The following is a 57,671-nucleotide window of genomic DNA, read 5'->3' on the forward strand; positions in this document are numbered from 1 at the left end:
GTTTCGCCCTTGAATAAATGAGTTGAAAAATCTAAGGTGGGCTGTGAATTAAACTTGAGAAAAAGAGCATGTATTTAAGAAAGTCACTCTATGCTGCTGTACTGTTTGGATTATCAGTTCCTGTTTTTGCTCAGGGGATTGTATTAAATAATGAAGAATTACGCGCAGATTTAAATTGGTTAAATCAGCAAGGCGTTATTCAAATTAGCACCTCAACATGGCCGATGAGTGGTGATGAAATACAGCGCGCTTTATCTGCTGCAAAAGCGACGACATCTGTACAGCAAAAAGTATTACAAAACATTCAAAATAAATTGACTGCTGAAAATACACTATTAAAAGCCGAATTATTTGCTGAGTCAGATAAAAATAATTTACCGCAAAATTTTGGTGATCATCAAAAAGCGCAGTATCAAGGTGCACTTGAACTGAACGTTGGTGGTGAAAATTGGGATGGTCGTTTACGTGTAAATGCTGAAGATAAACAACAAATTAATAATGATCAAGATGTAAATGTAGAAGGCACATACATTGCCGGGAAGCTTTGGAACCAATGGTTAATTGCAGGTCAGATTCCGACTTATTGGGGGCCTGGTCATGACGGTAGTTTAATCCGTGGTGATGCGAGTCGCCCTGTGTATGGTTTTACTGCACAGCGTGCAGAACAGAATGCTTTTGAAACACCGTGGTTATCTTGGATCGGCCCTTGGCAGTATCAAGCTTTTGCTGGTCGATTAGATGACTATGCTGCGGTTCCAGATACGAATTTAATTGGTTTTAGACTTACAGCACAACCATTACCATATCTTGAGTTAGGGGCTTCACGTACTTTCCAAATTGATGGGGAAGGGCAACCAGGAAGTGCTAAGGCGTATTGGAATGCATTCATTGGCAAAGATAATGAATGTACAGATACGGGTTGCGCGGGTGAAGGAAATCCCTCAAATCAATTGGCTGGTTTTGATGCGCGTTTGAATTTACAACCATTATTGCAAGTTCCAGCCAGTCTGTATGGCCAATATATTGGTGAAGATGAAGCAGGTGGTTTGCCTGCAAAAAGCATGTATCTTGCTGGGGTTGATTATTCTTCAAGTGTGAAAAATATGCCTTATCAACTCTATACTGAATGGGTCGATACTCGAACCAATGGTGATGCTAAAGGCATTTCTTATAACCACCACATATATACAGATGGCTACTATCAACATGGCTATCCACTAGGTCATGCCTTAGGTGGTGATGCTCAAATGGTTTCAGTGGGTGGAAATATACGTATTGATCAACTAAACCGTCTAAATGGTCGTGTACTGTTTGCAAAAGTTTCTGAAACAGAGCGTGCTGCTTTGAACAACGCAGCATTTCCTGAAAAAGATGAATTGAAAGCTCTAGACTTAACTTGGACACATTATTTACGTCCAGATATGCCTTTAAAAATTAACGGTTGGGTAAGTGACTCAGATTTAAATGGTAATGATGGTGGAGTGTCAATTGGAATTGAACTACCATTAGATAACCGTTTATTTCATTACTAACTGATGTTACGCGCGTAAAAGTAATTACGCATTTTTAAAATGATTTTTTTAAGTCTATTCGACGGAGTCTTGCATCTAGGGTTTGAATAAAGGGATTAGCCTTCGGCTGGAGGTACTTTTGTTTCGGCAAAAGTACCCAAAACCATTGTCATCCGCAAAACTCGTTTACTAGCGTCAAATTACTCAAAGTATCGCAAAAACTTTTTTGATTAGAAGTAGTCCTGCCTCGAACAGTTGCGGATGACGTTACTGCGTATCGTTCTTTTATTTGAAGAAAATTGCGCTTCTGATGTTACTGCGTAACATCAGTTACTAATTTATATTCATTTTTAAAATGATGTATTCATTGAAAAGTCCGCTTATAGTGGACTTTTGGATATTGGTAGTTGCCAATTTTCAGACAAAAAAATACGCAATGATTGGGGTATTCATTGCGTATAACAACGAATCTGTTTCCACAGGTTCGGTAAAGGAGAAATGTTATGAATTTAGGTATTCCTAAAACATAAATAGATAATAGAGTGAACGGTCAGTCATTTCATTGGTGTTCACGTTAAGTGATGTTACCTAACGTTAAAACTAAGGAGATTTTGTGAATACTTTCACAAAAAGTGCCTATAAAAAAGCCTTTCACATTGGAAAGGCTTAATTTTATGGAATTTTTTAAATTTAGAAGTGGAATACACCCAGTCCAGATTTAATCTCATCCAACGTTTGTTGGGTAATATCACGGCATTTATCGGTACCGGTTTTTAAAATATCCATGATGTAGTCAGGATCTTTTTGCAATTCTAAACGGCGTTCACGGATTGGACCGATCAGCTCTTTTAGCACACCTTCAAGACGCTTTTTCACAGTACCATCGCCTAGACCACCACGACGATAGTGTTCTTTTAATTCCGCAACAGCTTCTTTATCAGGATCGAATGCATCGAGGTAAGTAAATACAACGTTACCTTCCACTTGACCCGGATCTTCAATACGTAAATGATTTGGATCGGTGTACATTGCATTTACAGCTTTCTTGATATCTTTATCAGTCGCGTCAAGCACAATAGTATTGCCCAAAGATTTAGACATTTTTGCTTTACCATCAAAACCTGGCAAGCGGCCGACATTAGAGAGTAAAGCTTTACATTCAGGAAGTACGTCACGACCAATTTGACGATTTAAACGACGAACAATTTCATTGGTTTGTTCAATCATTGGAATTTGGTCTTCGCCGACAGGAACGACAGATGCTTTAAACGCTGTAATATCGGCAGCTTGAGCCACTGGGTAGCATAAGAAACCTGCAGGAATGTCACGCTCAAATCCACGCATTTGAATCTCAGATTTGATGGTTGGATTACGCTCTAAGCGAGAAACCGTCACAAAGTTCAAATATAACATGGTCAATTCATTCAATGCTGGTAAGCATGATTGAACGCAAATCGTGGTTTTGGTTGGGTCAATTCCTACAGCAAGATAATCGGTTGCGACTTCAATAATATTACGACGAACTTTTTCGAAGTTATCGGCATTATCAGTTAAGGCTTGGGCATCAGCTAAAAGAAGATGTTGATGATGCGAATCTTGTAAACCTACACGTGAACGTAAAGAACCTACAAAATGACCTAAATGTAATTGTCCAGTCGGACGGTCGCCAGTCAAAATCACTGGACGATTATCTTGAGTACTCATTATCTGTTCCAAAGTGGTAGTCAAAGCTACGGCTGATTTTCAAAGAATGTCACCATTGTACGGCATTCTATTTTTGATTGTTACTGACACAGCACAATTGACTGAAAAATGGGTGAATATTTTGTTAATTATTAAAAAACTAAATACAATTTTAGCGTTAAATAGAATTAGAATATTAAAAAATGCCTAAAGGATAAAAATAATGGCGAGTAGCTTATTAATCTTACTTGATGATATTGCAACTGTGTTGGATGACGTTGCTGTGATGAGTAAGATGGCAGCCAAAAAAACAGCGGGTGTCCTTGGAGATGATTTAGCACTGAATGCACAACAAGTCAGTGGTGTCCGTTCCGATCGTGAACTTCCAGTTGTTTGGTCGGTGGCCAAAGGTTCTTTTGTTAATAAATTAATTTTGGTTCCGGCTGCTTTATTGATCAGTGTGGTTGCACCTTGGCTGATTACACCGCTTTTGATGATCGGTGGTTTGTTTTTATGTTATGAAGGCGTGGAAAAAGTCCTGCATAGTTTGCATCATAAAAAAGCCAAAACAGAAGAAGTTGCTCGCGATGAGATGGCGCAAATTGAAACGGATTTGGTGACTTTTGAGAAAGAAAAAGTCAAAGGTGCAATCCGCACAGATTTTATTTTATCTGCTGAAATTGTCGTAATTTCATTGGGTACGGTGGCAACCGCGGCATTTGGGACCAAGGTCATGGTGCTTTCGGTGATTGCAATTATAATGACCGTTGGTGTTTATGGTTTTGTCGCGATGATTGTCAAAATTGATGACTTAGGACTTTATCTCACGCAACAAGCATCACAATTTAAAAAGACCGTTGGACAAGGTTTGTTAGCATTTGCACCTAAGTTGATGAAGACATTAACCATTGTAGGTACGATTGCCATGTTTTTAGTGGGTGGTGGCATCATTACCCATGGTGTGCCTCTGCTACACCATTTTATTGAAGGCTCTGTGGATTATGCAGAACATATTCCTACAGTTGGCAGTATTGTGGGTGCATTAACACCGACTTTAATCAATTTAGTGACAGGTTTTATTGCAGGTTTAATCGTGCTGTGCGTCGTGTCTTTAGTTCAAAAAGTATGGCCAAAGTCGCAAAAGGATTAATCTGTAAACGCACGGATATCAACTATTTTATATAAGGAAGATCACTATGCGCTGGAAAGGTCGAAGAGTTAGTTCAAACGTAGAAGACCGTCGCGGTGGTGGCGGTGCAAAAGCGGGTGGTATCAGTATTCTAGGTTTGGTTGTAGCATTTGTTGCGTGGAAGTTTTTTGGTGTCGATCCGCAGCAAGCTTATCAGGCGACTAAACAAGTGACTTCACAGGGTCAAACGGCTGAAGTCAAAGGTTTGGATAATCCAACACCTGAACAACAAGAAGCGATGGATTTTGTTGGAACGGTTTTGGCCGATACGGAAGATACGTGGAATACAGTCTTTCAAGAACAGTTAAATGCCCAGTATAAAGCGCCTAAATTGGTCATGTTTAATGGTGTGGTCAACTCGGGTTGTGGTACAGCACAAGCGGCAATGGGGCCGTTTTATTGCCCAGCAGATCAGAAGGTCTATATTGATACTGCATTCTTTAAAGATATGCGTACGCAAATGGGCATCACGGGTGAACAAAATCAAACTGAATTGAGTCGTCAAGATCAGGCGGGTGATTTTGCGCAAGCCTATGTGGTTGCCCATGAAGTTGGACATCATATCCAAACGATTTTAGGTATTTCTGAGCAAGTTCAGCAGGCGCGTGCGCAAGCGTCTAAAGCTGAAGGTAATCGTTATTCGGTCATGCAAGAACTACAAGCAGACTGCTTTGCGGGTATTTGGGCGCATCATAATCAACAGCGTACCCAATTTTTAGAGCAGGGTGATGTAGAAGAAGCGATGGACGCTGCACATAAGATTGGTGATGACTATTTACAGAAAAGTGCAACTGGGCAAGTGGTCCCAGATAGCTTCACGCACGGCACCAGTGAACAACGTATGAAATGGTTCCAGACAGGGTTGAAATCAGGCAATATCAATAGCTGTGATACCTTTAACCAGGCCATTTAAAACAAAAAAAGGAGGATGCAAACATCCTCTTTTTTTCATTGAAAAATAGATTGAAACTTATTTATTAAGAAATGATTTAAAGTTTCGAACAATACGATAGCTGACATACCATGCGGCAAATGCGAATAAAGCCACGCCAAAAACAGTATATTTAAGGCCTGAAATATCGTTTTGATAGAACTGTTTTAATTGGGCATCGCTATAGCGTAATTGTTGTTTTTGTCCAGTGCGGCTATTGGTGAAACTCACATTTTGGATATATTGAAATTGTCCAATTTTGAGTAAATCGAGGTGTTGAATTTGTCGGGTGTGTTGCTGATTAAATTCATCGAGACAAATATCTTGTGTATAGTTTTCACAATTCAGTTTGGTAAGATAACCATTATTCGCCAGCATGATAAATATCGCACGATCGGGTGATTCATTATTGGAGACCAAAACCAATTGTTCTTTGGGCGTTGAATCGAGTGAGATGGTTTTTGCCTGACTAAAATAGTGCTTAGCACGTAAAATTTCCTGTGTCTTGCTATAGCAAGTGAGGATCAGGGCCGCAGTAATGATAAAGATCACCGCAGCAAAAAAAAGTCGAAAAACAGTTTTAATAGTCTGATGCATAGGAGAAATCATGTAGATGATGAAAATGCATAAAATCTATGCAGGTTTGCTATGTTAAATGATCTTGATAAAAGATGTGAAAAAAACTGAATTGATACACGGAATTTAGATAAAATTCGTTAGAATATTTTATTTTCAAATACTAAATAATTTAGTATTTATTTTCAAAATACCTATATCTCACTCTGTAGGCGACACAGCACCAAAATTGGGAACAAAATGGGAAATTATTTTTTTCTACAGGTTTTTACCGTTATTTTTGCACTTTCGATTGCAACCACGATTTTTAATAAACGTATCTTGGGCTTTCCACAAGCCATAGGTGTTCCCATTGTTTCTGCAATTTTTGTCTTTATTTTGCAATGGGGTGCAAGCCTGCTCAATGGCAATCAATTTGTGACGATTAATTTGCACAATATCGAAGAGGCCGTTCGCCATATCGACTTTTATGACTTTTTAATTAATGGCGTGATTTGTTTTATTTTGACCTCTTCTGCCTTGAAATTTAAAGTTTCAGATTTACGTTTGCATTGGAAACCAATCAGTATTTTGGCCAGTATAGCCTTGGTGCTCTGTGCGGTGTTTTTTGGTGTTGCTTTATATGGTTATCAGTTCTTAATTGGTCATCATGTTGATTTATTAGTGTTGTTGTTATTAGGTGCTGCTTTAGGTGCGACTGACCCAATTGGGGTTAAAGGTGTACTAAGTTCGGTGCGTGCGCCACATCATTTGATGGTGAAATTAGAAGGCGAATCGCTCTTTAATGATGCCATGTGTATTGCTGTGTTTATGACTTTACTCAATGTTTTGCAAGGTGAACATTTTACCGTCATTGGTACGCTTGAAACACTGTTATATGAAATTGTTGTTGCAGTCATTATTGGCTGGGCATTCGGTTTAGGGATTTTACGTTTACTCCGCGGTAAACATGAAATGGAATCCTTGATTTTAACTACAGCATTATTGGCAAGTGGTTCATATCTAGTCGCTTTATTCGCACATGCATCTGCACCAATTGCATGCGTCATCGGTGGTTTGATTGTTGGCAATAAATGGAAAGAAATCCTTCAAGATCGTGAAATTCGGGAAGTCAATCATTTCTGGCATACCGTTGAAGGGATCATCAATTCCTTCTTATTTACCCTGATAGGTCTTGAGTTATTTATCTTAGATTTAAGTATCAGTTTGATTTTAGGCGGTATGGTGGCGTTTATTATTTTGCATGCATCGCGCTTTGCAGCAAACTATTTATCTTTTGCATTCTTCCCAAGTTTCCGCAAAAAAAGTTACAACGGTAGCCTTGCCATCTTATCGTGGGGTGGGGTTCGTGGAGGCATTTCACTGGCCTTAATCCTTGCTGTTGCCAATATTCCTGAACTTAGTGAATACAGCAGTATTTTGATTGGATATACATTTATTGCGGTATTAATGTCGGGGCTCGTGTGTGGTCTAGGTTTACCTGCTGTGATGAATGCTTTTTATTACAATCCGAATGAAGAAACCAAAGGCTTTAAAGGTTGGTACCAAAGAATGTGCCATAAAATGAATAAAAAGGGCTTCCAATATATTGTGGGTGAAGATATCCATGGTAATGAAACCATCACGGTATATAACCCAGAAGCATTAATAGATACCAAAGCGGATGATGGTGTTGCTGCTGTACATAATCCAGAGAAAGTGCAAGAAGTTCGTCGATTAGAAAACCCCGAAAACTTCTAAATTGCTTTGTTCGATTTAAAAAAAGGAAATGCTTGAGCATTTCCTTTTTTTATTTCTAGCTGTGTTCCATCATGAAACAGCAAAATGTGGGAAATTATGACTGGTCATTCAGCAGGAGATAAAAACATATTGATATTGCGATTAGCTATCAAAAAAGTTCTGATGGACTACATCTACTTGTTGACTCTATAGGTTTGAAGTTATTAGCTGAAGGTGAATCGAAACCTAATAAACATCAGTCTGAAGGTCGACGACAATGGCGTAAACTTCGTATTGGTATAGATGCTGAAAACATTGCAAACATGGACAATTCAGCTCATGACAACAATGTCAGCAGTTCATAAGTACTAGAAAACTTACTTGCATAAATTTCACCTAGTGAGCCAATGAATTCTAGCTATACCGATGGCGCATATGACACAAAATGCTGTAGGCATATCATTTCAGATTTATAAGCACTCTAGTCATTCCTCAAAGAAAAAATGCGAAACCATGAAAAGACAAAAAACTGTGGCTTTGGGAAGAAATGAATTCTTAAAGACAGTCCGACGTGTAAGGTGTGCCGTCATGAAGCTTTTAGTCACATCATGATAAAGTTTATTTGAAGTTCTGCTTTAAATGACGCTGTCTTTTTGCATAAAAAATACGATATCTCGCCATGTTTTTAATTGCATAAATGCGCTCTCTACCAAGGGGCGATATTTATACAAATGGTTGTCATAGCCCAAATGTGTCGATAAAGTTGAATTTCTCACATTGAAAAATACTGATGTGACCTTGAAAGATTTACTCGATCACAACCAATTACTGTACTAATCTGTAAAAATTAAGTATTAATCAAAGAGAACCTTAGGGTTCTCTTTTTTGATGCGACTCAAAGGAGCTCATGTGAAGCAGAGTGATGAATTGGCAACGCAGATTTTGTCGGTTATTCAATTGATACCGCAAGCGAAGATTGCCACTTATGGACAAATTGCCAAATTAGCGGGTTTACCGAAGCATGCACGACTGGTTGGCTATGTGCTTAAGCATCTAGATGCAACATCAACGATCCCATGGCATCGGGTGGTCAATGCGCAGGGAAAAATCAGCACGCAGCGCTGTAATGAAAAAGGCGAAAATATTCAGCAATTGAAATTGGCAGCTGAAAATGTCTTTGTAGTGAATGGACGCATCTCATTGAAACAATATCAATGGATACCTTAAAAAATCCTTGCCTTAAACTTAGCGTTTTAATTTTATTATTGATGAAGTAGTCAATAAAAAGCCCTCTAGGATCAGAAGGCTTTTTTAAGCTATAAATCTAATGGCTTATTTGCGTACAACCAAAACAGGAATGTCTGAAGCACCCAGTACGCTTTGAGCTACGCTGCCCAAGAAGAATTTTTTGATCCCAGTACGGCCATGTGAACCAATGATAATCAAGTCCGCATGTGTTTCTTCTGCAGCTTTAACCAGTTCTGTATGCACCACTTGACCTTCAAGTAAGCGAGTTTCAACAGTGACACCTTCAGTTGAAAATTTCGCTTTTGCTTCTTCAAGTGTATTTAAAATCGATGCACGAGCACGTTCAATTAAATCATTGGTTTGTGCTGCTGAAATATACTCTGCAGCAATATATGGATCGAGCGTCAGTACTTGAACCACAGTAATTTTACTACCAAAAGTTTTTGCAAACTCGACAGCTTTAGCCACCGCAGCATAAGAAGTGTCTGAACCGTCCACTGGAACTAAAATATTATTTAAAGCCATCTTATTTCTCCTTATCTGATCAATTGAATTTGGATGGAAAAACCTGAAAAAAAGCGCTATTTACATTGATCATAGTTTCATCATACGCTTTTTTATTTTGGAATAAAACCAAGTAAATTCATAAGGATATTGTGAATTTTGTAATAAAAATATTGCAAAAATATAGACTTGTTTTCACCTCGCTTAGCGATAGCAAAAATGCTCAATAATGTAAGCAGCTATGTCTAGATTGTAAGACAATTTGGTGCTGAAAAATTGAGCCTAGATGAATTCATCCAACAGCAGACATAGTTTTAATCACACTGTTTTTCTTGCTCTGTCAGGGTAATATGCAACGCTTGTTGCTCAAGCAAGCTTAATTTATGCAAAGTATCTTCAGGAAAGATCTGTTTCTGTAGGCGTTGAATCTGTCGAGCTGATAAATACTGATTGGCACAATACATTGCAGCTTCATTGGCGCGAGCAACACTGACTAATTTCTCCTGATCATTGAAGTCGAGACGAATGATAGGCTGCTGTGCTCGGCTAAGTTGAGCCATGCTGCGCTTTTGTTGCATGCTCAATAAAGGCTGTTTATTAATCCAAGTCGCCACATCACGTCGCACACCATTATAGTCAACAAAAATAGGTGAGACGATTTGGCAGCCCGTTAAGGTCATGACGGCAAGGCTGAGGGTCAGACAGGCTTTTTTTATCGAATTGAATTGCATGATAAAACTCTAATTTTTAATCAAAAAATATAGTAAATAGGGCTAAAAATAGCATAATTTGCTTAAATAGTAACATCTTGAACTTTGCTTGTTTAAACTCTGAACAATTGCAAACAAAAATGCTTGACGATAATGTGTGAAATCTAGATAATGCCACCACAGTTTACGGCTATGTAGCTCAGTTGGTTAGAGCACCGCACTCATAATGCGGGGGTCACAAGTTCAAGTCTCGTCATAGCCACCATTTTTATAGACCAAGCTCTCAGCTTGGTCTCTTTTTTTGTGCCTAGAAAAAGTCAAATAGATTGAAATAATTACTGCACTAATAAAATGATCTATTCACGGTGTTTATGTAGAAATAAAAGAGAACTCAAATCTTTAACTGCATTATTTGATGACCTAACTTTTGAAATACATCTCAATTATTTTTTATTTTTACTGCTACGTATTTTGCGCCTATAAAAAAAGCCCAGTGATAGAACTGGGCTTTTTGATTTGAATCGAGTAATTAGATACCCGGTTTCCAACCATTCACGATTGGGTAGCGTCGTTCACGGCTAAATGCACGTGAGCTGATACGTGGACCAATCGCACCTTGGCGACGTTTGTATTCGTTTAGATCAACCAAACGGATGACTTTTTTCACAATTTCAGCATCAAAACCTTTAGCAATGATGTCATCTTGGCTCATGTCTTCTTCGATATAGGCATATAAGATGGCATCCAATACTTCGTATTCAGGTAGAGAGTCTTGGTCTTTCTGATCTGGACGAAGTTCCGCAGAAGGTGGGCGAGTAATCACACGTTCAGGGATCACTGGTGTTTCTGAAATGCTGTTACGGTATTTTGCTAGTTCAAATACAATCGTTTTATAAACGTCTTTAAGAACTGCAAAGCCACCGACCATGTCACCGTACAATGTACAGTAGCCAACAGATAATTCAGACTTGTTCCCTGTAGAAAGGACTAAATTGCCGAACTTGTTCGATAAGGCCATTAGCAACGTACCACGAGAACGCGCTTGTAGGTTTTCTTCAGTCGCATCAGTCGGTGCATCGCCAAAGAAAGGGAACAAGGTTTGCATGAAGCCATTCACAATCGGGTTGATTTCGGCAATACCAAAAGTTACGCCCATATTTTTGGCTTGTTCAGCCGCATCTTCAACACTGATTTGTGCAGTATAAGTATATGGCATCATGACCGCTTGAACTTTATCTGCGCCAATCGCATCGGCAGCAATCGCTAAAGTTAATGCTGAGTCAATACCACCAGATAGACCTAAAATCACACCTGGGAAGCCCGAGCGTTGTACGTAGTCACGGGTTGCGATCACAAGGCTTTGGTAGATTTCAGCCATGGTATTTAATACAGGGGTGATTGCACCTGTTTTAAAGGCTTTTTGTTCAGCATCGTATTCTGCGATATATAGATCTTCAACAAAACTCGGTGCTTGCAATGCAACTTCACCTGAATTGTTCATCACAAAGCTTGTGCCATCAAAGACAAGGTCATCTTGACCGCCCACTTGGTTACAGTAAACCAAATTGATGTTCAATTGTTTGGTCAATGCAGCCATGGTTTCAATGCGATGCTGTGGTTTACCAACTTCATAAGGTGAAGCATTTAAAACCAAAGCGGTTTCAACATTTAACTGAGCAAGCTGTTGAACAGTTGGTAATGCCCAAACATCTTCGCAAATCAACACACCAAACTTATGACCTAAATATTCAAAGACAAGGTGTTGATGACCCTCACTGAAATAACGTTTTTCATCAAAAACGCTATAGTTTGGAAGATTTTGTTTATTGTAAATCCCGAGAACTTGACCATTTTTCATGACAGCAGCAGAGTTATAGCGCTGACCATCTTCAGTTTGATTCACAAAACCAAAGACTAAAACGATGTCCTTAACGCTCGCCAATTGTTCAAAAGCTTGCTGTGTACGTTTATTTAAACTTGGACGTAATAATAAATCTTCAGCAGGATAACCAACTGTAGAAAGTTCCGGAAAAACAATAATATCTGCATTCTGTTCTTTTGCAGCATTGGCTTGTTGAAGCATTTTTGCTGCGTTTGATTCTAGATTACCAATATGCGGAGAGAACTGAGCAAGTGCAATTTTAAAACTATTCATTCCAACTAAATCCTATTCCTATAGGTGAATACACTTAACACACTGATTTGTATTATTGTGATTATTCAGCGAGTGTATTTAGATACGAAAAATACTGCCGAAAGGCGAAAACAAAACACCATCATCGTATGATAATTCACTTGTTTTGATGCAAAGCAAAAAAATAAGGTGAACCTATTTTATCTGAATTTAAGCGAGATACTAGAGGTATTCATAGCTTTTAAAAGCCTAGCTGAGCTTATGTGCTATAAAGTAAATATTAATGCTGTTTTTTTGTACTTAAAATAGCGTCAATGGCCAAGCACTAGTGTGAAATAGAATGATCAGGCGATATTCAATTTTATCTATAAATATTCGTCAAAGAGCATTGACGCTTTACAGCTCAATTTGATGAACAAGTTCTGGATATAAAATAATATTTTTTATTCGCTTTAAATAGATGTCACGAGCAATGTCGCCTTGTTGCTCAATGTTGTAGTCAAAAAATGCTTTGTGTGGTTTAAGGGTATAGTGGTAAGGATTATATTTTTTAAAACTAAAGAAATACGCCATCTGTAAAACAGCACCCCGACCCAAAACATTGATCTGCTGCTGGTATTGATAAACATGGGCCATCTCATGAATAAACAGGGCGCGATATCCTAAAGACGCTTTGGCATAGTCCGCTTTAAACAGTAAATTTCGAGCATGGATATACCCCTGAGGTGCCATGACCACATGCGCCGATTGCCAAGGCAAAAAAGGGTGATTCATCACTTTCACTTGCTCATATTGAATCAAATCCCCAAACACACTGCGACACATGGATATTTCACCTGCCGTGAGGGATCGATATTTAAAACCTTCAAGTTTTAACAGTCGGATGAGTATAGGAAAGAAAGGCAACATGATGAAAAGTTTCTAGAGTTCCAAAGGGATGTGCAGTTTAACTATAACCTGAAAAAAAGATATCGCACTGTTGCGCTGTATTTAAAAAGCGATATTTTTGCATCTGCTACAGCGAAAAAACAGTTAGGGCGTTACAATTTAGTTTTCGGTCAAACAGATAGTCAGATGCAAGCACGGATCAATACTTTAATTTCTGAAATCAGCAAAAATATGTATGAACGTGAGCAGATTATTGCTTTGAGTTTGTTGGCTGGTGTTGCGGGCATGAATACCTTTTTATATGGTTTGCCCGGCACAGCAAAAAGTTTGATTTCACGTCGAATCGCTTCTGCTTTTGAAGTCCATGACTATTTTGAATATTTGATGAATCGTTTCAGTACGCCGGAAGAAATTTTTGGGCCAGTTTCGATTAAAGCCTTAAAAGAAGATCAATATATTCGTAAAACAGAACATTATTTACCACGGGCAGATTTTGCTTTTTTAGATGAAATTTGGAAAGCCAGCCCTGCAATTTTAAATACTTTACTGACCTTGGTGAATGAACGGAGTTTTAAAAATGGAGACATTGTTCAAAAAGTTCCATTGAATGTTTTGGTCAGTGCATCGAATGAAATTCCCGAACCAAATCAAGGTTTGGATGCCTTATATGATCGTTTTATTTTGCGTTTAGAAGTGCCGCCGATTGCTGTTGCAGAAAACTTTCATGCACTATTACAGGCCAAGCCGAGTCAAGTCAGTGTTGAAGTCGATGCGACCTTAAAAATAAAAAAAGCCGAGTTGCAAGATTGGCGGGAACAGATATATCAGGTGGAATTACCCGCTTCGATTTTAAATCTGTTTGATCAACTTAAAACTCGACTCAACCATAACTTTGAAGATCACGTGGTCTATGTCTCTGACCGTCGTTGGCAACGTGTGGCTTATTTAGTCAAAGCCTGTGCATTTTTAAATGATCGTCCATCAGTGATTTTGAGTGATCTATTAATTTTAAAACATTGCTTATGGAATCAGCCTGAAGACATTGCTTTTGTTTCGCAGCAGATAGATGAAGTATTGGCTGAAAATGGCTTAAATTACGGTTTGCAATTCGAACAACATGTGGCAGAGAAGGATGCACTTGAACAGCGGGTGCTCAATCATTTTTATTATACCGATGATGTGTATGAGAGTTATTTAATTCATGGCACTGATTACTTGCGTGCAGTGACCAATCTAGATCGACACTATAAAGATAAACTGTTGTATCTCGAACTGGATAAAATGGATACGAAAAAGGACTTCTTTGCCTTAGATGATACCGGTGAAGAAGTGCGTGGCATCGTATGTAATTTTAATGGTTCAAGAGTGTGTACGTTAAAAGGTGGCTATTACGGCTTAGAAGAAGTGGTGACGCCATATATAAAACATACCAAAGGTAGTCCGCGCAGCGCACTTTCAGCACAAAGCCAATATGAGCTGTTACACGAAGTTCAACAGCTCAAAGCACAGTTTCAAACAGAATTGGATCTGTTAACGGAACGCTTTAACAGTCAAAAACATCAGTTTAAATCGGTCTTTGTCACTGAACAGGATATTCAACAATTAATTCAATCTATTGAGCAGCAATTGGCAAAATATCAATTGCAGTTGCAAGATTGTGAGCGTTTGGAACAGTTATGTCGCAATTAAAACTGACACGACATCAAACTCAATCGGCACTCGATGAATTAAGTTCGCAGCTTTATGATGAATTAAAACAATCCAGTTTAAAACATTGGTTGGATGATCATAAAGTTGCAAAAAAGCTCGATCAAAAAATTCTGGAATGGGCTTTTCAGGCAAAGTCGAGTTTAGATCAGCAGCATCCCTATGCAGTGGCGCAGCAGCAATTGGAACATTGGCTTGCGTTAAAGCATTGGGAACAGGGTGATTTTGTTCAATTCCGTGCTGAATATGCCGCCTTTATGCAAACCTTAGGGATTCCAGAATTCACTGAAATGTGGCAACAGAGCCAACAGCCATTGCTGACCAAGCAGCAGCGTCAATTACAAATAGAGCTATTTAAAGGCAAATGGCAGCGCAAATTGACCGAAGCCATTGCACATTGGGAGTTTGAGCAGCTCCGTTTACAACGAGATGCCTTTTTAGATGAAATCAAAGATTTTCTCGCGACATTGTCGAAAATGGTCAAGCACCATGACAGTGTCGGGTTTGAAACTGGGATTTTTCTAGACTATTCCAAAGGACAATTAACAGAGCACGATGTACAGAACTTTGAGCAATGGGCGAATTATCTCGAGCAAGATCGGGCGCTTAAACGTCTATGTCAAATGATCGGAAGCGCACAGCCGAATATGCCACGTAAGCGGATTTCTGCTCAGTTAGAACAAGAACCACAGCAGCTTATTCACACCCCGATGGCGCAAGAGGAAATTACTGGAATTAAATTAGCACAAGAGCTCAGTATGGCTTTACCTAGCGAATTGGCGCTGTTAGCAGATCCAGACTTGCAGGTTTTATTTGATTTAAAATATTTAGAATCTAACCTGATGAGTTTTAATCGACAAGGGCAGCAACAAGGACGGGTTATCGAAGACCAACGCCATACGCAGCGTCGAGTCGGACAAAAAGGCCCGATGATTGTCTGCTTAGATACCAGTGGCTCAATGAATGGACAACCTGAACTGATTTCCAAAGCGATTTGTCTATATTTATCCATTCGAGCGCTGAAAGAAAAGCGAGCGATGTATTTGATGAATTTCTCGACCAATTTAACCGCGCTGAATTTACAGCATAACAGCGCTTTGGATGATGTCATTCACTTTTTAGGGCAGTCATTTCATGGGGGGACGGATATTATCCCTGCGATGAATCATGCCGTGGATATGCTGAAACAACCGAATTTTGTACATGCCGATGTGGTGGTGATTTCAGACTTTATAATGGGTCAACTGACTGAAGAACTCATGCAAGAGATCACACATTTTAAGCAGCAGGGCAATGGATTCTATGCTGTGGCTATCGGTAATTTTAAACTGGATCATTTAGACGACAGCCTGTTTGATCATCAATGGGTGTATCAATCTGCGACCGGTGAAGTGCAAAAAATCCAATAATCATCACTCACTCAAAATACGCCATGACCTTTAATGACAAGCTTTTGAGCCATACAACACCGATGTTTTAAAGATTGTCTGACAAAGAAAATATTTGAGCATTTTTGCAAATCGAGAGGTTGGTTTTACTAATGGTCTAGTGATCTATCTCTCTTAATTTGATCCTCAATCTATGTGTTTTTACTTTAATCGACATGAAGTCAATGAAGGGTAAACACCCAAATTGAGAGCAAAATCATGAGCGCTTTTCAACCGATAAAAAAAACGTTAGCACGCGTATTTGCAGGCCCTGTCTTTGACCCAACAAAACAGTCTGCCGTTGTTCCTATTCGTCATATGAAATTTGATTTCGAACCAGAAAAAATTGATGCAAAATTTTATATGAATGCAGAATTGGCCAGTGCCTATTTTGCATCTTTATCTATTTTCTTAACCCGTGGCGAAGATTTGGTGATCGATACAGCACGTTTTCATCGTGACTTTATTCAAGATCCTGTATTAAGACAACGTGTCACGTCGTTGATTGGGCAAGAGGCCATTCATTCACGTATGCATGAAGAAATGAATGAAGCGTATCGCGCAAGAAATTTGCCTGTGCAATTTTTTAGAAAATTAGAACATTATGTTTTTGCTTACGGCTTTGAGCGTATGCCGCAGCCAATGAAATTATCTTTAATGGCGGCAATTGAGCATTTCACCGCAGTGCTTGCGGAATACATGATGAATCATGAAGAAATTTTCTTTAGTTCAATTGATGAAAAGCAACGCGCCATTTGGATGTGGCATATGTTGGAAGAGTCAGAACACAAAGACATTGCCTATGATGTTTATCAAGAATTATCAGGTAATTATGCCTTACGTATTGCTGGTTTTTTCCCTGCATTAATTACCATTTTGGGTTTGATTTCAATTGGTGCTTCGATTGTCCCTTTCTACAGAAAACCGTCGAACTTGATTAGCCTAAGCTACTGGAAAGATGTTCCGCGCAGTTTCCAACTGATTTTTGGTCTAAAAGATGGTGTCTATGGCAGCAGCCTCGGGCATATTTTTGATTATTTACGACCAAGTTTTCACCCGAATGATCATGACACTTCTGCATTTCTTGAATATTACAAAAAGCGTTTGTTGAACCCTGTTGATGGCGTGTTGACACCATATTTTGTCAAAGAATTTACCCCAGCATTAAAACGATAAAAGGACAAAACCATGGGTCTATTTGGAAAAAAGAACAAGCCAAGTGAAAATGCCTATGCAGTGGTCACCGGTGCAGGCAGTGGTATTGGGCGAAGTTTCGCTTTGGAGTTGGCACGTCGTGGCGGAACAGTGGTCTGTGCAGATATTCATTTAGATGCAGCGCAAGAAACGGTGGATCAAATTCAATCCATGACCTCATCAAACGCATATGCAGTGCAGTGTGATGTCGGTAAGGCTGAAGAAGTAAAAGCATTGTCAGAGCAAGCTGAGCAGTTGATGGGACATGCTGTGACCTTAGTGATCAACAATGCAGGCGTCGGGCTGGGTGGTAAATTTGATGAGCTGAGTTTAGACGACTGGCAGTGGTGTATGCATGTCAATTTGTGGGGTGTGGTGCATGGCTGCCATTATTTTGTACCCAAGCTGAAGCAAAATAAGCAGGGCGGCGCGATTATTAATGTTGCTTCTGCTGCAGCATATACTGCTGCACCAGAAATGACAGCATATAACGTGACGAAGTCGAGTGTGTTGGCATTGTCTGAAACTTTATCGGCAGAGCTGCGATCGGCAAATATCCGTGTGAATGTACTGTGCCCAACCTTGGTGCCGACCAATATCATGAAAAATGGACGCTTGCCCAATCGATATTCAGGCTTGGCTGATCAACTGCTGATGAATCATGCATTTATGACGAGCCACGATGTCGTCAATTTGACATTGAATAATTTAGATGCTGGGAAGTTGTATACCATTCCGCAACCTGATGCCAAATTATTTTGGTGGTTAAAGCGTTTATCCCCGCAAACCTATACTCGTTTATTGGGGGTGGGTTATCCCTTATTTAACAACTATATTAAAAAGTCGGGAGCAAAAGCATGAACATGCCGACACAATTACATGACGAAGATGTAAAAGCATTAGATCAAGAGAAAACTCAAACTAAAAAGGCAACAACGCAAACTAATGTACGTCGTACTGTAACGTCTTCTGCCAAAGCAAAAAAAGCAGTACAAGACCAATCAGAGTCAGAGCCTAGCCTAGAAAAACCAAGCGTAGAAAATCAAGTGCGTGTCTAAGATACCATTGTAATTGGTGCGGGGATATCAGGTTTAGCTGCTGCTCATCAAATGAATAAACGGGGTTATACAGATTATGTGGTTTTAGAAAAAGCCAATCGTGTGGGAGGTACATGGCGCGACAACACCTATCCAGGTTGTGGATGTGATGTTCCTTCGGCTTTGTATTCTTTTTCATTTGCTCCGAGTCATAAATGGAGTCATTTATTTGCCAAGCAACCTGAGATTCTGAACTACTTAGAGGATGTGGCAGAGCAGCATGCGCTGTATCGCAACATTCAGTTCAATTGTGAATTAATTGCAGCGGAATGGAATGAGCAATTAAAGCAATGGCAATTGGAGACCAGTAAAGGTAAGTATGCGGCAAGAACAGTGATCTTTTCCACTGGGCCGATTACTGAACCGCAAATTCCAAAAATTAAAGGTATTGAAAGCTTTGAAGGTGAAATGTTCCATTCTGCGCGATGGAACCATGCCTATGACTTAAAAGATAAACGTATTGCAGTGATTGGTACGGGGGCATCTGCGATTCAGTTTATTCCTCAGATTCAACCTATTGCCAAAAATGTGGTGGTGTTTCAACGGACTGCGCCATGGGTATTACCAAAAGCAGATTTACCACTGAATGACCGTGCGAAAGGCATCATTACCCGTTTTCCGACTGTTCAAGAAACTTGGCGCAAAAGTGTGGCCGGTATATTAAATGGTATTAATTTAGGGCTGCGTAATCCTTCACTGTTAGAGCCTGTGAATTATTTGGGTCGTCAGTTGTTGAAAACACAAATTCAAGATGCTGAATTACGTGAAAAAGTAACACCAAACTTTTCTATTGGTTGTAAGCGTCTTTTATTTGCCAATAACTATTATCCTGCGTTGCAGCAAGCCAATGTTGAACTTGTGCCACATGGTTTAGTTGAAATAGAAGGTAATACCGTCATCGCTGCAAATGGTGAACGTCATGAAGTCGATGTCATTATTTGGGGCACAGGATTTGAAGTTTCTCATCCGCCGATTGGACAACGTGTAAAAAATGCCAAAGGGGAGTTATTGTCAGAACTTTGGAAAAACAGTTCTCCTGAAGCGTTTTTGGGTACCAGTATCGCGCAAGTACCTAATGCCTTTTTGGTGCTCGGGCCAAATATTTTGGTTTATGACTCATTCATTGGTATTGCAGAAGCACAGGTTGGATATATTGTTGATGCCTTGGTAAAAATGAAACAAGAGAAGATACAGCGGCTTGAAATTAAGCCAAATGTATTGGCGTATCACAATGCAAAAGTGCAGACACATCTACAGACTACAGTCTTTAATAGTGGTGGTTGTAAGAGCTATTACTTAGATGCCAATGGACGCAATTTTGCAGCTTGGCCGTGGTCACTGAAACAGTTAAAGCAGCGTCTTAAACAGGTGGACTTGACAGACTATGAGTCGGTTGCCTAGAGAATATTGCTTAATAAAAGTTACTTAACTTAATAAGCCAAAATAAAGCATCATCAATATTTAAACCTTTTGTTTACAGCCTAATTTCTACGTGGAATTAGGCTTTTTTTATGACGATATCTGATGAAGCAGTGTGAGATTTTCTAGAAAATGGCGATTTAAAATATACTCAGCAATAAACAGCATACTTTATAGCTTGTGAGGCATCGTTTTATCTAATGATTGAGCAGGAAAATTCAGTCAGATAGGGCTGTTTTAAAGTGCAAAATATATCTAGCTGCATAAAAAAACCGCCCCAAAGGGACGGTTTTTAGATTCGCACAATTCTTTCGAATTAACGACCTTGGATATCGCGTTGAGTTTCGCCAGTGTAAAGCTGACGAGGACGACCGATTTTGTAAGGTGCGCTGTGCATTTCTAACCAGTGGCTGATCCAACCAACAGTACGTGCAAGAGCGAAGATTACAGTAAACATTTCTGTTGGGATACCAATCGCTTTAAGGATGATACCTGAGTAGAAGTCTACGTTAGGGTATAGGTTACGTTTGATGAAGTATTCGTCAGAAAGCGCAATACGTTCAAGTTCCATAGCCAAAGCAAGTTGTGGATCGTTGATACCAAGTGCAGTTAACACTTCGTCACAAGTCTCTTTCATTACTTTCGCACGTGGATCGAAGTTTTTGTAAACTCGGTGACCGAAGCCCATAAGTTTAACTTCTTTAGTTTTCACTTTTTCCATGAACGGAGCAACGTTTTCTACAGTGCCGATTTCATCAAGCATCTTAAGAACAGCTTCGTTCGCGCCGCCATGAGCAGGTCCCCATAGAGCCGCGATACCCGCAGCGATACATGCGTATGGGTTAGCGCCAGTAGAACCAGCAAGACGTACTGTAGAAGTAGACGCGTTTTGTTCGTGGTCAGCATGAAGCGTGAAGATACGGTCCATTGCTTTAGCAAGAATAGGGTCAACTTTGTAATCACGGTCTGCAGGAGTAGCAAACATCATGTACAAGAAGTTTTCTGCGTAGCTTAAGTCGTTACGTGGGTAAACGAATGGTTGGCCTACTGTGTATTTGTAAGTCCAAGCAGCTAAAGTAGGAACTTTAGCGATTAAGCGAATAGCAGTGATTTCGCGGTGGTCAATGTTTTCAACATCGAAACCGTTGTGATAGAACGCAGAAAGCGCACCAACAACACCACACATGATCGCCATAGGGTGAGCGTCACGACGGAAACCATTGAAGAAACGGCCAACTTGATCGTGAACCATAGTGTGGTTACGAACTTTAGCATCGAATTCTTGTTTTTGTTCAGCAGTAGGAAGCTCGCCGTTCAAAAGAAGGTAGCAAGTTTCTAAGTAGTCTGCTTTAGTAGCAAGCTGGTCGATTGGGTAGCCACGGTGTAGAAGAACACCTTTACCGCCGTCAATGAAAGTGATTTTAGATTCACAAGCAGCCGTTGAGACAAAACCAGGATCAAAAGTAAAGTGACCTGCGGCCAACACATCTTTAACGTCAATTACATCTGGGCCTAGAGTGCCACTGTAAATTGGTAAGTCAATTTCTTTGCCATCAAGCTGTAAAACGGCTTTTTTGCCAGTTGCTTCAGACATTCAATAGATCTCCTGTCCTGGTGAATGTTTTATCTGACTCAGTACTAATCTTTTAATGCGAGAATCAGACGGATCAAAAATTTGCTCTAAGATTAGAGGGAACTGAAATTTTGTCAATTATACTTATGGATATAAATTGAGGATCATTGATTGAAATGAAGCACAATTCATCCGCTTAAAAAATGAGTAAAATCACAGTGCCGACGCAGTATAATAAGTCAAATTGCAGGGGAGGTGCAGATTAAAAAAAGCCTATTGCCTTAATTGTAAGCAATTTTTAATTCTTAAAAACTCTGAAACAAATATGAATTACAAGACCGCTATTTCATTAAATTATTATAATTTTCGTAACTTACACACATCTGTGGCTCTAAATTGCTGTTTTCTTATTCATAATTAAAACGACTTAATCGCCCTTAAAAAAAAGTTCGTTTGGTTAAAAAATAGTTAATTAAACGCCTTAAACAGCCTAATAAATGATCATTTTTGTCATTGGAATGGGAAATAATGGTGTTTTATTGAACGGATTTGCTGTTGCTGAGATTTTTATGCACAGACTAAGTACTTATTTCGTTTCATGATCTTTGAGTTTTATCATTTGAGAAAATGATGCACATTTATTTTTATGATTAAGGCTTGGCGAATGTGCTGGAAGATTTTAAAATGTAGTGGGAAAAGAAAGATTTAGATTTGTTCATCTTTAGTCTAAAAGTTTAAATCACCATATACACACAAAAACAATAAATGAAATTTACATTTAACTGATTAAAACCAACAAGATAGTCTGATTTTCTTAGATAAATAAGGTATTTGTTTTTAGAAAAGTTATTGTTAATGATTCTTATTTAAGGATATTTTGCAAAATTCCTAATTGTCTTCGTTTGTGTTTTGAAAGTTCACGTTTTATAATTCCCTGTCGTTTATAAGATCAGACAGCTGCAGAGTTTATTATATTGTAATGTCTGACTATGCTAGCTTTCCTACGAATTAATTCCAACAAACTCCGGATGGAGTTTTTACTTACAGGATGCCCGCTGTGAAAAGCAACAGACCTGTCAATTTGTCCATGGGTCAAGTTTTAGACGTAAACTTAAAATCCCCTGTGGCTATTGCATCAATTTTACACCGTCTATCAGGTGTTATCGTATTTTTACTCGTACCGGTCCTTCTTTGGATTTTAGACAAATCTTTATCTTCACCTGAAGGTTTTGCGCAAGTTCAAGCTGTGTTTGATAGCTTTATTGTGCGTTTTGTCGTATGGGTATTTGTAGCCGGCTTAATTTATCACCTTATCGGTGGTATCAAGCATCTATTTGCAGATCTTGGCGTTGCTGAAGAACTTCAAAGTGGTCGTATCGCAGCTACTATTTCATTGATCTTGTCTGCAATCGGTATTGTTGCAGCATTTGTATGGATTGTTCTCTAATGAAAAGTGCTACAGGTTTAACAGGATCAGGTTCGCGCGATTGGTTTATCCAACGTGTAAGTGCCGTTGTATTGGCTGTTTATACTATTGTTGTGCTGGGCTGGATCCTTTGCAATAGCGGATTCACTTTTGAGCAATGGTATGGCTTTATGATGACAACACCAATGAAGATTTTATCTTTATTGTCTGTCTTATCTCTTGTTGCGCATGCTTGGATTGGTATGTGGCAAGTATTCACTGACTATGTGACTACTCGTCAAATGGGTCCTTCAGCAAACGGTCTGCGTTTAGTGCTGACTTCTGCAGTGATTGTTGCAGTATTTGCATACGCGATCTGGGCGATCCAGATTTTTTGGGCAAATTGATAGGAAGATATCATGGGCGCTATAACCCCTAAAGAAGATTACACAAATATTCCACACCAAACTTTCGATGCAGTCATCGTTGGTGGTGGTGGTTCAGGTATGCGTGCTTCTTACCAACTTGCTCAAGCTGGTTTGAAAGTTGCTGTACTGACTAAAGTATTCCCAACTCGTTCGCACACTGTTGCAGCGCAGGGTGGTATTGGTGCATCTCTTGGTAACATGCAAGAAGATAACTGGCACTACCACTTCTACGACACAGTTAAAGGTTCTGACTGGTTAGGTGACCAAGACGCAATTGAGTTCATGACTCGTGAAGCGCCTCAAGTTGTATATGAACTTGAACACTTAGGCATGCCATTTGACCGTAACGCTGACGGTACAATTTACCAACGTCCGTTTGGTGGTCATGCTGCGAACTATGGTGAAAAACCAGTTCCACGTGCATGTGCTGCTGCCGACCGTACAGGTCACGCTCTTCTTCATACGCTTTATCAAAGCAACGTGAAAATGGGTACTCAATTCTTCGTTGAATGGATCGCACTTGATTTGATCCGTAATGAAGAGGGTGATGTGCTTGGTGTGACAGCAATTGACCAAGAAACAGGTAAAATTGCAGTATTCCAAGGTAAAGCAACATTGTTCGCTACTGGTGGTGCTGGTCGTGTTTACCGTGCATCTACTAACGCTTATATTAATACTGGTGACGGTCTTGGTATGGCAGCTCGTGCAGGTATTCCATTACAAGATATGGAATTCTGGCAATTCCACCCAACAGGTGTTGCGGGCGCAGGCGTATTGTTGACAGAAGGTTGTCGTGGTGAAGGTGCGATCCTTCGTAACGATGCTGGTGAGCCGTTCATGGAGCGTTATGCTCCGACACTGAAAGATTTGGCACCTCGTGACTTCGTATCACGTTCAATGGACCAAGAAATTAAAGAAGGTCGTGGCTGTGGTCCTAAGAAAGACTACATCTTGCTTGATATGACGCATCTTGGTGCTGAAACAATCATGAAACGTCTTCCATCTGTATTCGAGATTGGTAAGAAATTCGCGAACGTTGACATCACTAAAGAGCCAATTCCTGTAGTACCTACAATCCATTACCAAATGGGTGGTATTCCTACAAATATTCATGGTCAAGTGGTTGTTCCTGTATCTCGTGAAACTGAAGCTTTGGTTGCGAACTACAATAAAGAAACTGGTGTGTACTCACACAATGCGGGTGACCGTGATTTCACTAAACCAGTGAAAGGTTTCTATGCAATCGGTGAATGTTCATGTGTATCTGTACACGGTGCAAACCGTCTAGGTACAAACTCATTGCTTGACTTGGTTGTATTTGGTAAAGCTGCTGGTGAACATATTGTTGACTACGTAACTAAACACCACGGTGATGAATACGCTCCATTACCTACAACTGTTCTTGAAAACACTTTGAATCGTGTTCGTCATCTTGATGAATCTACTTCTGGTGAAAATGCTCAAGAAGTTGCAGATGCAATCCGTGACATCGTTCAAGACCACGCTGGTGTATTCCGTACATCTGCACTACTTGAAGAAGGTGTGAAACAGATTCTTGCGATCGAACCACGTGTACGCAACATTCATTTGAAAGACAAATCTAAAGTATTTAACACAGCACGTGTTGAAGCTCTAGAAGTTGAAAACTTGTATGAAGTTGCAAAAGCGACATTAATTTCTGCAGCTGCACGTAAAGAATGTCGTGGTGCGCATACAGTGGTAGATTTCGAATTACCACCTGATCATGCTGACTACCCATACGGCCGTCGTGATGATGAGTGGATGAAACACACTTTATGGTTCTCTGTAGATAACCGTCTTGAGTACAAACCAGTACGTTACAAGCCTTTATCTGTAGATGCTATTCCACCTAAACCACGTACATTCTAATTGGGAGAAGTAAGATGAGTAGAGGTACTCGTACATTTAATATCTACCGCTACGATCCTGATAAGGATGCAGCTCCGTACATGCAAACTTTTAAACTAGAGTTGACTGACAAGCACCGTATGTTGCTTGATGCGCTTCTAGCATTAAAAGTACAAGACGAATCATTAACATTCCGTCGTTCATGTCGTGAAGGTATTTGTGGTTCTGATGGTGTAAACATCAATGGTAAAAATGGTTTAGCGTGTCTTTGGAACCTAAACGACTTACCAGAAGTGATTACAATTCGTCCGCTTCCAGGTCTTCCAGTAATTAAAGACTTGGTTGTAGACATGAATCAGTTCTACGATCAGTACAACAAAATCCATCCGTTCCTAATCAATAATCAGCCTGCGCCTCCTAAAGAGCGTTTGCAGTCTCCTGAAGAGCGTGAACACTTAGATGGTTTGTACGAATGTATTCTTTGTGCATGTTGTTCAACTTCATGCCCATCATTCTGGTGGAACCCAGACAAGTTCTTGGGTCCATCAGCATTGTTGAACGCATATCGCTTCATCATTGACTCTCGTGATACAGCAACTCAAGAGCGTTTGGCTCGTCTTGACGACCCATTCTCATTGTTCCGTTGTAAAGGTATCATGAACTGTGTATCTGTATGTCCTAAGGGTCTTAACCCAACTAAAGCAATCGGTCACATCCGTAATATGCTTTTAGATCTAGGTTAATAGATTTAGCAGTAAAAAGAAGCGCACCATTGGGTGCGCTTTTTTTTGTCATATATAAAAGTGATGATAGTGAAAGTTATTCACTGTCATTGCTGACTGCTTTAAATGGATTTAATAGAAACGTAGTGAATTAAAGGAATAAAACGATAGATAAATGGTTATTTATTGATGAAACGCTCGTACAAGTCTGTCAAAAGGATTAGAAGATGTTATTATGTAACGTAGTAAAAAGAGAGAGGATAGGAATGTCAGCTCTCTTTTGTTTTTGTATATGAGATGAGGGAAAAATCGAACGTAGACTTTTGTCTTAATTGAAAGATCATTTTATATGTAGCACCATATCATAGATGAAAATACAAACAGTGTATTTCGCTAATTTATGAGAGGTATGTGTCAAAAAAATCAATTGAAAATGCTCGAACGTGTTAGCATTTAAAGCATCACTATATGTAAAAAATGACTTTGAATTAGGTACATTTTTTCTACAATTTAAGCGCTGTAGACGGTATATAAATGTTAATAAAGTCGCTTTAGAAAAGATAATGGTGCAAATTTTATTTTTTCTAAGACGATTTGCAAAAATTGCCCGATTTATGTCGGGTATTTCTCAATGAGTAATGATGCCGCTGAGGGCGTTATTGTTCATTAATCACATTGGGTAATCCTAATGTAGTGATAACGCCTCAAGGCTTAAGCCTAATGGGGACTAATGTCATATTACCAATTTGACATTACTAATCATGGGTTCGCTTAAAAAGCATCCTGAAATGTTTTGCAATAGGAAATGGGTCCACAAATGCAAGAAGTTGCTGACGCACTGCGTCTTGACACTGAACTTAGCGCTGACAGTGCAGCGTATATTGAAGAACTTTATGAGCAGTATCTAACGGCTCCAGACTCAGTAGAGGCTGATTGGCGTGAATACTTCGATAAATTCCCGAAAGGTGATCAACCACACAGCAATGTACGTGAGCAATTCCTATTATTAGGCCGTAATTCAAGCCGTGTTCAGCCAGTAGTGCAAAGTGCAGTAAGTTCTGAGCATGAACGCCGTCAAATCGGTGTATTACAGTTGATCGCTGCATACCGTAACCGTGGTCATCAAAACGCAAAATTAGATCCACTAGGTCTTGCAAAACGTGAAATCGTGCCTGATCTAGATCTTGCTGCGCACGGTCTAACTCAGTCTGACTTAGACACTGTATTTAATACAGGTAACCTTGCAATCGGTAAATCTGAAGCAACACTTGGTGAAATGGTTCAAGCAATGGAAGCAACTTATACTGCTTCGATTGGTGTTGAATACATGCACATTGTTGATACCAAAGAAAAACGTTGGATTCAACAACGCCTTGAAGGTACTCGTGGTCAATTTGGCTACACTGCAGACCAAAAGAAACACGTCCTTGAACGTCTAACTGCAGCTGAAGGCCTAGAAAAATACCTTGGTAACAAATTCGTTGGTGCGAAACGTTTCGGTGTTGAAGGTGGTGAGTCTTTCATTCCTATGGTGAATGAACTTATTCAACGTGCGGGTTCGGTAGGTTGTAAAGAAGTGGTTATCGGTATGCCTCACCGTGGCCGTTTAAACCTTCTTGTAAACATCATGGGTAAAAACCCAGCTGATCTATTTGGTGAGTTCGAAGGCAAATCTCTGCATAAAAAAGGCTCTGGTGACGTTAAATACCACCAAGGTTTCTCTTCAAACGTCATGACTCCGGGTGGCGAAGTTCACTTGGCATTAGCGTTTAACCCATCACACTTAGAAATCGTTGGACCTGTAGTAGAAGGTTCTGTACGCGCACGTCAAGTACGTCGTAAAGATATCGGTGGTGATGATGTATTACCAATCATCGTTCACGGTGATGCTGCATTTGCAGGTCAAGGTGTAAACCAAGAAACCTTCCAAATGTCACAAACTCGCGGTTATACCGTGGGTGGTACAGTTCATATCGTCGTGAACAACCAAGTTGGTTTCACAACGTCTGACCCACGTGATGCGCGTTCTACAGAATACTGTACTGACATCGCGAAAATGATCCAAGCACCGATCTTCCATGTGAACGGTGATGATCCTGAATCTGTATTATTTGTTTCTCAATTGGCACACGATTTCCGTCATACATTCCGTAAAGACGTTGTAATCGATATGTTCTGCTACCGTCGTCGTGGTCATAACGAAGCCGACGAGCCAGCTGCAACTCAGCCAATGATGTATCAAATCATCAATAAAAAAGCGACTACACGTACGCTTTATGCTGACAAGCTTGTACAAGAAGGTGTTCTTGATCGTGCTTCTGCTGATGCAATGGTTGAACAGTATCGTTCTGACCTTGAAGCAGGTAAACACGTTGCAAATGCGTTGGTACTTGAGCCAAATACAAAAATGTTTGTGGACTGGAAACCTTACCTAGGCCACGAATACACAGACAAATGGGATACCACTTTCCCAATCGAACGTCTAAAAGAGCTTGGTGCGAAAATGCGCGAGCTTCCAGAAGGCTTCGTGATGCAACGTCAGGTTGCTAAAGTGATTGATGACCGTCTGAAAATGCAGACTGGTGAAATGCCATTGAACTGGGGTGCTGCTGAAACATTAGCTTACGCGTCTCTTCTAGATGAAGGTTTCCTTGTTCGTTTAACAGGTGAAGACGTTGGTCGTGGTACATTCTCACACCGTCATGCAAAACTTCATAACCAAGTAGATGGTTCAACTTACATTCCATTATGTAACTTGAAAGAAAACCAACCACGTACAGCTATCTATGACTCATTATTGTCAGAAATGGCGGTTCTTGCATTCGAATACGGTTATGCAACGACTCTTCCGAAGAGCCTTGTCATTTGGGAAGCGCAATTTGGTGACTTCGCAAACTGTGCACAGGTTGTAATCGATCAGTTCATCGCGTCTGGCGAAACTAAGTGGGAACGTGTATGCGGTCTGACTATGCTTCTTCCACATGGCTTTGAAGGTCAAGGTCCTGAGCATTCATCAGCTCGTTTAGAGCGTTTCTTACAGCTATGTGCTGAAGAAAACATGCAAGTGATCACACCGACTACACCAGCGCAGATTTACCATGCGATGCGTCGTCAAGCACTTCGTCCAATCCGTAAACCAATGATCGTGACTTCACCGAAGTCTCTTCTTCGTCACAAACTTGCAACTTCTACATTAGAAGAACTTGCAAATGGTTCATTCCAAACTGTGATCGACGAAATCGACAACATCAACAAGTCAGACGTAACTCGTCTAGTGCTTTGTGGTGGTAAGGTTTACTACGACTTACTTGAAAAACGTCGTGAAAAAGAATTGAACAACACAGCAATCGTTCGTATTGAACAATTGTATCCGTACCCAGAAGCACGTCTTGCTGAAGTTCTTGCACAATATCCAAATGTTAAAGAATTGGTTTGGGCTCAAGAAGAACCGAAGAACCAAGGTGCATGGTTATTCATCGCTCCGCGTCTGTATGACGACGTGATGAAAGCGGGCAAACAAGTTCGTATTAGTTATGCAGGTCGTGAAGCTTCTGCTGCACCGGCTTGTGGTTCACCATATTTGCACGCAAAACAACAAGCTCAGCTCGTAAATGATGCTTTAGCTATCGTAGCTGAATAACAGGAGATTTTTAATAATGGCAACCGAAATTAAAGCACCGGTATTCCCAGAGTCAGTTGCTGACGGTACAGTTGCAACTTGGCACAAACAACCAGGTGAAGCAGTATCACGTGACGAAGTGATTTGTGATATTGAAACAGATAAAGTTGTTTTAGAAGTTGTAGCTCCTGCTGACGGTACGATTTCTGCAATTGTTAAAAACGAAGGCGATACAGTTTTATCGAACGAAGTGATCGCGACTTTTGAAGAAGGTGCTGCTTCTGGCGCTGCTCAAACTCAAGCTGTTCAATCAGAAGAGAAAGTAGAACAAGCTGCTGCGCAAACTCAAGCGGGTGCTGCTCCTGTTGTTGAACGTGCTCAACCTGTTGCTGATCAAGCTCCTGCAGTGCGTAAAGCATTGACTGAGTCTGGTATTGCTGCTGCTGACGTTGCTGGCACTGGCCGTGGCGGTCGCATCACTAAAGAAGATGTTGCTAACCACCAAGCTAAACCAGCTGCTCCTGCTGCTGCGCCATTAAGCGTTGCTGTTGGTGAACGTATCGAAAAACGTGTTCCTATGACTCGTCTTCGTAAGCGTGTTGCTGAACGTCTACTTGCTGCAACTCAAGAAACAGCAATGTTGACTACGTTCAACGAAGTAAACATGAAACCAATCATGGAAATGCGTGCGCAATACAAAGATGCTTTTGAAAAGCGTCATGGTGCACGTCTTGGCTTCATGTCATTCTTCGTTAAAGCGGCAACTGAAGCACTTAAACGCTACCCAGCTGTAAACGCTTCGATTGATGGCAATGACATCGTTTACCACGGTTTCTACGACATCGGTGTTGCTGTATCAAGTGACCGTGGTCTAGTGGTTCCAGTTCTTCGTGATACTGACCGCATGAACTATGCTGAAGTTGAAAACGGTATCCGTGCTTACGCTGGTAAAGCGCGTGATGGTAAATTGGGTATCGAAGATATGACTGGCGGTACATTCACTATTACTAATGGTGGTACTTTCGGTTCATTGCTTTCTACACCGATCTTAAATACGCCACAAACAGCGATTTTGGGTATGCATAAAATCCAAGAACGTCCTATGGCTGTAAATGGTCAAGTCGAAATCTTGCCAATGATGTACTTAGCGCTTTCTTATGACCACCGTCTAATCGATGGTAAAGAAGCAGTAGGCTTCCTTGTAACAATCAAAGAGTTGTTAGAAGAACCAGCTAAGCTAATCCTTGATCTTTAATACTTCAGAATAATGCAATGGGCTTAGAGCGATCCTCTAAGCCCATTTTTGGAGATACACATGTCTCAATTTGATTTAGTTGTTATTGGTGGCGGTCCTGGTGGTTATGAGGCTGCTATCCGCGCTGCTCAATTAGGCTTTAAAGTAGCTTGTATTGAAAAACGTATTCATAAAGGTAAACCATCTTTAGGTGGTACTTGCTTAAACGTGGGTTGTATCCCATCTAAAGCATTACTTGATTCATCGCACCGTTATGAAGATACCGTTCATCACTTAGATGACCACGGTATTACAACAGGTGAAGTGAAATTTGATCTTGCAAAATTACTTGATCGTAAAGACAAAATTGTTAACCAATTGACGATGGGTATCGATGGCCTACTTAAAGGCAATGGTATCGAATGGTTAAAAGGTACAGGTAAATTACTTGCAGGTAAGAAAGTTGAGTTTGTATCTCACGAAGGTGAAACTCAAATTTTAGAACCTAAATATGTAATCCTTGCATCGGGTTCTGTGCCAGTCAATATTCCAGTTGCTCCTGTAGACCAAGACATTATTGTTGACTCTACTGGTGCGCTTGAGTTCCCAGAAGTGCCTAAACGTCTTGGCGTAATCGGCGCGGGTGTCATTGGTCTTGAACTTGGTTCAGTATGGCGTCGTCTTGGTTCTGAAGTTGTTGTATTTGAAGCAATGGATGCATTCTTGCCAATGGCTGATAAAGCTTTGGCAAAAGACTACCAAAAAGTATTGACTAAACAAGGCCTTGATATCCGTGTTGGCGCTAAAGTTGCTGGTACAGAAGTGAATGGCCGTGAAGTTACGGTTAAGTACACGCAAGGTGGCGAAGACAAAACTCAAACTTTCGATAAGTTGATCGTTTGTGTTGGCCGTAAAGCATATGCAGAAGGTTTATTGGCTGAAGATTCAGGCATTAAACTTACTGAACGCGGTCTAGTTGAAGTAAACGATTGGTGTGCAACTTCGGTTGAAGGCGTATACGCAATTGGTGACTTGGTACGTGGTCCAATGCTTGCACATAAAGCAATGGAAGAAGGCGTAATGGCTGTTGAACGTATGCACGGTCACGCAGCTCAAGTGAACTACGACACAATCATCTCTGTCATCTACACACACCCAGAAGCGGCGTGGGTTGGTTTAACAGAAGAGCAAGCGAAAGAAAAAGGCCATGAAGTGAAGACTGGTCAATTTGGCTTTGCTGCGAATGGTCGTGCAATGGCTGCTGGTGAAAACGCAGGCTTTGTTAAGTTTGTTGCTGATGCGAAAACAGATCGTCTACTTGGTATGCACGTGATTGGACCTGCAGCGTCTGATATCGTACACCAAGGTATGATCGCACTTGAGTTTGTATCAAGTGTTGAAGACCTACAGTTAATGACTTTCGGTCACCCGACATTCTCTGAAGTCGTTCACGAAGCTGCACTTGCAGTCGATGGACGTGCAATTCACGCGATTCAGCGTAAACGTAAATAAGATGTAAAAAGAGCGGCTTAGGCCGCTCTTTTTTGTTTCAGATGGTTGTTTTAATTTGAATAATCATCTAAAAATAAAGATAAGAAATATTTTAAGATTTAAAAAGGTTAAAGCTGCTTTGACGGATGTCTGGGCTTTAATGGGTCATAACAAAGCGAAAAAAGAGTAAAAGGTTGTTCAATGAATCTACACGAATATCAAGCTAAAGCGTTATTAAAAAAATATGGTATGCCGGTGCAAGAAGGCGTATTTGTAACAACCGCAGAAGAAGCAGTCAAAGCTTTTGAGCAATTGGGTGGTAAGTTTGCAGTTTTAAAAGCCCAAGTCCATGCAGGTGGTCGTGGTAAAGCGGGCGGCGTGAAAGTGGTAAAATCTGCGCAAGAAGCTACTGATTATGTGAACCAAATGGTCGGTTCACGCTTAGTTACTTATCAAACAGATGCATTAGGTCAGCCAGTCAGTGGTATTTTGGTGTCTGAAGATGTCTATCCTGTAGAGCGTGAATTGTACCTAGGAGCTGTAGTTGACCGTTCTAGCCGTCGTGTGACCTTTATGGCATCGACTGAAGGCGGTGTTGAAATTGAGAAAGTTGCAGAAGAAACCCCTGAAAAAATTATTAAAGTTGAAGTAGATCCTCTAGTTGGATTGTTACCATTCCAAGCACGTGAAGTGGCGTTTGCTTTAAACCTAAAAGATGGTCAAGTGAATCAATTTGTCAAAATCATGTCTGCGGCTTATCAAGCATTTATTGAAAATGATTTTGCTTTATTTGAAATTAACCCGTTATCCGTACGTGAAAATGGCGAGATTTTATGTGTAGATGCAAAAATTGGTATCGACTCGAATGCCTTGTATCGTTTACCTGAAATTGCAGCGCTACGCGATAAATCGCAAGAAAATGAGCGTGAGCTGAAAGCATCAGAATTTGATCTGAACTATGTGGCACTTGAGGGTAACATTGGCTGTATGGTGAATGGCGCGGGTCTTGCCATGGCAACCATGGACATCATTAAACTCTATGGTGGTCAACCTGCAAACTTCCTAGATGTAGGAGGCGGCGCGACCAAAGAACGCGTAATTGAAGCCTTTAAAATCATTTTGGCCGATAGTTCTGTACAAGGTGTATTAATCAACATTTTTGGTGGGATTGTACGTTGTGACATGATTGCTGAAGCAATTATTGCAGCGGTTCAAGAAGTAAATGTGACTGTACCTGTGGTTGTTCGTCTAGAAGGGAACAATGCAGAGTTGGGTGCAAAATTACTTGATGAATCAGGTTTGAAATTGATTTCTGCAAATGGCTTGGCTGATGCTGCAGAAAAAATCGTTGCTGCGGTAAAAGGCTAAGGGAGTAGAGATCATGAGCGTATTAGTTAATAAAGACACCAAAGTATTGGTACAAGGTTTTACCGGTAAAAACGGCACATTCCATTCTGAACAGTCAATTGCTTACGGCACAAAAGTGGTCGGTGGGGTGACTCCGGGTAAAGGCGGCACACAACACTTAAACTTACCCGTTTTTAATACCATGAAAGAAGCGGTGCGTGAAACAGGTGCAACGGCAACCTCGATTTATGTACCTGCACCATTTGTCCTAGATTCAATTATTGAATCGATTGATTCAGGTGTTGAGCTGATCGTAGTGATTACGGAAGGCGTGCCTACACTCGATATGTTGAAAGCTAAACGTTACCTAGAAACCTATGGTAATAATGCACGTCTAATTGGTCCGAACTGTCCAGGGATTATTACTCCGGGTGAATGTAAGATCGGTATTATGCCGGGGCATATTCATCAGCCGGGTAAAATCGGCATTATCTCGCGATCAGGGACTCTGACCTATGAAGCTGTAGCGCAAACCACCAAGCTGGGTCTAGGTCAGTCGACGTGTATCGGTATTGGGGGAGATCCAATTCCGGGCATGAACCAAATTGATTGCTTAAAGCTGTTCCAAGACGACCCGCAAACTGAAGCGATCATCATGATTGGTGAGATTGGTGGTACAGCAGAAGAAGAAGCGGCTGAATATATCCAGTCGAATGTAACTAAGCCTGTTGTCGGTTATATCGCGGGTGTGACTGCACCTAAAGGTAAACGTATGGGACATGCAGGCGCGATCATTTCGGGCGGTAAAGGTACAGCAGAAGAGAAATTTGCTGCTTTTGAAAAAGCCGGTATGGCCTATACCCGTAGTCCTGCTGAATTAGGTTCGACCATGTACGAAGTGCTGAAAGGCAAAGGTTTGGTTTAATCGCCATACTTAAACATCAAAAGAGAATCTTCGGATTCTCTTTTTTTTTACGCAAAAAAAAGCGTATTTCAGCCGCTATGCAAAAGCCATAAGGGCATGGCTATGTGTTCTGCTTTGGGGTGCAGTGACGCTGCATAAACGGATGGAATATTGGTTGTGCAATAACTATGAAATGTAAAGAACACATAATAATCCGAATATGTGATGATTGCGGGGATGGTCATAGGTTTATGATTTTTAGTAATAATTTCGTATAGCGTGCAGTATATTGATTTTAGGGAAAATAACTAATTTAATTGAGATTTTTAATGGATCTTTATCATCAAAGAGCTTTTTTACTTGGATGAAGCCTAATATTTTCAATAGAAATTATTTTATTTGTAATTTTCTCAAGCCTTATACAAAGGATGGTAGATCAGGAATATGAGAAGGGGGAGCTTTAAAATTGGTGAAATTTGCTATCTCAGTGATGAAATTTTTTTAAGAAAATCTACATGAGCATATACATCTATAGTCAGCTATTATTTTTTAGTTGATGGTTTGAAGTGCAAAAACCTTGTTAGGCCCTATTTTCAATTTAATAAGCAATTTCCAAGTTTTATAAAAACAATAGATAGAACAAAATGTTATCGAGCTGAATATATAGAAGTAAATATCTTATTCTGTAAGATGAGAAGGATATATCAATTAATTGATTTTAAATATTTCGTTTCATAATTTTATGCTGTTTGCTCTATAGCTTCTAAATGAGTATTTTTATGAAATACGCCATTTGTTCATTGATTTAACATCAGGCTGTGATGCGAAATATAAATGTCAGAAACCATTAAAAGCGCTCTGATAAGACAGAAAATGTTGTTCATTTCTTTGGGAGATTGTATGCCCATAAGTACAAGTATCTAAGCCATAAAAAAAGCAGTGCGGACACTGCTTTTTTAATTCATTTAGAATGTGTTGCTCAAGCAATCACTTCTGAATAAAGAGATTTGATGGAGCCCTATCTCAATCAAAAACTTAGTTTTTGCTGGTTTTTAAGCTCTGAGTTAAACCGTTAATATCGCCACCTTGGATACCAAGCTCACTCATCAAGCTATCAATCAGTGGGGCCTGGCTGCGGTAGCGTAGGGCACTATTCACCACTTGGTCTGACAAGGCAACATTACCGCTGCCTTCGTGGTGAGCATCACCTTGGCAAGAACCTGCATGACCACCATTTAGGCCATTCACTTGCAAAATCTTAATGTCATCAATGTTTTCCATTGGTTTCACACTTTCGCGAATGATTTCAGGTAAGTATTTCAGCATCGCTAAACGAATTTGCATTTCAACCTGTTCAGATGACAATACGTTGTTTGCTTCGTTCACTGCACGTGTACCTTCAGCATCAACTTGGTATTGTTTTTCCATCGCCTGAGCCAAGAGAACTTTTGCGTCAGCTTCACCTTTGGCTTTTAAGCGAACTTTTTCAGCTTCGGCTTCAGCTGCAATACGAATCGCTTCTGCATCATCTGCTGCTGCTTGTTTACCTGCTTCTGCCGCGACAGTAATGGCAATCGCATCTTTCTCCGCTTTTTCTTTCGCAGAGACCAATTCAACAGCTTTTTGACGTTCAGCTTGTTGGATTTGACGAACGGTAATGACTTCTTCTTCGGCTTTTACCGCTTGAGCACGGGCTTGATCGGCATGCGCTTTAGCTTCAGATTCAGCACGAGATTTTTCTGCAATAGCAATGGCACGGTCTTGCTCAGCCAACTCAATGGTTTTCTTTTGTTCCACTTGGGCTTGCTGAATAATTTGTGACTTTTGAATATTTTGATTTTCAACGTCACGTGCAGCAGTAATACGCTTTAAGTCAACTTCACGTTCAGCAGCAATACGCGCTTCTTCGGCTTCACGTTTTTTCGAAGCTTCTTGTGATGCAATTTCTGCAAGCTGTTCTGCACGACGAACTGAAATTTCACGTTCTTGTTGCAGTTTTGCATATTCTTCTTCACGCAAAATTTGTAGACGTGCTTGTTCTGCTTCTAAGTTCTTGGTCTTGATTGCAAGATCTGCATCTTGCTCAATCGCATTACGTTTACGACGACGGTCTTCAATGGTTTCTGTCAGTTTAGTTAAACCTTCAGCATCGAACGCATTTTGTGGGTTGAAGTATTTAAAGCCTGTTTGGTCTAAGCCAGTTAATGAAACGGTTTCAAGTTCCAAACCGTTTTTATGTAAATCTTCAGACACCACTTGCTGAACTTTTTGAACGAAGTCGACACGTTTTTCATGCAATTCTTCCATCGCCATTTCTGCGGCAACTGCACGTAGAGAGTCAACGAATTTACCTTCGACCAAATTTTTAAGCTCATTTGGTGACATGGTCTTTTGACCTAACGTTTGTGCTGCTGTAGCAATCGAATCTGCGGTTGGTTTCACACGGACATAGAACTCCGCCATCACATCGACACGCATACGGTCACGTGTAATCAGCGCTTGGTCATCTGCACGGCGAACTTCAAGACGTAGGGTATTCATATTGACAGGGATAATTTCATGCAGCACCGGAAGCACAATAGCACCGCCACCTAAAATCACTTTTTCACCGCCGAAGCCTGTACGCACAAATGAAATTTCTTTACTTGAGCGACGATAAAGTCGAGCAATAATAAAACCAATAAAAATAAGTGCGGCAAAAATTATCCCGACTGAAACAAGGATACCGCTTGGAATAATGTCTAACATGGACGTTTATCTCTTTTGTTGTAGTTCAAGTTAACCCTCTAAAGTGCTAACAAGTTTGGTTTAAAAATCAGTATTTTGTTGACTCATCATGACTTCGAGTTTTGCAGAAGGAATGACGCGTAAAATGTATTTATATGGTGTTAAAAGAACTGATCGAGCATCAATTCATTCAAAATTTAGAGCATGGTGGCTTGAAAGCCTACATTTGTTTTTTGGGTTAAAACCACTGATTGACCTTGGCTGAAAATTTCATCTTGTTCAGGTTCAACCAAAATATAATGGGTCAATCCGTGTTGATCTTTGACTTTGGCTTGAGCAGGAGACTGTGGTCGTGCATCACCCAAAATGATCGTGGCCGTTCTACCGATCAATTCATCACTATAAATGGCGGTTGTTTCATCTTGCGGTAAAATACGGGCAATGAGCATTGCGCTAAAACGTACGAAGGGCATGCACAGAAAAATACAGGCTGGTGCAATAATCCATGCACTGAACATCATACTGGTCATTTGGTTAACGATGGCTTGAATAGCAAAGCCCAACAAACTATAGACACATAAGAAAATGATGAGCCATACAAACAGTGGAATACGACCCAAATACAACCAATCGAGCACACGTGTCACGATACCTGCATCGGCATCTACACCTAGCTCTGCATTATGACCAACATCCTCAGGTAGGAATTGATCTAAGAAGCCTTGAGAACCACCCCCTAAAATTGTTAACACAATCTCAAAAAGTCCAAACAAGAACATTAAGCAGAGACTGATGCTAAACACGATATTAGACGGGTGAGTAAACAATTCCCACATTATATTTATCTCTATATTTATGCTTATAAAAAATCAAAAAAAATAATTCTGGCCGAATTTTTTTCAGTAAATAAAATAACATTATCTGTCGAAATTGTGTAAAAAAATTACAGATCAGATTAACAAAAAGTCGGCTTTTATGTGAGCTATTACTAAGTTTTTCTTTAAAAATAGTTGATCAATTAAATCAGGATTATCTAAATCTAAAGTTAATAGTATTTCTGCTTTACCCATTTAAGATTTAAGTCATTGTGATCAATCAAATTTTAAGTCTAATTGCAGATATATAAGTGGTCGTGCTCAAGGGAGAGAAATGGCCTGTTAAACGGCACAGAAAACAATGTTAGGAAATGTAAATTTATAAGCGTCACAGCAGTGCTGAGGGCTTTGCCGTGACTTTCGATGTCATATGAAGATTTGAACTGGCGTTCAATAGAGCGCTTTTTAGGTGGCTTTAACCCTTTTTATAACAATGAAGTTTGAATGCGTACTTTCATATCTAAAGCCGCTTGAACAATAAAGGTTTTCATCCACTTCACTTGTTCGCCCATCGGATTGGTTTTAATCGCAGTGTCTAAAAAGCCCATGCTTTCAAGTTGAAACAATTGTTTTTCGATCTCTTCTTCTAACTGGGTGCTATTGGCTGCGAGCGGGAAATGGATTAAGTGAAATGCTTTGGGAAAATTATAAAAAGCATAGAGCAGATTAAATGCACGTCGATCGGCCTTTAAATTGCCAGCGCCAATTTCGTAGCCGCGATCTTGGTTACTGTGAGTCACCCCAATCAAAAACTCGAGTTTATTGTCCAAAAGTCGTAGGCCGAACTGAAGGCCAATTTGGTCAGCACTCAGCTCATGTTGTATAAAGTTATTCAGCGGGCTGCCGTCATCATTTAAGGCTTCTTGGAGCACGAGCATGTGTGAAGAATGCTGATAAATATAGCCAGCAAGACCTGCTGCTTCAATCAGCGACTTTAAGGTTTCAAGCGTATAGTGACTATATGGCATATCAATAACTATTGGAGAGTGATATAGCTACTTTAGGTACTTTGAGCGAGTTTGAATACCGATTGTTTAGAGGATTTAGCGATTAGTTAATTGATAAAAAATTGCGTAAACTTACGGATCTCGGACTAGAATAATAATGAAATTGATAAGTCTATTGTATTAAATTAATTAAAATTGATAAGCAGTATCAGACAATTTGTATATGACGAATAAGAATATCAATATCACAAAACAAGCAATCGTTATGAAAGCTTAATCACTATAATGTATATATATCTTTAAAAGTGTAATAAGTACACATATTCTAAGCTGGTGTTGTCCATGTCATTAAATGAGGAAAGACTTACTCATCTTAAACAGCTTGAAGCTGAGAGTATTCATATCATCCGCGAAGTTGCTGCTGAGTTCGAAAACCCAGTCATGCTGTATTCAATCGGTAAAGATTCAGCGGTCATGCTGCATCTTGCTTTAAAAGCATTCTATCCTGCCAAACTTCCATTCCCACTACTGCATGTAGACACGGGTTGGAAATTTAAAGACATGATTACTTTCCGTGACAACATGGCAAAAGAGCATGGCTTTGATTTGATCGTGCATCAAAACAAAGAAGGTAAAGACGCAGGTGTAAATCCGTTCGATTACGGTAGCTCAAAATATACTGACATTATGAAAACTCAAGGCTTAAAACAAGCGCTTGATAAATATCAGTTTGATGCGGCTTTCGGTGGTGCGCGCCGTGACGAAGAGAAATCTCGTGCCAAAGAGCGTGTTTACTCATTCCGTGATACTAAACACCGTTGGGACCCTAAAAACCAACGTCCTGAACTTTGGAATCTTTACAACGGTAAAGTGAACAAAGGCGAAAGTATTCGTGTGTTCCCATTGTCTAACTGGACTGAGTTGGATATTTGGCAATACATCTACCTTGAAAATATTAAATTGGTTCCTTTGTACTTGGCTGCTGAACGTCCAGTGGTTGAGCGTAACGGTACTCTGATCATGGTTGATGATGAGCGTATGCGTTTGAACGAAGGTGAAGTACCACAAATGAAATCGGTGCGTTTCCGTACCTTAGGTTGTTACCCACTTACAGGTGCGGTTGAATCAACTGCAACAACTTTACCGGAAATTATCCAAGAGATGCTTTTAGCCACAACATCTGAACGTCAAGGCCGTATGATCGACCATGACGAAGCAGGTTCGATGGAAAAGAAAAAGCAGGAAGGTTACTTCTAAGAATCTCATAATCTCCCCCTAACCCCCTCTTTACTAAAGAGGGGGAACTCCCGAGAAATAACGGAGCAAAGTCTCCCTTTCTTAAAGGGAGATTTAGAGGGATTAAAAAGATTCAGAAACCGATTTCAAAAGAATATGTGGAGCTTTGAGCAATGTCTCATCAATCAGATTTAATTAGCCAAGACATCTTGGCGTATTTAAAACAACACGAAAATAAAGACCTTCTACGTTTCCTCACTTGCGGTAACGTTGATGACGGTAAATCGACTTTAATCGGCCGTTTGCTTTACGATTCAAAATTGATTTATGAAGATCAATTGCAAGCCGTGACTCGTGACTCTAAAAAAGTCGGTACTACGGGTGATGCACCTGACTTGGCTTTACTTGTAGATGGTCTGCAAGCGGAACGTGAGCAGGGTATTACCATTGACGTGGCTTACCGTTATTTCTCTACTGAAAAACGTAAGTTCATCATTGCTGACACCCCGGGGCATGAGCAGTACACACGTAACATGGCAACTGGTGCGTCGACTGCCGATTTAGCGATCATCTTGATTGATGCGCGTTATGGCGTTCAAACCCAGACTCGTCGTCACTCATTTATTGCGAGTCTTTTGGGTATTCGTAATATCGTGGTTGCAGTGAACAAAATGGACTTGGTTGAATTCTCTGAAGCGCGCTTCAATGAAATTCAAGCAGAGTACAATGAGTTCGTAAACCAATTGGGCGACCGTAAACCTGCGAACATTATCTTCACGCCTATTTCTGCGTTGAATGGTGATAACGTTGTAAACAAATCGCCAAATACACCGTGGTACCAAGGTCAGACTTTAATGGAGACTTTGGAAACTGTTGAAATTTCGCATGATACGAGCAAGCACGAATTCCGTTTCCCAGTTCAATATGTCAACCGTCCGAACCTCGATTTCCGTGGCTTCTGCGGTACGATTGCACTTGGTGAAGTGAAAGTTGGCGATACCATTACTGCATTACCATCTGGTAAGTCTTCGACTGTTAAAGAAATCGTGACTTTTGACGGTAACTTAGACCATGCTGTTGCAGGTCAAGCGGTAACACTTACGCTAAATGATGAAATTGATATTTCACGTGGTAACGTTTTAGTTAAAGCAGGCGAACAGCCATTAATTTCACGTTCTGCACGTGCCTCTGTGGTATGGATGACAGATGCGCCTTTAGTGGTTGGTAAACTGTATAACGTGAAGTTTGGTACACAAACCATTCCTGCGAAAGTTGCGAAAATCAACTACCGTACCAATGTGAACACACTGGAAAAAACGGAAGTTGAACAGCTTGAATTGAATGCGATTGCAGATGTAACGATTGAGTTTGATGCGCCAGTGGTATTTGACCGTTACCAAGACAGTCGTTACACAGGTTCATTCATCTTTATTGACCGTTTAAGCAACGTGACTGTTGGTGCGGGTATGGTTGAGTCTTCAGTGGAATGGACTGCACACAACGAGCCTGTAACTGCTGAAGCGCGTGCTGCACGTTTAGGTCAAAAACCTGCTGCTGTAACTGTGACTGCTAAAGCCCTTGAAAATGCGCAAGCGATTGAAAGCTTATTGATTCAGCAAGGTGTGGTTGCAATTGCGAAAGCTGGTTTAACTGTGGAGCAAGTTGCACTAGTTCGTGAAACTGGTGTGGTTGTGATTACTGATAGTGCTGAAGGTACTGATGTGACTTATACAGTGGAGACTGCTGAAGAAGTTGCTGAGAAAATTGTTGAGTTGGTTCGTCTGTAATAGATTGATCCACTTCAAATAAAAAACCCGCCTGATGGCGGGTTTTTTATTGCTATAGATTAATTGCTGAAAAATAAAACACTTAAATTATGTGTGATGGTTCACATAAATATTTTCTCTGTAAAATGATTATATAGAGGGATTTTTATGAAAAAGTTTTTATTTTTAATAGGGTTATGTTTGGCTTTTACAGTAGAGGCTAAGCAAAATGGGCAAAGTACAGAGGTAATTAAACAGAAAATAATACAGCAGTCTATTGATAGTTATCCGGGAAATTGCCCTTGTCCTTACAATACTGCAAGTAATGGTAGTCGGTGCGGTAAGCGTAGTGCCTACAACCGTGCAGGTGGTTATGCGCCACTTTGTTATCCTGAAGATGTGAGTGATCGGATGGTGAGAGAATATAAAGGTAGAGTATAGCAAAAATAAAAAATATTAATGAGTTACAGATTTTTTGATAACATGCTAAAAAATTGATCACTAATTAATATGAAATATACAGGTAAAAGAATTACTCAGGCGGGAAATGATCTACAGAATCCATTGCTTAAAGAAAACCCGGTACTATTTAGGGCAACGATGGATGTTTTGACATATTGGCGGTATAGCCACGAAAGTTCAATGAATAGTGCGGAAGTTTTATTGAAAGAGGCGACAGTAAAATTTGATAAATCTGCATTCTTGGCAAAAAGGTTGAAGCGTAGTAATTCCATAATCAAAAAATTATCTCGTTTTGATAATATGATGCTTAAAAATATGCAGGACATTGGGGGAGTTCGTGTAGTTGTTTCTAGTTCTAAAAAATTGCAAAAAATATTGAAGCAAATTCAAAGTGATAAGAGATTTTATAACAATGAAAATAAGTTAAGGAAAAAAGATTATTTAAAAAATCCTAAGCCTGACGGTTATAGGGGTGTTCATTTAGTTGGAAAGTTTTTAAATGACGAAAAAGAAAATAGAAATATAGAATTACAACTCAGAACGCAGATGCAACATACTTGGGCAACGACATTAGAAATTGTTGATTTATTTACTAAGCAAAACCTCAAAACTAATCAAGGGCGTATGTCCTGGCAAAGATTTTTTATGTTAGTTTCAAATCAGTTAGCAATTATTGAGTCCTTACCAGGATATGGAATCAAAAATGAAAAAGATTTAATGAGGGAATATATTTTATATGTTTTTAAAGATGAAAAACTATTGCGAGAAGTTGCAGAAATTAAATACATATCAAAAAAACTACAGGTACCACAACTCCTTAATTCTTTTGCTAGATCTATCAATATTATGGACCAATCAGAACGGTTAGAAAATTGTCCAGATGGATATATATTAGTTAGATTAAATACAAATACTAAAAGTATTCAATGTGATTACTTTAAAAAGGAGGAAGCTGAAAAAGCTTCTGAGTATTACACATTATTAGAATCCACAATACAGGAAGGAAGTAATTGGATTGTTGCGTTGGTATCGAGTAATGCTGTGGATGGTATAAAGCAGGCATATCCAAACTATTTTGCGGATTCTAGGAACTTTTTAACATTTTTAGGATTCATTCATTTGATAAAAGCACAGTATGTAGAAAGAGAGCCAGTAGTTTCGTAATATTGAACTTAAAATCTCAAACCGATAAGATATATCTTAAATAATCTTAAGGTGTATCTTTGCGATGTCAAATTCAGACTTTCTCGACAGTAGCGATAGTCCAGTCAAAACCCGAAAACGCCTGTTTGAAGCAGGGCACATGAAGCTATTGGTGCTGCATCTTATCTCCCAAGCACCTAAGTTCAGCTACGATATTATTAAAGATGTCGGCGCAATCGTCGGCGGTGGCTACAGCCCAAGCACAGGGACGATTTACCCAACGCTGAATTACCTTGAAGAACAGCAATACATCCATGCAGAATTAAATGCGGAAGACCGTAAACAATACAGCGTCACGCAGTCAGGCTTAGCGCATCTAGATGCCGAAAAAGCCACAGTAGAGAAAATTCTGTGTCGTTTTGATACCCGTAAGCAGATTCATAACAACGAACAATACGTCGACATCAAACGTGCGATGGAAAACTTAAAAGCATCACTGCGCATCAAAATTCAGCACTGTGAACTAACACCTGAACAGGTCTATGCCATTGCAGAAAAAATCGATCAGGCGGCAGTCGAAATCAGCCGTATGGAGGTGACACAATGAAACAGCATCAATATGAAATCACGCTCAAACACATTGCTGATGCGCAGGGCAATCCTTCGACTTATACCGAAGCGTTGCAGTTTAATGCCTACAACCATGATGACATGTTTAAGGTGCTGGAGCATTTGACCAAAGCGCAATTGTTAGATGATGAAAAGACCAAAGCCTTTGCTGTGGGTCTGAAACTGTTTGGTGAAACCTTGTTGGAAAATAAAGACCATCCTTTATTTAAAGATTTCATGCCGCATTTCGGCCAATTTATGAAAACACTAAAACAAACCGTAAAAGCCCAGAACGCAGCCCAAGACGAATAATAGGTATTTACAGATGAATCAACTCCCAAAATTTCATCCCAAACACATGACTTGGCTGATGCCTCTAATTCTGTCCGGCATTATGAGCGGTTCAATTTCCTGCTTTAATATGCTGATGAATAAAGGCTTAGTTGAAGGCTTTCTTGGTATTTGGCTGCGCGCTTGGGGTATGTCATGGATGGTGGCGTTCCCGCTCATTTTGATCGTGTTGCCATTGGTGCGTAATACTTTAATGAAGTTTGTACGCCTGCCGAATGAGTCTGCATCCAAATAAAAGGTACATCCGTTTAGTCATGAGTTGAATGTGACTGCATAGCATCTTGAATGATGGCTGTTAATTCAGTCAGCGATTTAACTCCTGCAATACGTTGAATGACTTGCCCGCGATAAAATACTAAGGTTGAAGGTAGTCCATAAACGTTATAGCGCAAGGTTAGTATCGGTGAGGAATCAATATTTACCTTGCCAAATTTGAGCTGTGCATGCTGTGCGGACATTTGACTTGCGCACTGCTCAAATACAGGGAAGTTCTGCACACAGGGCGCGCACCAGTCTGCATAGAAACGAATCACGGCAAAACCATCGAACCATTCATAGTCGCTGGCGTTATCTTCGTTATATTCAACAACCTGAACCATGTGCTGCCTATTATTAATTTGCTAAATAGTCAGCCAATTATACATAAGTCCATTGTTATTCAATCTGTATGCTTTCTATGTTCAAATAGTGCAGAGATAGATGAATAGTCAATAATTGAAAAGGAAAAACAATGTCACAGCAAAGCATGCAGCAGGTCATTATTACTGAGCCGGGCGGTGTAGATAAACTGGCCTATGAAAGTGTTGCCATCCCAGAAGCGAAAGCAGATGAAGTGTTGGTTAAAGTGCATGCCTTTGGCATTAACCGCCCAGACATTTTACAACGCCAAGGTTTATACCCAATGCCGAAAGGCGTAACGTCAGTACCAGGTTTGGAAGTGGCAGGTGAAGTGGTTGCTGTCGGTGCAGAGGTCACTTTGTTTAAAGTGGGTGATAAAGTCTGCGGTCTGACCAATGGCGGCGGTTATGCAGAATATTGCGTGGTGCCTGAAAGCCAAACCATTCGTATTCCTGAAGGTGTAAGCTTTACTCAAGCAGCAGCCATTCCTGAAACCTTCTTTACCGTTTGGGCGAATGTATTCCAAATGGGTCAAGCCAAAGCAGGTGAAACGGTGCTGATTCATGGTGGAACCAGTGGTATTGGTACGACTGCATTGATGTTGTGTAATGCGCTTGGGATGAAAACCTTTGCTACAGTCGGTTCTGATGAGAAAGTTAAAGCAATTTCAGATTTAACTACAGCGATTAACTATAAAACGCAAGATTTCGAACATGTGATTAATGAACTTACAGACAATCATGGTGTAGATGTCATTCTAGATATCGTGGGTGCACCGTATTTAGCACAGAACTTAAATCTATTACGTCGTGATGGTCGTTTGGTTTATATCGCATTCTTAGGGGGTGCAAAAGCCAAAGAGGTGAAACTGGGTCAAATCATGATGAAGCGTTTGACGATTACAGGCTCAACCATGCGTGCGCGTAATACTGAAGAAAAGGCAGAGATTGCCAAAGGCATTCAGGAAAATGTTGTTCCGTTATGGTCTAAAGGTGAATGCCTGCCAATGATTTACAAAACATTTAAGTTTGATCAAATTCAAGAAGCACATGCAGCCATGGATACAGGCGAGCATGTGGGTAAGATTGTGGTTGAAGTGATCTAAAGGATTATTTTTAAAACGCGATGTATTTGCAGGGTGTTTTAAAATAATTAAAGAGGGCAATGTCCCTCTTTTTTATTGTATTCCTATCTGATTTGACGCAGTAACATCAAAAGCACAATTTGATTCAAATAAAAGAATGATACGAGGTAAGGTCATCCGCAAGTGTATGAGACAGGGTTGTTTTTAATCAAAAATGTTTTTGCAATACTTTGAATAAGTAGACGCTAGTGAACGAGTTTTGCGGATGACAATGGTTTTGGGTACTTTTGCCGAAACAAAAGTACCTCCAGCCGAAGGCTAATCCCTTTATTCAATCCCTAGATGTAAGACTCTGTCGAGTAGATTTAAATATCGGTAAATAATGTGAAATTACTTTTACGTGCGTAACATCTGTTGCTAAATTTTAGGCATAAAAAAACCAGCTTATCGCTGGGTTCTTTATTACACCATCTTCAGTAGTAGAAGAATGGTGCCCGAGGCCAGACTCGAACTGGCACGCTTTGTGGGCGGGGGATTTTAAATCCCCTGTGTCTACCGATTTCACCACTCGGGCTTAACAAGATTGGAGGCGGAGGTCGGAATCGAACCGGCGTACACGGAGTTGCAGTCCGCTGCATGACCACTCTGCCACCCCGCCATGTCTTGTTGATGCGTATATTAGCAAGCTCTGAAAAAAAAACAATAGCAGATTCATCTGTATGAGCATAAAAGCAGCATACAAGGTAAAAAATTTAAAATAATCATGTATTATGTGCAAAATTGATTCATATCATCACTTGGAGAAGTGCCGTGGCATTAGTTTTAGATGGTCGTGCATTGGCGAAGAAAATTGAAGCTGACTTGTTGACTCGCGTAGAAGCGCTAAAAGAGAAAACTGGTCGTACCCCAATTCTTGCGACTATTTTGGTAGGTGACGATGGTGCATCTGCAACTTATGTACGTATGAAAGGGAATGCTTGCCGCCGTGTTGGTATGGATTCATTAAAAGTTGAGCTTCCTAAAGAAACCACAACTGAGCAATTGCTTGCTGAAATTGAAAAATTAAATGCAAACCCAGATGTTCACGGTATTTTGTTACAACACCCCGTACCTGATCAAATTGATGAGCGTGCATGTTTCGATGCGATCTCTCTTGAAAAAGACGTAGATGGCGTGACCTGCTTAGGTTTCGGCCGTATGGCAATGGGTGAAGCAGCATATGGTTCTGCGACTCCTGCAGGCATCATGACCATTTTAAAAGAAAACAACATTGAAATCGCAGGGAAACATGCGGTTGTTGTGGGTCGTTCTGCAATTTTGGGTAAACCAATGTCTGCGATGCTACTTGAAGCGAATGCAACAGTGACCACTTGCCACTCACGTACTCAAAACTTAGCTGACTTTGTTAAGCAAGCTGACATTATTGTGGGTGCGGTAGGTAAAGCTGAATTGATTCAAAAAGATTGGATCAAACCAGGTGCAGTGGTTGTTGACGCTGGCTTCCATCCACGTGATGGCGGCGGTGTAGGTGATATCCAATTGGTGGGTATTGAAGAAGTTGCTTCTGCTTATACACCTGTTCCGGGTGGTGTAGGTCCTATGACCATTACAACGTTGATTCGTCAAACTGTTGAAGCTGCTGAAAAAGCGTTGGGTTAATCTTTTAATTAAAAGATATTTATGTCACAACGGAGTCTTACCGTTATGACTTTTAAATGTAAGAAGACCGTATGTTACTTTTGTTTCGGCAAAAGTAACCAAAACCATTTGTCATCTGCTGAACTCGACATAATCAGTTTTTTGATTAATGGTGTCGCAGAAAAAGTGTTCATTCGATTGAGGTCTGTCTCGCACAGCAGCAGATGACGATGTCGCGTATCTGATACGTTTATAAATTCAAATAAAATCATCCCCAAGGCTTAATATGAGCTGTACTTTCCAATTTCCTAAAGCCCCTGAACATTTACTTAAAGCACTTCATGAAGTCATTCCGCATTGTGAATTACATGCACAACCGTTGCCTGAAACCCCGATTTCTCTATGGTTGATTCCACCGGTATTTCCAACCGATAAATTGGATGATGAAGTCATTCGCCGTATATGGAATGACACGCCGTATTGGATCTTTTGTTGGGCTTCAGGGCTTGCAATGGCGCAGTGGTTGTTGGCAGAGCCGCATCATGTCAAAGATAAAGTCGTGTTGGACTTTGGTGCAGGTTCAGGCGTGGTGGCGATTGCCGCGAAAATGGCAGGGGCGAAACGCGTGATCTGCTGTGACATCGACCAAGTGAGCCTAGATGCATGCCGTGCCAATGCAGAGCTAAACAATGTTGAACTCGAATATTTAGATGATCTGTATAAAGCGGAGCAAGTCGATATTTTATTGGCTGCCGATGTGCTGTATGACCAATGCAATCGTTTCTTTTTGGATGAGTTTTTAAAGTTTGCTCCTGAAGTGTGGGTGGCAGACAGTCGTGTGAAAAACTTTAGTCATCCTAAATATGAAAAACTCGATGAACGAAGCGCGACAACATGGCCTGATTTGGATGAATCACCTGAGTTTCGTAATGTGAGTTTTTATAAAACCCTATAAATATTAAACCCATAAAAAATAAGACGCTTTAAGCGTCTTATTTTTATCTTTTGAACAGCAAATTTGATTAAGAACAGGTATAGCGAACCACACGTAAGGTGGCAGGGCGAGCATCGAGTGCATCACGCGCGCCTAAGTTTTCAGAGTTACGTAGATCAGGAGTATTTGATAGACCGAAGTTCGCACGTGTATTACCAATTTGACGGCCGTACTGGGTATTTTCCAAAGCAGGATTTGCAATTTCGTTCACGCTTAAGATTTGTAATTTATAGGTCTTTTGCGTATTTAATACTTTTTGGCAAGCACGTTGTAATTTATTGGCATCCAGTTGTTGGTTTTGGCGACCCGCTAAAGTATATGCAAGTGTTGCGCTATCTGCAGATTTGGACTCTATTTGAAAGCCCGTTTGACCATTAAAAGCACGTGGAGTGCTTTGGCAAGCAGCCATCGACATTGCAACAATACCCAAACTTAAAACTTTGTAAATATTTTTCATCATTCATTCGCCGTGTGTATTTGTATGTTCAGTATGCCATAGTCCGTCTGTCGACTCGATGGCGAAAACCAAGAAAGCCAAAGAAGTTTGATTAAATCTTTGATGCAGCCGAAACGATGAGTAGATGGAAATGGAGATAAAAAAAGCTCATCAAAATAGGCTTTGATGAGCTTAAGTGGAATAGCAGGGCTGAGCGAATTAATCGTCAGTGATCATGCTATGTTTTTTCGTATCTTTCATGAAGACATAGGTAATTAAAGATAAACCAATCATGAATGTAATGTAGTAGAAGAAGTAGTTTTCATGGCCTGCATTTTTGAAGCTCAAAGCTACAAGTTCTGCGGTACCACCAAAGAGTGTATTTGCAATGGCATAAGGCAATGCAACACCTAGGGCACGGATGTGTGCAGGGAACAACTCTGCTTTTACTACGGCATTAATCGCAGTATAACCAGTGACAATCACCATACCGCTCATGCAAAGCATAAATGCTGTGGTTGGGCTGGTAGTTGAACCGATACCATTGAAAATAGGAATGGTAAACAGCACACCAAGCACACCAAAGGCGATCATAATTGGCTTACGACCAATTTTGTCTGAAAGCGCACCGACAGCAGGTTGTAAAAGCATGAAGATGAAAATTGCAGCAGTGGTAATTTCAGTTGCTGTGGTTTTTTCAAAGCCAGACGTGTTGACCAAATATTTTTGTAAATATGTGGTAAAAGTGTTGAACGCTAAAGTACCACCGGCAGTCAACATGATCACAGTGAAGGCTTGTTTAGGGTATTTGGTAAATAACGCTAAAGCACCTGATTTTGGACCACCATTTTTAGCTTGTTCTTGAGCTTCTTTAGAGGATTGAGTTTCAACTAAACCGCGACGAATCCAGAACACCACAATAGCGAGTAATGCACCGATGAAGAACGGAACACGCCAGCCCCATTCAGTTAAAGCTTGTTCTGAGAAATTGCGTTGTAAGATAATTAAAACGCAAAGTGCCAATAGCTGACCTGAAATCAGTGTGACATATTGGAAACTTGAGAAGAAGCCACGATGGTTTTTACCTGCCATTTCAGTCAAATAGGTGGCACTAGAACCATATTCACCACCAACACTTAAGCCTTGGAGTAAACGCGCTAAAAGTAGAATAGCGGGTGCGAGCATGCCTACAGAATCATAGGTTGGTGCACATGCGATCATCAGTGAGCCGACACACATCAACGATACAGACAGCGTTAAACCTGCTTTACGACCTTTACGGTCCGCATAAATACCCATGACCCATGCGCCGATTGGACGCATTAAGAAACCGAGTGCAAAGACTGCAGCTGCTTGTAAGAGTTTTACAGTATTGTCACCGTCAGGGAAAAATTGCGGTGCAAAGTAAAGGGTAAAGGCAGCGTAGACATACCAGTCGTACCATTCAACGAGGTTGCCGGCAGATCCGCCGAGGATAGATTTGACACGAGTTTTTCTATCCAATTGTTCAGGAACAACTGGCTCAGATGAGTTTGACACATCATTCTCCAAGGAATGAATGCAAAACATATCCATTTAAACTCTTTGGGAAAAGTTTAAATCAATATATTTTGTCGAAATGGGAGATGGAACTATATTTATTTAATTTATACTCCTGTTGTCGCAGAAAATCATGCGACTTTAGTCTATAAAATGCGATTTTTTTGATCAGATAGATTTTTCACGACTAAATGAAAACAACAAAGCCTCATCGATTGAGGCTTTGATTGGAAAAACATGCTGTTTTTGATCAGCTTGATCAATAAGTCATCATCAAATGAACCTGATCAATGCTCCTGAATTTTGGAATGGTGTTTGGTGTCTTTCATAAAGACGTAGACCAATAATGAAATAAAAATCATGATGGTTACATAGATGAAGAACCATGTCTCATAGCCAGCTTCTTTGAAACTTAGGGCAAAAAATTCTGCAGTACCACCAAAGATGGTATCTGTAAGTGCATAAACGGGGTACATCAAAACTGAAGGCTTCTGCAGCTGAACATGCAATATATAAAAGCTTGAAATAAAATTTTAAAAAAGATTAGGTTGAAAAAAAATACAAATCAACTGCTTGTAATTATGTTTGCTTTGAATATAGGTTCTGACTTTAAAATGATTGATTTCATGCTTGAGCCAGCAAGCTTTTAAACGTACATTTAAAATATAACTTCTCATTTATTGAAGGATATAAAAAACTCAGCGTACAGATATCTTGATCAAAATAGGTACTTGATCCAAAAAGCATGATCAATGAGAAAAATAATAAAGCAAAGAAAACGAAGCATTGTTGAATAAAAAGACATAGCGGGAGGGAGCGATGAATACACAACAACAATCAATATATGACATGGTGGTCATTGGTGGTGGAATAAATGGTGTTGGTATTGCCTGTGATGCAGCGGGGCGGGGTTTAAGTGTTTTGCTCTGTGAAAAAGACGATCTCGCGAGCCACACTTCATCTGCAAGTAGCAAATTAATTCATGGTGGTCTGCGCTATTTAGAACATAAAGAATTTCGTTTGGTACGTGAAGCACTCGCAGAACGCGAAGTTCTCCTTAAAAAAGCCCCTCATATTATTCGACCGATGCGTTTTATCATGCCACATGAACCGCACTTACGTCCGGCTTGGCTGATTCGTACTGGATTATTCTTTTATGATTATTTGGGTAAACGTGAACAGCTTGCAGGTTCAAATGGAATTGAATTTGATGTGGAAGCTAGTCCTTTAGCATCCAAATTTACCCGAGGGTTCGAATATTCCGATTGTGCAGTAGATGACGCACGCTTAGTTGTACTCAATGCAATACAAGCACGAGAACATGGTGCACAGATTCTGACTCGAACAGAATGTTTAAATGCATATAGTAAAGGTGGAATTTGGCAGGTATGTCTAAAAAATGCCAAGGGATTGCAAAATGTGCAGGCTAAAGTCTTGGTGAATGCGGCAGGTCCTTGGGTCGCTGAATTTATAAAACAGGGGTTAAAGCAAGAGTCACCTTATGGTATACGGCTGATACAGGGTAGTCATATCATTGTTCCAAAACTTTTTGAGGGTGATAAAGCTTTTATTATGCAAAATGATGATCATCGCATTGTCTTTGCGATCCCTTATTTAGAACAATATACCTTGATCGGCACGACAGATCGTGAATATCACTCAGACCCAAATCGAGTAAAGATAAGCCAGGAAGAAATCGATTACTTGCTTGATGTGTCAAATGATCACTTTAAAACTCAATTGACGCAAACGGACATCATTTCAACTTATTCAGGTGTGCGTCCGCTGTGTGATGATGAGTCAGATAATCCAGCCGCAGTCACGCGAGATTACACCTTGGCACTGACCGATGTAGAAGGGGCTGCATTACTTTCAATCTTTGGTGGCAAACTTACCACTTACCGAAAATTAGCAGAAGCGGCATTAGATCAGCTTAAAACGGTTTTTCATCATCGATCCAAACCGTGGACTGCTGATGCAACATTGCCCGGTGCGGAAAATTTAGAATCGGTAGAGCAGTTGATAGTTGAAATCCAACAAAAAGTGCGAGGGGTTTCGAGCAACCTGGCCAGTCGTTGGGCGCATGCTTATGGAACACGTGTCTGGATTTTGCTGAATCATTTAACTTCGATTGATGAATTGGGGCAAAACTTTGGACATGGCTTGTATGCTCAAGAAGTGGATTATTTAGTTGAGCAGGAATGGGTGAGAAGCTCTGAAGATATTTTGCAAAGACGCACAAACTTATATTTGCAATTCAGTGCATCTGAAGTTGATGTTTTGGACGAGTACTTAATGGCAATACGTATAAAGCAAAAAGCTCAAGATGTGGCTTAGTTGATATAAAAAAGACCGCGCAAGGCGGTCTTTTAAATCTTTCTTAATCCCTCTTTTAAAGGAGGGAAATTAAAGGCCGATTAAGCAGATTTTTTTACAGCTTCTAAAAGCTCCTCTTGACGTACTTTAAGTGCTTTTGGTAAGCGATCACCAAGTTTGTTGAACAATTCAGTGTGGCTTTCAAGTTCTTTGATCCATTGATCTTTATCTTGAGAAGTTACAAGCTCGAATTGCTCTTTAGTGAAGTCTGAACCAGTCCAGTTCAATTGTTCGTATGTTGGAACAAGGCCGATAGGTGTTTCAACAGCGTCTGCACGACCTTCACAACGGTCAATGATCCACTCAAGAACACGCATGTTTTGACCGAAACCAGGCCATACAAAGTTACCTTCAGCATCACGACGGAACCAGTTCACGTTGTAGATACCAGGAAGTTTATTGCCAGCAGCTTTAGCTTTAGCAGCAACTTCTTCACCAAGTTCTAACCAGTGAGAGAAGTAGTCAGCCATGTTGTAACCCGCAAATGGAAGCATTGCGAATGGGTCACGACGAACGATACCTTGTTGACCAACAGCAGCAGCAGTTGTTTCAGAGCCCATAGTTGCAGCTTTGTAAACACCGTCAACCCAGTCAAATGCTTCTGAAATTAGAGGCACTGTGTCTGCACGACGACCACCGAAGATGAACGCAGAAATTGGAACACCTGCTGGATTTTCCCAGTCGGCATCAATAGAAGGACATTGACCAGCTGAAACAGTGAAACGAGCATTTGGATGAGCTGCTTTTTCTTCGCCGGTGTGTGGTTGACCTTTCCAGTTAGTCAAGTTAGCAGGCGCTTCTTTAGTCAGACCTTCCCACCATACTTCACCTTCGTCAGTTACAGCAACGTTGGTATAGATTACGTCTTTATGAAGAGTCGCCATACAGTTTGGGTTAGTCTTGGTATTTGTACCAGGTGCTACACCGAAGAAACCAGCTTCAGGGTTGATTGCATATAAACGACCATCTTCACCTGGTTTGATCCAAGCAATATCGTCACCTACAGTTTCAATTTTCCAACCTTCGTAACCCGCTGGTGGAATCAACATCGCGAAGTTTGTTTTACCACACGCAGAAGGGAATGCAGCTGCGATGTAGTGTTTTTCGCCTTGTGGGTTTGTCACGCCAAGGATGAGCATGTGTTCAGCTAACCAACCTTGTTGACGACCCATAGAAGATGCAATACGTAAAGCTAGGCATTTTTTACCCAACAATGCGTTACCGCCGTAACCAGAACCGTAAGACCAGATTTCACGAGTTTCTGGGTAATGAACGATGTATTTTTCAGGGTTGCAAGGCCAAGCAACGTCTTTTTGACCTTCTTCAAGCGGAGCACCAACAGTGTGTACGCAAGGAATGAAGTCACCGTCAGTACCAAGTACGTCATAAACAGCTTTACCCATACGAGCCATTTTAGACATGCTTACAGCAACGTAAGGAGAATCAGTAAGTTCGATACCGATGTGAGCAATATGAGAACCTAAAGGACCCATAGAGAAAGGAACAACGTACAAAGTACGGCCTTTCATTGAACCGTCAAATAAACCATTCAGACGAGCACGCATTTCAGCTGGAGCTTCCCAGTTGTTTGTTGCGCCTGCATCTTCTTGTTTTTCAGAACAGATGTAAGTACGACCTTCAACACGAGCAACGTCAGAAGGATCAGAATTAGCAAGGTAAGAACCAGGATGTTTTTCTTGGTTAAGTTCTTGCATAGTGCCGTTAGCGATCATCAAGTCGATATAACGTTGATATTCTTCTGCGCTACCGTCACACCATTCGATTTTTGCTGGTTTGGTTAATTTGGCAATTTCTTCCACCCAAGCAATGAGCTTAGGGTGACGAACGAATTCTGGTGCGTTCACTTGGGTCATGGTGAGGCCTATCTCAAAAATGTACTAACCGTACAAAGTATAATCTGCATTATGGGATACATCATGCAGATAAAAGATGAAAAAAAGTGGCTGTATTAAAGCATAAAATCATAAAAAAAATAAGACTAAAGAAGTGGTAGATTTTTTTTGGTAGTTAATGCTATTTAAGTTAAATATAAATAAAATACAATAACTTACTATATTTTATGGCGAATTTTAACTTTATTTATTAATGTGATGGACAATATTTTATATAGTTATTTTTAATAAAAACAAAAAGTTGCATGTATTTGATATTTGAGAATTATTATTGTTTAAATAAATGGTGGTAATTCGATTTTTACATAAAGGCGCTATTATTTGCTGTTAAATTCGACAAAATACAAAACTAAGCGGCCAAGATGTATAAAAAGTGATTAAACAAGCCAAGCCTTTATCTATTATCTATAATAAAAAATCAGGATTTCATGCTGCAAACAAAGATGAAGTCTATGAGGAACTTGTGCGGATATTATCCGATCATGATTTCGAAATACAGTCATTTGAGCTTGGGCAAGAAGCCAGTTTTGATACTTTAATGAGCAAGGTGTTTGCACGCCACCAAGACCCCGATAATTTGGGCGTTGTCGTTGCGGCAGGCGGGGACGGAACCTTAAATGCAGTTGCTCACCGTTTGATGCATACCGATATTCCTATGGGGGTCTTACCTTTGGGCACATTTAATTATGTGGCGCGCGTACTCAATATTCCTCTCGATTTAATTCAAGCGGCACAGGTGATTGCGACAGGCAATAATCGACAGGTGCATGTGGCGCAAATCAACGAACATATCTATTTAAACAATGCCAGTTTGGGCTTGTATCCTTTATTTATACAAAAAAGAGAATTTTATAATCAAAAGTTTGGTCGTTTCCCATTACATGCTTATACCTCGGGTTTGGATGTACTGATTCGAGATCGTAAAGAGCTGAAATTGGAAATTGAAGTTGATCATCATATTTATCCAGTCAAAACGCCTTTGATCTTTTTTGGTAATAACCAATTGCAATTGGCCGATTTAAATTTGCAAATTGCTAAAGATGCAGCAGCAGGTAAAGTTGCAGGTGTGGTGGTCGCAAAAAGTGATAAGAAAACTTTATTTAAAATTTTATGGCAGTTGATCCGTGGCAATATCGACAATGCGCCAGATGTGTATAGTTTTGCCGCTAATGAAGTCACGATACATACTCAACGAAAAAAAATGACCGTTGCTGTGGATGGTGAGATTGTAGAAATGAAACCGCCGCTTAAAATTCGAGTGCAAAAACAAGCCTTAAAGATACGGGTGCCACATGATACTGCATCTGTCTGATCTGCATTTTGGCACTGAAAAGCCAGAGTGTATGCGCGCGATTCAGCAATTTTGTCGTGAAAATCGTATCGAAGCCGTGGTTGCCAGTGGAGACTTAACCCAACGTGCGCGCTATCGTCAGTTTTATGCATGTAAGCAATTTTTAGAAAGCTTAAAGCTGCCTTATATCGTTGTGCCAGGGAATCATGATATTCCGCTGTATCATTTATGGAACCGTGTTTTTAGTCCTTTTGCACGTTATCAACTATTTTTTGGTGCCATGGAAAATGTACTGGAAACCGAGCATTTCTACTTAATTGGGATCAATAGTATTCGTCGTCGTTACCATACGCGAGGGCATGTGTCGCTCGAGCAAATACATTATGTCGAGGAGTTACTTAAACATGCGCCGCCCAATAAAGTGAAATTAATCATAGCGCATCAACCTTTTTATACGCCGCCCAATGACCCGCATGGTGTGAAAGATTGTCCTGTTCAAGGGCGTTTGGCGCTCGAACAGTGGAGTCAACACGGTTTGAATGGTTTATTGCATGGACATTTACATGTTCCAGCCAGCTATGACCTCAATCAAATTTATGCTTTAGGCGTTGATCATCCCGTTTGGGATATTCATGCAGGCACAGCGACGTCATATCGCCTACATGAGAACCTTGCCAACAGTTTTAATGTCATTGATGAGCAGATGAATGTGCAGCATTATTTTTATCATTCAAAGTTAAAAATATTTGAAGAAAATCTCAGCACTCATGTTTTAGATGAGCTTTAACCATTTAAATTTAAATTTTGAAGAAAAAAAATACAAAAAGATGAAAAAATTTAGAATTTGCCCTTGAAGCGTTTTATTCCATCCCCACAAAAGTGTCATATCAAAATTTTGTCGATGACCTAGGAAATAAGAAGTCATCTTCACATCGTTATCAATGACATTTTAAATGTCTATGGAGTTAGAAATGAGCAAGATTCGTCCTTTACATGACAACGTCGTTATCCGCCGTGTTGAGAAAGAAACTAAAACTGCTGGCGGTTTAATCTTGAGTACTTCTGCTGCTGAACAACCAGCTCAAGGTGAAATCATTGCTGTAGGTAACGGCAAAGTAACTGACAACGGTGTTCGTG

Annotated in this window: 47 protein-coding genes, 3 tRNA genes and 3 pseudogenes (1 of these 53 only partly in view); 36 read left to right on the forward strand and 17 right to left on the reverse strand. The window is 40.2% G+C overall.

Going from position 1 to position 57,671, the window contains the following annotated elements:
- The first annotated feature begins 68 nt into the window (after nucleotides 1–68).
- Nucleotides 69–1,532 carry a capsule assembly Wzi family protein gene (locus FTT72_RS05420; protein ID WP_180063451.1) on the forward strand — a complete coding sequence of 488 codons (1,464 nt, stop codon included), beginning with the start codon at nucleotides 69–71 and terminating at the stop codon, nucleotides 1,530–1,532.
- 669 nt (nucleotides 1,533–2,201) lie between these two features.
- On the opposite strand, the gene trpS is transcribed toward FTT72_RS05420, so the two are convergent.
- Entirely contained in the window at nucleotides 2,202–3,215 is a 1,014-nt protein-coding gene (trpS, locus tag FTT72_RS05425; protein ID WP_168379231.1) for a tryptophan--tRNA ligase, read from the reverse strand.
- A 202-nt stretch (nucleotides 3,216–3,417) separates the two neighbouring features.
- Here trpS and FTT72_RS05430 point away from each other — a divergent pair, with 202 nt between their 5' ends.
- Together FTT72_RS05430 and FTT72_RS05435 are read left to right on the forward strand one after the other, a co-directional pair.
- Nucleotides 3,418–4,344 (forward strand): DUF808 domain-containing protein, encoded by a 927-nt coding sequence (locus FTT72_RS05430; RefSeq protein WP_180159969.1) that lies wholly within the window; start codon nucleotides 3,418–3,420, stop codon nucleotides 4,342–4,344.
- Between the two features lie 46 nt (nucleotides 4,345–4,390).
- Nucleotides 4,391–5,296, forward strand: a complete 906-nt coding sequence (locus FTT72_RS05435; protein ID WP_180042270.1) for a neutral zinc metallopeptidase — start codon at nucleotides 4,391–4,393, stop codon at nucleotides 5,294–5,296.
- A gap of 57 nt (nucleotides 5,297–5,353) precedes the next feature.
- Here the strand turns inward: FTT72_RS05435 and FTT72_RS05440 are convergent, their stop codons facing one another.
- Nucleotides 5,354–5,911 (reverse strand): hypothetical protein, encoded by a 558-nt coding sequence (locus FTT72_RS05440; RefSeq protein WP_180159968.1) that lies wholly within the window; start codon nucleotides 5,909–5,911, stop codon nucleotides 5,354–5,356.
- Nucleotides 5,912–6,130: 219 nt separating this feature from the next.
- Here FTT72_RS05440 and FTT72_RS05445 point away from each other — a divergent pair, with 219 nt between their 5' ends.
- The 3 genes and pseudogenes from FTT72_RS05445 (at nucleotide 6,131) to FTT72_RS05455 (ending at nucleotide 8,836) form a co-directional block, all read left to right on the forward strand.
- On the forward strand, nucleotides 6,131–7,630 hold the full coding sequence (locus FTT72_RS05445; RefSeq protein ID WP_078189922.1) for a sodium:proton antiporter: 1,500 nt from the start codon (nucleotides 6,131–6,133) through the stop codon (nucleotides 7,628–7,630).
- A 122-nt stretch (nucleotides 7,631–7,752) separates the two neighbouring features.
- Nucleotides 7,753–8,185: pseudogene (locus FTT72_RS16270) on the forward strand (transposase); the annotation flags it as partial.
- Nucleotides 8,186–8,497: 312 nt separating this feature from the next.
- Nucleotides 8,498–8,836 carry an MGMT family protein gene (locus tag FTT72_RS05455; RefSeq protein WP_180092188.1) on the forward strand — a complete coding sequence of 113 codons (339 nt, stop codon included), beginning with the start codon at nucleotides 8,498–8,500 and terminating at the stop codon, nucleotides 8,834–8,836.
- Nucleotides 8,837–8,941: 105 nt separating this feature from the next.
- Here FTT72_RS05455 and FTT72_RS05460 read toward each other — a convergent pair whose 3' ends face one another.
- Entirely contained in the window at nucleotides 8,942–9,382 is a 441-nt protein-coding gene (locus tag FTT72_RS05460; protein ID WP_180177991.1) for a universal stress protein, read from the reverse strand.
- Nucleotides 9,383–9,675: 293 nt separating this feature from the next.
- Nucleotides 9,676–10,092 carry a hypothetical protein gene (locus FTT72_RS05465; RefSeq protein ID WP_180007463.1) on the reverse strand — a complete coding sequence of 139 codons (417 nt, stop codon included), beginning with the start codon at nucleotides 10,090–10,092 and terminating at the stop codon, nucleotides 9,676–9,678.
- 167 nt (nucleotides 10,093–10,259) lie between these two features.
- On the opposite strand from FTT72_RS05465, the gene FTT72_RS05470 reads away from it, so the two are divergent.
- Nucleotides 10,260–10,336, forward strand: a tRNA-Met gene (locus tag FTT72_RS05470).
- Between the two features lie 264 nt (nucleotides 10,337–10,600).
- On the opposite strand, the gene FTT72_RS05475 is transcribed toward FTT72_RS05470, so the two are convergent.
- The gene (locus tag FTT72_RS05475; RefSeq protein WP_180177992.1) at nucleotides 10,601–12,226 is read right to left on the reverse strand and encodes an NAD+ synthase; all 1,626 of its coding nucleotides are present in this window, start codon (nucleotides 12,224–12,226) and stop codon (nucleotides 10,601–10,603) included.
- A 375-nt stretch (nucleotides 12,227–12,601) separates the two neighbouring features.
- The gene (locus FTT72_RS05480; protein ID WP_218953472.1) at nucleotides 12,602–13,114 is read right to left on the reverse strand and encodes a hypothetical protein; all 513 of its coding nucleotides are present in this window, start codon (nucleotides 13,112–13,114) and stop codon (nucleotides 12,602–12,604) included.
- A 30-nt stretch (nucleotides 13,115–13,144) separates the two neighbouring features.
- On the opposite strand from FTT72_RS05480, the gene FTT72_RS05485 reads away from it, so the two are divergent.
- From FTT72_RS05485 to FTT72_RS05510, 6 genes and pseudogenes are all read left to right on the forward strand, one after another.
- A complete protein-coding gene (locus FTT72_RS05485) occupies nucleotides 13,145–14,782 on the forward strand; it encodes an AAA family ATPase (protein WP_373686891.1) in 1,638 nt (545 codons plus the stop codon).
- Nucleotides 14,770–16,209 (forward strand): VWA domain-containing protein, encoded by a 1,440-nt coding sequence (locus tag FTT72_RS05490; RefSeq protein WP_180177993.1) that lies wholly within the window; start codon nucleotides 14,770–14,772, stop codon nucleotides 16,207–16,209. Before FTT72_RS05485 ends, FTT72_RS05490 begins: the two co-directional genes overlap by 13 nt.
- 237 nt (nucleotides 16,210–16,446) lie before the next feature.
- Nucleotides 16,447–17,403, forward strand: coding sequence for a metal-dependent hydrolase (locus FTT72_RS05495; RefSeq protein ID WP_180177994.1), 957 nt, complete (start codon nucleotides 16,447–16,449; stop codon nucleotides 17,401–17,403).
- Nucleotides 17,404–17,415: 12 nt separating this feature from the next.
- Nucleotides 17,416–18,282, forward strand: coding sequence for an SDR family NAD(P)-dependent oxidoreductase (locus tag FTT72_RS05500; protein WP_180177995.1), 867 nt, complete (start codon nucleotides 17,416–17,418; stop codon nucleotides 18,280–18,282).
- Nucleotides 18,279–18,479 carry a hypothetical protein gene (locus tag FTT72_RS05505; RefSeq protein WP_180123713.1) on the forward strand — a complete coding sequence of 67 codons (201 nt, stop codon included), beginning with the start codon at nucleotides 18,279–18,281 and terminating at the stop codon, nucleotides 18,477–18,479. Before FTT72_RS05500 ends, FTT72_RS05505 begins: the two co-directional genes overlap by 4 nt.
- A pseudogene (locus tag FTT72_RS05510) lies at nucleotides 18,480–19,919 on the forward strand (flavin-containing monooxygenase); the annotation flags it as partial.
- Between the two features lie 334 nt (nucleotides 19,920–20,253).
- On the opposite strand, the gene gltA reads toward FTT72_RS05510, so the two are convergent.
- Nucleotides 20,254–21,531 (reverse strand): citrate synthase, encoded by a 1,278-nt coding sequence (gene gltA, locus FTT72_RS05515; protein WP_078189909.1) that lies wholly within the window; start codon nucleotides 21,529–21,531, stop codon nucleotides 20,254–20,256.
- Between the two features lie 1,027 nt (nucleotides 21,532–22,558).
- Between gltA and sdhC the strand changes: the two genes are divergently transcribed.
- The 9 genes from sdhC to sucD all read left to right on the forward strand — a co-directional run bounded on the left by sdhC (nucleotide 22,559) and on the right by sucD (nucleotide 34,550).
- Complete coding sequence (gene sdhC, locus FTT72_RS05520; RefSeq protein WP_078192993.1) at nucleotides 22,559–22,957, forward strand: succinate dehydrogenase, cytochrome b556 subunit; 399 nt, start codon at nucleotides 22,559–22,561, stop codon at nucleotides 22,955–22,957.
- Nucleotides 22,957–23,322, forward strand: a complete 366-nt coding sequence (sdhD, locus tag FTT72_RS05525; RefSeq protein WP_078189907.1) for a succinate dehydrogenase, hydrophobic membrane anchor protein — start codon at nucleotides 22,957–22,959, stop codon at nucleotides 23,320–23,322. The genes sdhC and sdhD overlap by 1 nt, the downstream gene beginning before the upstream one ends.
- A 12-nt stretch (nucleotides 23,323–23,334) precedes the next feature.
- On the forward strand, nucleotides 23,335–25,233 hold the full coding sequence (gene sdhA, locus FTT72_RS05530; RefSeq protein ID WP_180177997.1) for a succinate dehydrogenase flavoprotein subunit: 1,899 nt from the start codon (nucleotides 23,335–23,337) through the stop codon (nucleotides 25,231–25,233).
- Nucleotides 25,234–25,247: 14 nt separating this feature from the next.
- A complete protein-coding gene (locus FTT72_RS05535) occupies nucleotides 25,248–25,955 on the forward strand; it encodes a succinate dehydrogenase iron-sulfur subunit (RefSeq protein WP_078189905.1) in 708 nt (235 codons plus the stop codon).
- A 796-nt stretch (nucleotides 25,956–26,751) separates the two neighbouring features.
- Nucleotides 26,752–29,574: a 2-oxoglutarate dehydrogenase E1 component gene (locus tag FTT72_RS05540; protein WP_180089273.1), complete on the forward strand. Its 2,823-nt coding sequence runs from the start codon at nucleotides 26,752–26,754 to the stop codon at nucleotides 29,572–29,574.
- Nucleotides 29,575–29,590: 16 nt separating this feature from the next.
- A complete protein-coding gene (odhB, locus tag FTT72_RS05545) occupies nucleotides 29,591–30,808 on the forward strand; it encodes a 2-oxoglutarate dehydrogenase complex dihydrolipoyllysine-residue succinyltransferase (RefSeq protein WP_078192990.1) in 1,218 nt (405 codons plus the stop codon).
- A gap of 60 nt (nucleotides 30,809–30,868) precedes the next feature.
- Nucleotides 30,869–32,299: a dihydrolipoyl dehydrogenase gene (gene lpdA, locus FTT72_RS05550; protein ID WP_180113894.1), complete on the forward strand. Its 1,431-nt coding sequence runs from the start codon at nucleotides 30,869–30,871 to the stop codon at nucleotides 32,297–32,299.
- Between the two features lie 180 nt (nucleotides 32,300–32,479).
- Entirely contained in the window at nucleotides 32,480–33,646 is a 1,167-nt protein-coding gene (gene sucC / locus FTT72_RS05555; RefSeq protein ID WP_168379216.1) for an ADP-forming succinate--CoA ligase subunit beta, read from the forward strand.
- 13 nt (nucleotides 33,647–33,659) lie between these two features.
- Complete coding sequence (gene sucD, locus FTT72_RS05560; protein WP_168379215.1) at nucleotides 33,660–34,550, forward strand: succinate--CoA ligase subunit alpha; 891 nt, start codon at nucleotides 33,660–33,662, stop codon at nucleotides 34,548–34,550.
- A gap of 1,014 nt (nucleotides 34,551–35,564) precedes the next feature.
- Here sucD and FTT72_RS05565 read toward each other — a convergent pair.
- From FTT72_RS05565 to FTT72_RS05575, 3 genes are all read right to left on the reverse strand, one after another.
- Nucleotides 35,565–37,277: a flotillin family protein gene (locus FTT72_RS05565; protein ID WP_180011015.1), complete on the reverse strand. Its 1,713-nt coding sequence runs from the start codon at nucleotides 37,275–37,277 to the stop codon at nucleotides 35,565–35,567.
- A 176-nt stretch (nucleotides 37,278–37,453) separates the two neighbouring features.
- The gene (locus tag FTT72_RS05570) at nucleotides 37,454–38,092 is read right to left on the reverse strand and encodes a YqiJ family protein (protein ID WP_180007473.1); all 639 of its coding nucleotides are present in this window, start codon (nucleotides 38,090–38,092) and stop codon (nucleotides 37,454–37,456) included.
- A 464-nt stretch (nucleotides 38,093–38,556) separates the two neighbouring features.
- Entirely contained in the window at nucleotides 38,557–39,099 is a 543-nt protein-coding gene (locus FTT72_RS05575; protein ID WP_180063464.1) for a hypothetical protein, read from the reverse strand.
- Nucleotides 39,100–39,420: 321 nt separating this feature from the next.
- Between FTT72_RS05575 and cysD the strand changes: the two genes are divergently transcribed.
- From cysD to FTT72_RS05610, 7 genes are all read left to right on the forward strand, one after another.
- Complete coding sequence (gene cysD / locus FTT72_RS05580; RefSeq protein ID WP_078189893.1) at nucleotides 39,421–40,335, forward strand: sulfate adenylyltransferase subunit CysD; 915 nt, start codon at nucleotides 39,421–39,423, stop codon at nucleotides 40,333–40,335.
- A 152-nt stretch (nucleotides 40,336–40,487) separates the two neighbouring features.
- The gene (gene cysN, locus FTT72_RS05585; protein ID WP_180177998.1) at nucleotides 40,488–42,101 is read left to right on the forward strand and encodes a sulfate adenylyltransferase subunit CysN; all 1,614 of its coding nucleotides are present in this window, start codon (nucleotides 40,488–40,490) and stop codon (nucleotides 42,099–42,101) included.
- 147 nt (nucleotides 42,102–42,248) lie between these two features.
- On the forward strand, nucleotides 42,249–42,521 hold the full coding sequence (locus FTT72_RS05590) for a hypothetical protein (RefSeq protein ID WP_180011012.1): 273 nt from the start codon (nucleotides 42,249–42,251) through the stop codon (nucleotides 42,519–42,521).
- 69 nt (nucleotides 42,522–42,590) lie between these two features.
- Nucleotides 42,591–43,706 (forward strand): RelA/SpoT domain-containing protein, encoded by a 1,116-nt coding sequence (locus FTT72_RS05595; protein WP_180011010.1) that lies wholly within the window; start codon nucleotides 42,591–42,593, stop codon nucleotides 43,704–43,706.
- Between the two features lie 64 nt (nucleotides 43,707–43,770).
- Nucleotides 43,771–44,292, forward strand: coding sequence for a PadR family transcriptional regulator (locus tag FTT72_RS05600; RefSeq protein ID WP_180177999.1), 522 nt, complete (start codon nucleotides 43,771–43,773; stop codon nucleotides 44,290–44,292).
- The gene (locus FTT72_RS05605; RefSeq protein ID WP_180011006.1) at nucleotides 44,289–44,606 is read left to right on the forward strand and encodes a DUF3861 domain-containing protein; all 318 of its coding nucleotides are present in this window, start codon (nucleotides 44,289–44,291) and stop codon (nucleotides 44,604–44,606) included. The genes FTT72_RS05600 and FTT72_RS05605 overlap by 4 nt, the downstream gene beginning before the upstream one ends.
- A gap of 13 nt (nucleotides 44,607–44,619) precedes the next feature.
- On the forward strand, nucleotides 44,620–44,880 hold the full coding sequence (locus FTT72_RS05610; protein WP_111885646.1) for a DUF2798 domain-containing protein: 261 nt from the start codon (nucleotides 44,620–44,622) through the stop codon (nucleotides 44,878–44,880).
- Between the two features lie 13 nt (nucleotides 44,881–44,893).
- Here the strand turns inward: FTT72_RS05610 and FTT72_RS05615 are convergent, their stop codons facing one another.
- On the reverse strand, nucleotides 44,894–45,244 hold the full coding sequence (locus tag FTT72_RS05615) for a co-chaperone YbbN (protein WP_180041690.1): 351 nt from the start codon (nucleotides 45,242–45,244) through the stop codon (nucleotides 44,894–44,896).
- A 131-nt stretch (nucleotides 45,245–45,375) separates the two neighbouring features.
- Between FTT72_RS05615 and FTT72_RS05620 the strand changes: the two genes are divergently transcribed.
- Nucleotides 45,376–46,368 carry an NAD(P)H-quinone oxidoreductase gene (locus FTT72_RS05620; RefSeq protein WP_180178000.1) on the forward strand — a complete coding sequence of 331 codons (993 nt, stop codon included), beginning with the start codon at nucleotides 45,376–45,378 and terminating at the stop codon, nucleotides 46,366–46,368.
- Nucleotides 46,369–46,835: 467 nt separating this feature from the next.
- Here FTT72_RS05620 and FTT72_RS05625 read toward each other — a convergent pair.
- Both FTT72_RS05625 and FTT72_RS05630 read right to left on the reverse strand, forming a co-directional pair.
- Nucleotides 46,836–46,921, reverse strand: a tRNA-Leu gene (locus FTT72_RS05625).
- 10 nt (nucleotides 46,922–46,931) lie between these two features.
- Nucleotides 46,932–47,005, reverse strand: a tRNA-Cys gene (locus tag FTT72_RS05630).
- A 152-nt stretch (nucleotides 47,006–47,157) separates the two neighbouring features.
- Between FTT72_RS05630 and folD the strand changes: the two genes are divergently transcribed.
- Both folD and FTT72_RS05640 read left to right on the forward strand, forming a co-directional pair.
- On the forward strand, nucleotides 47,158–48,006 hold the full coding sequence (gene folD / locus FTT72_RS05635; RefSeq protein ID WP_180010998.1) for a bifunctional methylenetetrahydrofolate dehydrogenase/methenyltetrahydrofolate cyclohydrolase FolD: 849 nt from the start codon (nucleotides 47,158–47,160) through the stop codon (nucleotides 48,004–48,006).
- Between the two features lie 265 nt (nucleotides 48,007–48,271).
- Nucleotides 48,272–48,940 carry a methyltransferase gene (locus FTT72_RS05640; RefSeq protein WP_180178001.1) on the forward strand — a complete coding sequence of 223 codons (669 nt, stop codon included), beginning with the start codon at nucleotides 48,272–48,274 and terminating at the stop codon, nucleotides 48,938–48,940.
- Between the two features lie 67 nt (nucleotides 48,941–49,007).
- Here the strand turns inward: FTT72_RS05640 and FTT72_RS05645 are convergent, their stop codons facing one another.
- From FTT72_RS05645 to FTT72_RS05655, 3 genes and pseudogenes are all read right to left on the reverse strand, one after another.
- Nucleotides 49,008–49,436 carry a hypothetical protein gene (locus FTT72_RS05645; RefSeq protein ID WP_078193296.1) on the reverse strand — a complete coding sequence of 143 codons (429 nt, stop codon included), beginning with the start codon at nucleotides 49,434–49,436 and terminating at the stop codon, nucleotides 49,008–49,010.
- A 198-nt stretch (nucleotides 49,437–49,634) separates the two neighbouring features.
- Entirely contained in the window at nucleotides 49,635–50,954 is a 1,320-nt protein-coding gene (locus FTT72_RS05650; RefSeq protein WP_078190125.1) for an MFS transporter, read from the reverse strand.
- Between the two features lie 287 nt (nucleotides 50,955–51,241).
- A pseudogene (locus FTT72_RS05655) lies at nucleotides 51,242–51,418 on the reverse strand (alpha-ketoglutarate permease); the annotation flags it as partial.
- A gap of 355 nt (nucleotides 51,419–51,773) precedes the next feature.
- On the opposite strand from FTT72_RS05655, the gene glpD reads away from it, so the two are divergent.
- Nucleotides 51,774–53,291, forward strand: coding sequence for a glycerol-3-phosphate dehydrogenase (glpD, locus tag FTT72_RS05660; protein WP_180178002.1), 1,518 nt, complete (start codon nucleotides 51,774–51,776; stop codon nucleotides 53,289–53,291).
- 80 nt (nucleotides 53,292–53,371) lie between these two features.
- On the opposite strand, the gene FTT72_RS05665 is transcribed toward glpD, so the two are convergent.
- Nucleotides 53,372–55,204, reverse strand: coding sequence for a phosphoenolpyruvate carboxykinase (GTP) (locus FTT72_RS05665; RefSeq protein WP_180178003.1), 1,833 nt, complete (start codon nucleotides 55,202–55,204; stop codon nucleotides 53,372–53,374).
- A 412-nt stretch (nucleotides 55,205–55,616) separates the two neighbouring features.
- Between FTT72_RS05665 and FTT72_RS05670 the strand changes: the two genes are divergently transcribed.
- From FTT72_RS05670 to groES, 3 genes are all read left to right on the forward strand, one after another.
- Entirely contained in the window at nucleotides 55,617–56,555 is a 939-nt protein-coding gene (locus FTT72_RS05670) for a diacylglycerol kinase family protein (protein ID WP_180178004.1), read from the forward strand.
- On the forward strand, nucleotides 56,536–57,321 hold the full coding sequence (locus FTT72_RS05675; RefSeq protein WP_180178005.1) for a metallophosphoesterase: 786 nt from the start codon (nucleotides 56,536–56,538) through the stop codon (nucleotides 57,319–57,321). Before FTT72_RS05670 ends, FTT72_RS05675 begins: the two co-directional genes overlap by 20 nt.
- A 184-nt stretch (nucleotides 57,322–57,505) precedes the next feature.
- Nucleotides 57,506–57,671: the 5' portion of a co-chaperone GroES gene (groES, locus tag FTT72_RS05680; RefSeq protein ID WP_078189876.1), read on the forward strand. It continues 125 nt past the right edge of the window; 166 of the gene's 291 nt are visible here — the first part of the coding sequence; it begins with the start codon at nucleotides 57,506–57,508; its stop codon lies beyond the right edge, outside the window.

This window comes from Acinetobacter sp. YH01005, from assembly GCF_013420465.1.
In the GTDB taxonomy this organism is placed as follows: Bacteria; Pseudomonadota; Gammaproteobacteria; order Pseudomonadales; family Moraxellaceae; genus Acinetobacter; species Acinetobacter amyesii.

Bases quoted from the DNA above. Each gene is read 5' to 3' on its own strand.
- FTT72_RS05595 (WP_180011010.1), top strand. From the start codon at position 42,591: ATGAAATATACAGGTAAAAGAATTACTCAGGCGGGAAATGATCTACAG.
- FTT72_RS05440 (WP_180159968.1), bottom strand. From the start codon at position 5,911: ATGCATCAGACTATTAAAACTGTTTTTCGACTTTTTTTTGCTGCGGTG.
- sdhC (WP_078192993.1), top strand. From the start codon at position 22,559: ATGCCCGCTGTGAAAAGCAACAGACCTGTCAATTTGTCCATGGGTCAA.
- sucC (WP_168379216.1), top strand. From the start codon at position 32,480: ATGAATCTACACGAATATCAAGCTAAAGCGTTATTAAAAAAATATGGT.
- FTT72_RS05500 (WP_180177995.1), top strand. From the start codon at position 17,416: ATGGGTCTATTTGGAAAAAAGAACAAGCCAAGTGAAAATGCCTATGCA.
- FTT72_RS05540 (WP_180089273.1), top strand. From the start codon at position 26,752: ATGCAAGAAGTTGCTGACGCACTGCGTCTTGACACTGAACTTAGCGCT.
- FTT72_RS05430 (WP_180159969.1), top strand. From the start codon at position 3,418: ATGGCGAGTAGCTTATTAATCTTACTTGATGATATTGCAACTGTGTTG.
- lpdA (WP_180113894.1), top strand. From the start codon at position 30,869: ATGTCTCAATTTGATTTAGTTGTTATTGGTGGCGGTCCTGGTGGTTAT.
- gltA (WP_078189909.1), bottom strand. From the start codon at position 21,531: ATGTCTGAAGCAACTGGCAAAAAAGCCGTTTTACAGCTTGATGGCAAA.
- FTT72_RS05480 (WP_218953472.1), bottom strand. From the start codon at position 13,114: ATGTTGCCTTTCTTTCCTATACTCATCCGACTGTTAAAACTTGAAGGT.
- FTT72_RS05640 (WP_180178001.1), top strand. From the start codon at position 48,272: ATGAGCTGTACTTTCCAATTTCCTAAAGCCCCTGAACATTTACTTAAA.
- FTT72_RS05420 (WP_180063451.1), top strand. From the start codon at position 69: ATGTATTTAAGAAAGTCACTCTATGCTGCTGTACTGTTTGGATTATCA.
- FTT72_RS05460 (WP_180177991.1), bottom strand. From the start codon at position 9,382: ATGGCTTTAAATAATATTTTAGTTCCAGTGGACGGTTCAGACACTTCT.
- FTT72_RS05620 (WP_180178000.1), top strand. From the start codon at position 45,376: ATGTCACAGCAAAGCATGCAGCAGGTCATTATTACTGAGCCGGGCGGT.
- cysN (WP_180177998.1), top strand. From the start codon at position 40,488: ATGTCTCATCAATCAGATTTAATTAGCCAAGACATCTTGGCGTATTTA.
- FTT72_RS05435 (WP_180042270.1), top strand. From the start codon at position 4,391: ATGCGCTGGAAAGGTCGAAGAGTTAGTTCAAACGTAGAAGACCGTCGC.
- FTT72_RS05455 (WP_180092188.1), top strand. From the start codon at position 8,498: ATGCGACTCAAAGGAGCTCATGTGAAGCAGAGTGATGAATTGGCAACG.
- sdhD (WP_078189907.1), top strand. From the start codon at position 22,957: ATGAAAAGTGCTACAGGTTTAACAGGATCAGGTTCGCGCGATTGGTTT.
- FTT72_RS05505 (WP_180123713.1), top strand. From the start codon at position 18,279: ATGAACATGCCGACACAATTACATGACGAAGATGTAAAAGCATTAGAT.
- FTT72_RS05465 (WP_180007463.1), bottom strand. From the start codon at position 10,092: ATGCAATTCAATTCGATAAAAAAAGCCTGTCTGACCCTCAGCCTTGCC.
- FTT72_RS05475 (WP_180177992.1), bottom strand. From the start codon at position 12,226: ATGAATAGTTTTAAAATTGCACTTGCTCAGTTCTCTCCGCATATTGGT.
- odhB (WP_078192990.1), top strand. From the start codon at position 29,591: ATGGCAACCGAAATTAAAGCACCGGTATTCCCAGAGTCAGTTGCTGAC.
- cysD (WP_078189893.1), top strand. From the start codon at position 39,421: ATGTCATTAAATGAGGAAAGACTTACTCATCTTAAACAGCTTGAAGCT.
- FTT72_RS05645 (WP_078193296.1), bottom strand. From the start codon at position 49,436: ATGAAAAATATTTACAAAGTTTTAAGTTTGGGTATTGTTGCAATGTCG.
- FTT72_RS05600 (WP_180177999.1), top strand. From the start codon at position 43,771: ATGTCAAATTCAGACTTTCTCGACAGTAGCGATAGTCCAGTCAAAACC.
- FTT72_RS05675 (WP_180178005.1), top strand. From the start codon at position 56,536: ATGATACTGCATCTGTCTGATCTGCATTTTGGCACTGAAAAGCCAGAG.
- FTT72_RS05490 (WP_180177993.1), top strand. From the start codon at position 14,770: ATGTCGCAATTAAAACTGACACGACATCAAACTCAATCGGCACTCGAT.
- FTT72_RS05610 (WP_111885646.1), top strand. From the start codon at position 44,620: ATGAATCAACTCCCAAAATTTCATCCCAAACACATGACTTGGCTGATG.
- FTT72_RS05535 (WP_078189905.1), top strand. From the start codon at position 25,248: ATGAGTAGAGGTACTCGTACATTTAATATCTACCGCTACGATCCTGAT.
- FTT72_RS05570 (WP_180007473.1), bottom strand. From the start codon at position 38,092: ATGTGGGAATTGTTTACTCACCCGTCTAATATCGTGTTTAGCATCAGT.
- glpD (WP_180178002.1), top strand. From the start codon at position 51,774: ATGAATACACAACAACAATCAATATATGACATGGTGGTCATTGGTGGT.
- FTT72_RS05665 (WP_180178003.1), bottom strand. From the start codon at position 55,204: ATGACCCAAGTGAACGCACCAGAATTCGTTCGTCACCCTAAGCTCATT.
- FTT72_RS05590 (WP_180011012.1), top strand. From the start codon at position 42,249: ATGAAAAAGTTTTTATTTTTAATAGGGTTATGTTTGGCTTTTACAGTA.
- FTT72_RS05495 (WP_180177994.1), top strand. From the start codon at position 16,447: ATGAGCGCTTTTCAACCGATAAAAAAAACGTTAGCACGCGTATTTGCA.
- sucD (WP_168379215.1), top strand. From the start codon at position 33,660: ATGAGCGTATTAGTTAATAAAGACACCAAAGTATTGGTACAAGGTTTT.
- FTT72_RS05615 (WP_180041690.1), bottom strand. From the start codon at position 45,244: ATGGTTCAGGTTGTTGAATATAACGAAGATAACGCCAGCGACTATGAA.
- FTT72_RS05565 (WP_180011015.1), bottom strand. From the start codon at position 37,277: ATGTTAGACATTATTCCAAGCGGTATCCTTGTTTCAGTCGGGATAATT.
- trpS (WP_168379231.1), bottom strand. From the start codon at position 3,215: ATGAGTACTCAAGATAATCGTCCAGTGATTTTGACTGGCGACCGTCCG.
- FTT72_RS05575 (WP_180063464.1), bottom strand. From the start codon at position 39,099: ATGCCATATAGTCACTATACGCTTGAAACCTTAAAGTCGCTGATTGAA.
- FTT72_RS05445 (WP_078189922.1), top strand. From the start codon at position 6,131: ATGGGAAATTATTTTTTTCTACAGGTTTTTACCGTTATTTTTGCACTT.
- FTT72_RS05605 (WP_180011006.1), top strand. From the start codon at position 44,289: ATGAAACAGCATCAATATGAAATCACGCTCAAACACATTGCTGATGCG.
- sdhA (WP_180177997.1), top strand. From the start codon at position 23,335: ATGGGCGCTATAACCCCTAAAGAAGATTACACAAATATTCCACACCAA.